General features: G+C 62.2%; 55 protein-coding genes (2 of these 55 cut by a window edge). 17 read left to right on the forward strand and 38 right to left on the reverse strand.

Annotated elements, in window-relative coordinates; genetic code table 11:
- From ASD00_RS11065 to ASD00_RS11125, 13 genes are all read right to left on the reverse strand, one after another.
- A protein-coding gene (locus ASD00_RS11065; protein ID WP_025428140.1) for an urease accessory protein UreD crosses the window boundary here: on the reverse strand, window positions 1–168 show its beginning. Its footprint begins 666 nt before the window's first position; only the first 168 of its 834 coding nucleotides appear in the window; the start codon lies at window positions 166–168; the stop codon falls past the left edge of the window.
- A gap of 117 nt (window positions 169–285) precedes the next feature.
- Window positions 286–1,260: a D-glycerate dehydrogenase gene (locus tag ASD00_RS11070; RefSeq protein ID WP_057206530.1), complete on the reverse strand. Its 975-nt coding sequence runs from the start codon at window positions 1,258–1,260 to the stop codon at window positions 286–288.
- 226 nt (window positions 1,261–1,486) lie between these two features.
- Window positions 1,487–2,605, reverse strand: coding sequence for a branched-chain amino acid ABC transporter substrate-binding protein (locus ASD00_RS11075; protein WP_025428142.1), 1,119 nt, complete (start codon window positions 2,603–2,605; stop codon window positions 1,487–1,489).
- A gap of 115 nt (window positions 2,606–2,720) precedes the next feature.
- Window positions 2,721–3,065, reverse strand: a complete 345-nt coding sequence (locus ASD00_RS11080; protein ID WP_025428143.1) for a DUF6867 family protein — start codon at window positions 3,063–3,065, stop codon at window positions 2,721–2,723.
- Window positions 3,066–3,089: 24 nt separating this feature from the next.
- Window positions 3,090–3,815, reverse strand: a complete 726-nt coding sequence (locus tag ASD00_RS11085) for an ABC transporter ATP-binding protein (RefSeq protein ID WP_025428144.1) — start codon at window positions 3,813–3,815, stop codon at window positions 3,090–3,092.
- Complete coding sequence (locus ASD00_RS11090; protein WP_025428145.1) at window positions 3,812–4,699, reverse strand: ABC transporter ATP-binding protein; 888 nt, start codon at window positions 4,697–4,699, stop codon at window positions 3,812–3,814. Before ASD00_RS11090 ends, ASD00_RS11085 begins: the two co-directional genes overlap by 4 nt.
- The gene (livM, locus tag ASD00_RS11095; protein WP_025428146.1) at window positions 4,699–6,084 is read right to left on the reverse strand and encodes a high-affinity branched-chain amino acid ABC transporter permease LivM; all 1,386 of its coding nucleotides are present in this window, start codon (window positions 6,082–6,084) and stop codon (window positions 4,699–4,701) included. The genes ASD00_RS11090 and livM overlap by 1 nt, the downstream gene beginning before the upstream one ends.
- Window positions 6,085–6,088: 4 nt before the next feature.
- Window positions 6,089–6,991 (reverse strand): branched-chain amino acid ABC transporter permease, encoded by a 903-nt coding sequence (locus ASD00_RS11100; RefSeq protein ID WP_057206532.1) that lies wholly within the window; start codon window positions 6,989–6,991, stop codon window positions 6,089–6,091.
- Window positions 6,992–7,282: 291 nt separating this feature from the next.
- Window positions 7,283–9,709, reverse strand: coding sequence for an FAD-dependent oxidoreductase (locus ASD00_RS11105; RefSeq protein ID WP_057206534.1), 2,427 nt, complete (start codon window positions 9,707–9,709; stop codon window positions 7,283–7,285).
- Between the two features lie 243 nt (window positions 9,710–9,952).
- Window positions 9,953–10,507, reverse strand: coding sequence for a sarcosine oxidase subunit gamma family protein (locus ASD00_RS11110; RefSeq protein WP_025428149.1), 555 nt, complete (start codon window positions 10,505–10,507; stop codon window positions 9,953–9,955).
- A gap of 10 nt (window positions 10,508–10,517) precedes the next feature.
- Complete coding sequence (locus ASD00_RS11115; RefSeq protein WP_025428150.1) at window positions 10,518–13,475, reverse strand: sarcosine oxidase subunit alpha family protein; 2,958 nt, start codon at window positions 13,473–13,475, stop codon at window positions 10,518–10,520.
- Complete coding sequence (locus ASD00_RS11120) at window positions 13,472–13,750, reverse strand: sarcosine oxidase subunit delta (protein WP_025428151.1); 279 nt, start codon at window positions 13,748–13,750, stop codon at window positions 13,472–13,474. Before ASD00_RS11120 ends, ASD00_RS11115 begins: the two co-directional genes overlap by 4 nt.
- Window positions 13,751–13,896: 146 nt before the next feature.
- Window positions 13,897–15,153: a sarcosine oxidase subunit beta family protein gene (locus ASD00_RS11125; RefSeq protein WP_057206536.1), complete on the reverse strand. Its 1,257-nt coding sequence runs from the start codon at window positions 15,151–15,153 to the stop codon at window positions 13,897–13,899.
- 228 nt (window positions 15,154–15,381) lie between these two features.
- Here ASD00_RS11125 and cysQ point away from each other — a divergent pair, with 228 nt between their 5' ends.
- Window positions 15,382–16,158, forward strand: coding sequence for a 3'(2'),5'-bisphosphate nucleotidase CysQ (cysQ, locus tag ASD00_RS11130; RefSeq protein ID WP_025428153.1), 777 nt, complete (start codon window positions 15,382–15,384; stop codon window positions 16,156–16,158).
- Between the two features lie 163 nt (window positions 16,159–16,321).
- On the opposite strand, the gene ASD00_RS11135 is transcribed toward cysQ, so the two are convergent.
- Entirely contained in the window at window positions 16,322–16,699 is a 378-nt protein-coding gene (locus tag ASD00_RS11135; protein WP_025428154.1) for a response regulator, read from the reverse strand.
- A gap of 271 nt (window positions 16,700–16,970) precedes the next feature.
- Here ASD00_RS11135 and ASD00_RS11140 point away from each other — a divergent pair, with 271 nt between their 5' ends.
- Window positions 16,971–17,483: a DNA starvation/stationary phase protection protein gene (locus ASD00_RS11140; RefSeq protein WP_025428155.1), complete on the forward strand. Its 513-nt coding sequence runs from the start codon at window positions 16,971–16,973 to the stop codon at window positions 17,481–17,483.
- Window positions 17,484–17,554: 71 nt separating this feature from the next.
- Here ASD00_RS11140 and ASD00_RS11145 read toward each other — a convergent pair whose 3' ends face one another.
- Window positions 17,555–18,310, reverse strand: a complete 756-nt coding sequence (locus ASD00_RS11145; RefSeq protein ID WP_057206538.1) for a Crp/Fnr family transcriptional regulator — start codon at window positions 18,308–18,310, stop codon at window positions 17,555–17,557.
- 212 nt (window positions 18,311–18,522) lie between these two features.
- Here ASD00_RS11145 and ASD00_RS11150 point away from each other — a divergent pair, with 212 nt between their 5' ends.
- Both ASD00_RS11150 and ASD00_RS11155 read left to right on the forward strand, forming a co-directional pair.
- On the forward strand, window positions 18,523–19,380 hold the full coding sequence (locus ASD00_RS11150; protein WP_025428157.1) for an SDR family NAD(P)-dependent oxidoreductase: 858 nt from the start codon (window positions 18,523–18,525) through the stop codon (window positions 19,378–19,380).
- A 95-nt stretch (window positions 19,381–19,475) separates the two neighbouring features.
- The gene (locus tag ASD00_RS11155; RefSeq protein ID WP_025428158.1) at window positions 19,476–21,032 is read left to right on the forward strand and encodes a VOC family protein; all 1,557 of its coding nucleotides are present in this window, start codon (window positions 19,476–19,478) and stop codon (window positions 21,030–21,032) included.
- A gap of 248 nt (window positions 21,033–21,280) precedes the next feature.
- Here the strand turns inward: ASD00_RS11155 and ASD00_RS11160 are convergent, their stop codons facing one another.
- From ASD00_RS11160 to speB, 11 genes are all read right to left on the reverse strand, one after another.
- On the reverse strand, window positions 21,281–21,844 hold the full coding sequence (locus ASD00_RS11160) for an NADPH-dependent FMN reductase (RefSeq protein WP_057206540.1): 564 nt from the start codon (window positions 21,842–21,844) through the stop codon (window positions 21,281–21,283).
- Between the two features lie 122 nt (window positions 21,845–21,966).
- Complete coding sequence (locus tag ASD00_RS11165) at window positions 21,967–22,920, reverse strand: ring-cleaving dioxygenase (protein ID WP_057206542.1); 954 nt, start codon at window positions 22,918–22,920, stop codon at window positions 21,967–21,969.
- Window positions 22,921–23,134: 214 nt separating this feature from the next.
- Complete coding sequence (locus ASD00_RS11170; protein ID WP_025428161.1) at window positions 23,135–23,914, reverse strand: carbon-nitrogen hydrolase family protein; 780 nt, start codon at window positions 23,912–23,914, stop codon at window positions 23,135–23,137.
- The gene (locus tag ASD00_RS11175; RefSeq protein ID WP_025428162.1) at window positions 23,911–24,711 is read right to left on the reverse strand and encodes an ABC transporter permease; all 801 of its coding nucleotides are present in this window, start codon (window positions 24,709–24,711) and stop codon (window positions 23,911–23,913) included. The genes ASD00_RS11170 and ASD00_RS11175 overlap by 4 nt, the downstream gene beginning before the upstream one ends.
- Window positions 24,708–25,562 carry an ABC transporter permease gene (locus ASD00_RS11180; protein ID WP_025428163.1) on the reverse strand — a complete coding sequence of 285 codons (855 nt, stop codon included), beginning with the start codon at window positions 25,560–25,562 and terminating at the stop codon, window positions 24,708–24,710. Before ASD00_RS11180 ends, ASD00_RS11175 begins: the two co-directional genes overlap by 4 nt.
- Window positions 25,559–26,596: an ABC transporter ATP-binding protein gene (locus ASD00_RS11185; RefSeq protein WP_025428164.1), complete on the reverse strand. Its 1,038-nt coding sequence runs from the start codon at window positions 26,594–26,596 to the stop codon at window positions 25,559–25,561. Before ASD00_RS11185 ends, ASD00_RS11180 begins: the two co-directional genes overlap by 4 nt.
- Window positions 26,597–26,715: 119 nt before the next feature.
- Window positions 26,716–27,795, reverse strand: a complete 1,080-nt coding sequence (locus ASD00_RS11190) for an ABC transporter substrate-binding protein (RefSeq protein ID WP_025428165.1) — start codon at window positions 27,793–27,795, stop codon at window positions 26,716–26,718.
- 73 nt (window positions 27,796–27,868) lie between these two features.
- The gene (locus tag ASD00_RS11195; protein ID WP_025428166.1) at window positions 27,869–28,516 is read right to left on the reverse strand and encodes an amino acid ABC transporter permease; all 648 of its coding nucleotides are present in this window, start codon (window positions 28,514–28,516) and stop codon (window positions 27,869–27,871) included.
- On the reverse strand, window positions 28,513–29,181 hold the full coding sequence (locus tag ASD00_RS11200) for an amino acid ABC transporter permease (protein ID WP_025428167.1): 669 nt from the start codon (window positions 29,179–29,181) through the stop codon (window positions 28,513–28,515). The genes ASD00_RS11195 and ASD00_RS11200 overlap by 4 nt, the downstream gene beginning before the upstream one ends.
- Before the next feature lie 64 nt (window positions 29,182–29,245).
- Entirely contained in the window at window positions 29,246–30,022 is a 777-nt protein-coding gene (locus ASD00_RS11205) for a transporter substrate-binding domain-containing protein (protein WP_225906283.1), read from the reverse strand.
- A gap of 111 nt (window positions 30,023–30,133) precedes the next feature.
- Window positions 30,134–31,195: an agmatinase gene (gene speB / locus ASD00_RS11210; protein ID WP_025428169.1), complete on the reverse strand. Its 1,062-nt coding sequence runs from the start codon at window positions 31,193–31,195 to the stop codon at window positions 30,134–30,136.
- 222 nt (window positions 31,196–31,417) lie between these two features.
- Here speB and ASD00_RS11215 point away from each other — a divergent pair, with 222 nt between their 5' ends.
- Complete coding sequence (locus ASD00_RS11215) at window positions 31,418–32,464, forward strand: LysR substrate-binding domain-containing protein (protein ID WP_025428170.1); 1,047 nt, start codon at window positions 31,418–31,420, stop codon at window positions 32,462–32,464.
- A gap of 18 nt (window positions 32,465–32,482) precedes the next feature.
- Complete coding sequence (locus ASD00_RS11220) at window positions 32,483–33,661, forward strand: aminotransferase (RefSeq protein ID WP_025428171.1); 1,179 nt, start codon at window positions 32,483–32,485, stop codon at window positions 33,659–33,661.
- Between the two features lie 108 nt (window positions 33,662–33,769).
- Here the strand turns inward: ASD00_RS11220 and ASD00_RS11225 are convergent, their stop codons facing one another.
- The 7 genes from ASD00_RS11225 to ASD00_RS11255 form a co-directional block, all read right to left on the reverse strand.
- Window positions 33,770–34,615 (reverse strand): DMT family transporter, encoded by an 846-nt coding sequence (locus ASD00_RS11225; RefSeq protein WP_025428172.1) that lies wholly within the window; start codon window positions 34,613–34,615, stop codon window positions 33,770–33,772.
- Between the two features lie 226 nt (window positions 34,616–34,841).
- Complete coding sequence (locus tag ASD00_RS11230) at window positions 34,842–36,275, reverse strand: aldehyde dehydrogenase family protein (RefSeq protein WP_025428173.1); 1,434 nt, start codon at window positions 36,273–36,275, stop codon at window positions 34,842–34,844.
- A gap of 16 nt (window positions 36,276–36,291) precedes the next feature.
- Window positions 36,292–37,026 carry an MBL fold metallo-hydrolase gene (locus ASD00_RS11235; RefSeq protein WP_025428174.1) on the reverse strand — a complete coding sequence of 245 codons (735 nt, stop codon included), beginning with the start codon at window positions 37,024–37,026 and terminating at the stop codon, window positions 36,292–36,294.
- Window positions 37,027–37,030: 4 nt separating this feature from the next.
- Window positions 37,031–38,131, reverse strand: a complete 1,101-nt coding sequence (locus ASD00_RS11240) for an ABC transporter ATP-binding protein (RefSeq protein WP_025428175.1) — start codon at window positions 38,129–38,131, stop codon at window positions 37,031–37,033.
- Window positions 38,128–38,919, reverse strand: coding sequence for an ABC transporter permease (locus tag ASD00_RS11245; protein ID WP_025428176.1), 792 nt, complete (start codon window positions 38,917–38,919; stop codon window positions 38,128–38,130). The genes ASD00_RS11240 and ASD00_RS11245 overlap by 4 nt, the downstream gene beginning before the upstream one ends.
- Window positions 38,919–39,782, reverse strand: a complete 864-nt coding sequence (locus tag ASD00_RS11250) for an ABC transporter permease (RefSeq protein ID WP_025428177.1) — start codon at window positions 39,780–39,782, stop codon at window positions 38,919–38,921. Before ASD00_RS11250 ends, ASD00_RS11245 begins: the two co-directional genes overlap by 1 nt.
- Window positions 39,783–39,894: 112 nt before the next feature.
- Window positions 39,895–40,992: an extracellular solute-binding protein gene (locus tag ASD00_RS11255; protein ID WP_107028053.1), complete on the reverse strand. Its 1,098-nt coding sequence runs from the start codon at window positions 40,990–40,992 to the stop codon at window positions 39,895–39,897.
- 113 nt (window positions 40,993–41,105) lie between these two features.
- Between ASD00_RS11255 and ASD00_RS11260 the strand changes: the two genes are divergently transcribed.
- The gene (locus ASD00_RS11260) at window positions 41,106–41,723 is read left to right on the forward strand and encodes a TetR/AcrR family transcriptional regulator (RefSeq protein ID WP_025428179.1); all 618 of its coding nucleotides are present in this window, start codon (window positions 41,106–41,108) and stop codon (window positions 41,721–41,723) included.
- Window positions 41,724–41,769: 46 nt separating this feature from the next.
- Entirely contained in the window at window positions 41,770–42,162 is a 393-nt protein-coding gene (locus ASD00_RS11265; RefSeq protein WP_025428180.1) for a nuclear transport factor 2 family protein, read from the forward strand.
- A 16-nt stretch (window positions 42,163–42,178) separates the two neighbouring features.
- Here ASD00_RS11265 and ASD00_RS40915 read toward each other — a convergent pair whose 3' ends face one another.
- The 4 genes from ASD00_RS40915 to ASD00_RS11280 all read right to left on the reverse strand — a co-directional run bounded on the left by ASD00_RS40915 (window position 42,179) and on the right by ASD00_RS11280 (window position 46,433).
- Window positions 42,179–42,328: a hypothetical protein gene (locus ASD00_RS40915; RefSeq protein WP_025428181.1), complete on the reverse strand. Its 150-nt coding sequence runs from the start codon at window positions 42,326–42,328 to the stop codon at window positions 42,179–42,181.
- Window positions 42,329–42,461: 133 nt separating this feature from the next.
- A complete protein-coding gene (locus ASD00_RS11270) occupies window positions 42,462–43,376 on the reverse strand; it encodes a transglutaminase family protein (protein WP_057206544.1) in 915 nt (304 codons plus the stop codon).
- Window positions 43,377–43,755: 379 nt separating this feature from the next.
- The gene (locus ASD00_RS11275) at window positions 43,756–45,069 is read right to left on the reverse strand and encodes an FAD-binding oxidoreductase (protein ID WP_025428183.1); all 1,314 of its coding nucleotides are present in this window, start codon (window positions 45,067–45,069) and stop codon (window positions 43,756–43,758) included.
- Window positions 45,066–46,433, reverse strand: a complete 1,368-nt coding sequence (locus ASD00_RS11280) for a glutamine synthetase family protein (protein WP_025428184.1) — start codon at window positions 46,431–46,433, stop codon at window positions 45,066–45,068. Before ASD00_RS11280 ends, ASD00_RS11275 begins: the two co-directional genes overlap by 4 nt.
- 122 nt (window positions 46,434–46,555) lie before the next feature.
- Between ASD00_RS11280 and ASD00_RS11285 the strand changes: the two genes are divergently transcribed.
- From ASD00_RS11285 to ASD00_RS11295, 3 genes are all read left to right on the forward strand, one after another.
- Window positions 46,556–47,248: a GntR family transcriptional regulator gene (locus tag ASD00_RS11285; RefSeq protein WP_025428185.1), complete on the forward strand. Its 693-nt coding sequence runs from the start codon at window positions 46,556–46,558 to the stop codon at window positions 47,246–47,248.
- A gap of 192 nt (window positions 47,249–47,440) precedes the next feature.
- A complete protein-coding gene (locus ASD00_RS11290) occupies window positions 47,441–48,127 on the forward strand; it encodes an XRE family transcriptional regulator (RefSeq protein ID WP_198956869.1) in 687 nt (228 codons plus the stop codon).
- A gap of 228 nt (window positions 48,128–48,355) precedes the next feature.
- The gene (locus tag ASD00_RS11295; RefSeq protein ID WP_038576383.1) at window positions 48,356–49,459 is read left to right on the forward strand and encodes an aminopeptidase P family protein; all 1,104 of its coding nucleotides are present in this window, start codon (window positions 48,356–48,358) and stop codon (window positions 49,457–49,459) included.
- Between the two features lie 168 nt (window positions 49,460–49,627).
- Here the strand turns inward: ASD00_RS11295 and ASD00_RS39915 are convergent, their stop codons facing one another.
- Window positions 49,628–49,882, reverse strand: a complete 255-nt coding sequence (locus ASD00_RS39915; RefSeq protein WP_025428188.1) for a hypothetical protein — start codon at window positions 49,880–49,882, stop codon at window positions 49,628–49,630.
- 145 nt (window positions 49,883–50,027) lie between these two features.
- Between ASD00_RS39915 and ASD00_RS11305 the strand changes: the two genes are divergently transcribed.
- The 6 genes from ASD00_RS11305 to ugpC form a co-directional block, all read left to right on the forward strand.
- Window positions 50,028–50,744: a FadR/GntR family transcriptional regulator gene (locus ASD00_RS11305; RefSeq protein WP_025428189.1), complete on the forward strand. Its 717-nt coding sequence runs from the start codon at window positions 50,028–50,030 to the stop codon at window positions 50,742–50,744.
- Window positions 50,741–51,913, forward strand: coding sequence for a PLP-dependent transferase (locus tag ASD00_RS11310; protein ID WP_025428190.1), 1,173 nt, complete (start codon window positions 50,741–50,743; stop codon window positions 51,911–51,913). Before ASD00_RS11305 ends, ASD00_RS11310 begins: the two co-directional genes overlap by 4 nt.
- A gap of 67 nt (window positions 51,914–51,980) precedes the next feature.
- Complete coding sequence (locus ASD00_RS11315) at window positions 51,981–53,240, forward strand: sugar ABC transporter substrate-binding protein (RefSeq protein WP_025428191.1); 1,260 nt, start codon at window positions 51,981–51,983, stop codon at window positions 53,238–53,240.
- A gap of 100 nt (window positions 53,241–53,340) precedes the next feature.
- On the forward strand, window positions 53,341–54,273 hold the full coding sequence (locus tag ASD00_RS11320; protein WP_025428192.1) for a sugar ABC transporter permease: 933 nt from the start codon (window positions 53,341–53,343) through the stop codon (window positions 54,271–54,273).
- Between the two features lie 4 nt (window positions 54,274–54,277).
- Window positions 54,278–55,111: a carbohydrate ABC transporter permease gene (locus tag ASD00_RS11325; protein WP_025428193.1), complete on the forward strand. Its 834-nt coding sequence runs from the start codon at window positions 54,278–54,280 to the stop codon at window positions 55,109–55,111.
- A gap of 10 nt (window positions 55,112–55,121) precedes the next feature.
- Window positions 55,122–56,089, forward strand: partial view of a sn-glycerol-3-phosphate ABC transporter ATP-binding protein UgpC gene (gene ugpC / locus ASD00_RS11330; RefSeq protein ID WP_025428194.1) — the 5' portion only. It continues 100 nt past the right edge of the window; only the first 968 of its 1,068 coding nucleotides appear in the window; its start codon is at window positions 55,122–55,124; its stop codon lies beyond the right edge, outside the window.

The following is a 56,089-nucleotide window of genomic DNA, read 5'->3' on the forward strand; positions in this document are numbered from 1 at the left end:
GTTGATCAGCACGGCTTCCATCGAAGTATCGAAGGTTTTCGGCAGCCGAATCTTTGCGCAGCCTTCCTGGTAAAGCTCGGCAACGCGCGTTTGACCGACGGCCACTTTCGCGACCAGTCGTCCTTTTCCGAACGCCCGCTGCGGGGCTATGATAGCCGCATTGCTCATGTTCATCGGCCGACATCGTCGGCATCCCGAGGCGCCAAGTCAAGCTATTGTTTTGCAAAGAAAATCGGCAAGGTGATTGCTTTATGGGCAGCGTTTACCCATCAAACAGCCACCATCTCAGGCGACCCTATCCGGCGGCTCTCGCCCCTCGAAGAAGGCGGTGATGTTGTCGACCACCTTCATGCCCATCGCGACGCGTGTCTCCTCGGTCGCGCTGCCGAGATGCGGCAGCAGAACGACATTTTCGAGCGCCCGCAGGCCCTCCGGCACATTCGGTTCCGCCTCGAAAACATCGAGGCCGGCGCCTTTGATCACTCCGTTCTTCAGCGCCTCGATCAACGCCGGCTCGTCGACCACATCGCCGCGCGCGGTGTTGACGAGATAGGCGCCCTTTTTCATCATCGCCAGCCGCTCGGCATTGATGAGGTGCCGGTTCTCGCCACCGCCGGGGCAGTGCAACGAGACGAAATCCGCAATCGCAAGCACCTCGTCGACGGTACCGAGCTGGCGCGCGCCATAGCGTGCGGCTTCCGCCGCATCGACACGCGAGCGGTTGTAGAACACCACCTCCATGTCGAACCCGAAATGGCAGCGTTTTGCCATCGCCTTGCCGATGCGGCCGAAACCGATGATCCCCAGCGTCTTGCCGGTCACCTTGCTGCCAATCATGTGGGTCGGCCGCCAGCCGGTCCATTCGCCGGCCCTGATCTGACGCTCCCCTTCGCCCGCACGCCGCGCGACGGCAAGCAGCAGCGTCATGGCGATATCGGCAGTGCAATCGGTCAGAACGCCGGGCGTGTTGGTAACGGCGATGTTTGCGGCCTTGGCGGCGGCAACATCGATGTGGTTGTAACCGACACCATAGTTGCCGAGGATCTTTGCCCTGATGTCGCCGCCGTCGAACAGGCTTGCCGGCAGGCGGTCGGAGACCGTCGGCAGCACCGCGTCAAAGTCGCGCAGCGCCTTTGCCAGCTGATCGGCCGACATCGGTACGTCGCTCTCGTTCAAGACGACATCAAACCGCTCGGCCAGCACGCGCTCCACCGCTTCGGGCCAACGGCGGGTGACGAGAATGCGCGGCTTGGAACTCATGGGACAACCTCTAAAAACAGAATCGTTCGGCGATAGTGCACGAAATGACGGCGAGAGACAGCCCGCGCGGCCCAACGAAAGAGGCCCGGTGCAATGCCTTGCCGAGGCGAAGTCCGACGAGAATCATCGCCATCCCCGTTAACACCCGTCCAGAAACAAAAAGCCCGGCGATCGCTCGCCGGGCTTTCGAAGTTCTGACGTGGTTCAACGAACCTCGAAGCGAGATTTACTCGTTTTCGAAGTAGCTGTACTTGCCGTCTTCACCCTTCTTCCAGGTGTACATGACGTAGTCCGGACGGGTGATGTCGCCCTTTTCGTCATAGCCGAGTTCGCCAATTGCGGTCTTGAACGGGCCTTTGGCCTTGATCGCTTCGGCAACGGCCTGCGGATCGGTCGTGCCGCCAGCCTTGGCAGCTTCGGCGACAACCTGCAGAGCAGCGTAGGCGTAGAGCGTGTAGGCTTCCGGTTCGAAGCCGGCGGCGCGGAACTTCTCGACGAGTTCCTTGGCAGCCGGGTTCTTGCGCGGATCCGGAGCAAACGTCATCAGCGTGCCGTCAACAGCGTCGCCTGCGATCGAGGCCAGTTCGTTCGAAACGATACCGTCGCCCGACATCAGGGTAGCCTTGAGGCCCTGGTCCTTCATCTGGCGCATGATCAGGCCAGCTTCGGTGTGCAGACCGCCGTAGTAGACGATCGAGACGCCGGCTTCCTTCATCTTGGCGATGAGGGCCGAGAAGTCCTTGTCGCCGGTGTTGATGCCTTCATAGAGGGCTTCATTGAGGCCGGCTTCGTTCATCGACTTCTTGGTTTCGTCGGCAAGGCCCTGACCATAAGGGGTCTTGTCGTGAATGACGGCGATCTTGGCGTCCTTGTGGTTGGCGGCAAGGAAGGCGCCGGCAACTGCGCCCTGCTGGTCGTCACGACCGCAAGTGCGGAAGGTGTTCCAGAGGCCGCGCTCGGTGAACTGCGGGTTGGTGGAAGCCGGCGTTACCTGGAGAATGCCGTTTTCGGCATAGACTTCCGAAGCCGGGATGGACACGCCCGAGTTGAAGTGGCCGACAACGAACTTCACGCCGTCAGCGACGAACTTGTTGGCGACCGAAACGCCCTGCTTGGCGTCGGAAACGTCGTCGCCGAGTACAACCTTGATCTGTTCCCCATTGATACCGCCGGCAGCATTGATGTCTGCAGCAGCCTGTTCGGCACCTTTCTGCAGCTGTGCACCGAACGCAGCGTTCGGGCCGGTCAGCGGGCCAGCAACGCCAACGAGAATATCAGCCCATGCGGTGCCGCTGAAAGCGACCATTGCCGACAGCGCAACGGCCGACAGAAGAGACTTTTTCATTTTGTTACTCCCAATTATCCGAGCGGGTCTCGTTACCAACCTGCGCAATGCCCACCGTAATTCGCGCCGGTATTTCTTTCGCACCGGCCGCGGCGGCCGGCGCGCGCTGTTCCCATTATTTGGCTTTCCAGGAGAAAGGCGAAGCCTTCTCATAGAGCCAATAGTAGTTATTGGTCATTTGCTTGGTCCGGTAGTACCGGAAACCTGCGGTAGCAAACAACAAAAGTACGACCGTGTCCACGATATAGTAATGCAGACTGAACATCGTGCCTCCGAACAGGGCGTGGTGCACGAAGCGGATCCCAAGCCCCAGCAGCGCCACATAGACGAAGAGGCGCGGAAGCTCCTCCCAGCCCTCGGCGACGCTCTTTCCCGTTCTCCACGCGGTCCAGCCGCCCAGAACACAGGTGATGAAAAGAAACTGCCAGACCGACACTTCTTCGTAGAGAATACCCTGCATGTCACAAACTCCAGATGCGGCGCATCAATGGCGGCCGCCTTCGAGATAGGCCGCGCGGACTTCCGGATTGGCGAGCAGTTCCTTGCCCGAGCCGCTCATCGTCACGCGGCCGTTGACCATCACGTAACCGCGGTCGGAAAGCTTCAAGGCGCCGAACGCATTCTGCTCGACGAGGAACACGGTCAGTCCCTCTTCCTTGTTCAGCTTCTTGATGGCTTCGAAGATGCCCTTAACGATCAGCGGCGCCAGGCCGAGCGATGGCTCGTCCAGCAAAAGGAGCTTCGGGCGCGCCATCAGCGCGCGGGCGATCGACAGCATCTGCTGCTCGCCGCCCGAAAGCGTACCGCCGCGTTGAGCCTGGCGCTCCTTAAGTCGCGGGAACAGCGAGAACACCTTCTCGGCGTCCTCGTTGAAATGTTTGAGGTTGTCGAGGCTTGCGCCCATCTGCAGGTTTTCGAATACGGTCATGCGCGGAAAAATGCGACGGCCTTCCGGCGACTGCGCGATGCGAAGACGCGCGATCTCGTGCGTCGGCATGCGGGTAATTTCCTCACCTTCGAACATGACCGCGCCGGTGCGCGCCTGCGGGCTGCCGCAGATCGTCATCATCAGCGTCGACTTGCCAGCGCCGTTGGCGCCGATCAGGCAGACGATTTCACCGCGATGCACTTCGACGTCGACGCCGTTCAGCGCCCGGATATTGCCGTAGTAGGTCTCGACGGCCTTTACTTGCAGCAGAGGCGCGCTCATGGCTTGGATCCTCCCTGTCCGCCTTCGATTTCCTCGATTTCTTCGATCACCTCTTCAACCTCTTCATCCTCGACACCCAGATAGGCCGCAATGACCCTCGGATCGTTCTTCACGAAATCCGGGTTGCCGTCGGAAATCTTCTGGCCGTATTCCAAAACGACCACGTGGTCGGAAATCTCCATCACCACCGACATGTCGTGCTCGATCAACAGGATCGAGGTGCCGGTTTCGCCGCGGATACCCTGCAGCAACTCGTTGAGCGCCAGCGATTCACGCGGATTGAGACCGGCTGCCGGCTCGTCAAGGCATAGGAGTTCCGGTCCGGTGCACATGGCGCGGGCGATTTCGAGCCGCCGCTGGGCGCCATAGGGCAGATCGCCGGCCGGGTCGTCGGCACGATCGACCAGCGACGCCTTTTCCAGCCAATGGCGGGCAAATTCGATCGATTCTTTCGAGGCCTGCTTGTAGGCGGGAAAGCCGAGCAGTCCGAGGAAGGTATAGCCCGACGCCTGCATCAGCTTGTTGTGCTGTGCGACCAGCAGGTTTTCCAGCACCGTCAGGCCGGAGAACATCCGGATGTTCTGGAAGGTGCGCGCGACCTTGGCGTGCTTGGTGATCTCGAAATCCGGCAGGCGCTCCAGCAGATATTCCTTACCGGACTTCTGCTTCATGGTGATCATGCCCATGGTCGGCTTGTAGAAGCCGGTGATGCAGTTGAACACCGTGGTCTTGCCGGCTCCGTTCGGGCCGATCAGCGCGGTGATGTCACCGCGATAGGCTTCGAAGGAGAAGTCGTTGATGGCCATGAGACCGCCGAAGCGCATCGACAGGTGCTCAACCGAGAGAATGGGATCTTTTGTCATTGTCGTTGTCTCGAGGGCCATCAGCCATGCCCTTCCTTGGTGAAGCTGCCGGAGATCGCCTTGCGTTCGCGCAGGAACGCTGTCGGCTCACGCGAGCCGACAAAACCGCGCGGCTTCCAGACCATCACGACGACCATCGCCAGGCCGAAGATCAGCATACGGTAGAGTTCAGGCGTGAAGTCCGGTCCGAAGATCGCCTTCAGGAAGGAAAGCTCGCGCAGGATTTCCGTGCCGCCGATCATCGCCACCGCGGCGATGGCGATACCGGTGAGCGAACCCATGCCACCGAGAACAACGATCGCCAGAATGACCGCGGATTCGAGGAACACGAAGGATTCCGGCGAGACGAAACCCTGGCGCACGGCGAAGAACGAACCTGCGATGCCGCCGAACATGGCGCCCGTTGCAAAGGCGGTAAGCTTTGTCGTGACCGTGTTGATGCCGAGCGAGCGGCAGGCGATCTCGTCCTCGCGCAGCGCTTCCCAGGCGCGGCCGATCGGCATCCGGCGAAGGCGGATGGTGACGAAGGCCGTCAGCATGCAAAGGCCAAGGATCAAATAGAACAGGAAGATCTTGTAGTAGGCCGACGACATGGGGAGCCCCATCATCGCTGCAAAACCATCCTTGGAAGCGTCGAACTTGATGCCGAACAGGGTCGCCTTGGCGATGCCGGAGACGCCGAACGTTCCCTTGGTCACTTCGGTCCAGTTTATGAGGACAAGCCGTATGATTTCCCCGAAGGCGAGCGTGACGATCGCCAGGTAGTCACCCCTTAGCCGCAAGACCGGGAATCCGAGGACCATGCCCCAGCAGGCCGAGAGAATACCGGCAACCGGCAGCAGAACCCAGAAGGAGAGCCCGAAATAAGTCGACAGCAGCGCGTAGGAATAGGCACCCACCGCGTAGAAGGCGACATAGCCGAGGTCCAGCAGACCTGCCAGGCCGACGACGATGTTGAGGCCCCAGGCGAGCATCACGTAGATCAGGATCTGGACGCCGAAATTGTCGACCCACTTCAGCGAGCCCTGCGCACCGACGAGCGCCACGATCACAGGCGGATAGAGAACGAGCGCAATGATCGCGATCTTCGAGAAATTGCGCTTGAAGAAGCTCTCTTCCCTAACGACCTCCTCCGCTTCGGCCTTGGCGGCCTTGCGGCGCGCCATTGCCGGCTGGATATAGGCGACCATCAGGAACCGGCCGACGGCGGCGACGATCACGAAGATCGCAAGCAGACCCCAGCGCTGGTTGAGGACCAGCTCGTTGCGAATGTTCTGGTCGCTCTTCAGGCCGACGAACAAGACGAAGAGGCCGAGAGAGATAAGGCCCGCGAAGACAGCCTCGCGCAGGGCCCGCGCCGTCAGATCACTGCCGGCGCTTGCAGATGTAGAAGCAATGTTTGCCATTGATTTATACCTTCTCGACTTCCGGTCGTCCGAGTATGCCAGACGGCTTGAAGATCAGGACGATTGCGAGAATGGAGAACGTCGCAACATCCTTGTAGTCGATGGTGAAATAAGCGGACCAGAGGGACTCGATGAGGCCGATCAGCAACCCGCCGAGAACAGCGCCCGGCAAGGAGCCGATGCCGCCAAGAACAGCTGCAGTAAAGGCCTTGACCCCCGGAACAAATCCGTCGGTGAAGACGACCACACCATAATACATCAAGTACATGGTGCCGGCGACAGCAGCGAGCGCTGCGCCCATGATGAAGGTCACCGAGATGGTACGGTCGACGTCAACACCCAGGAGGGCCGCCATCTTGCGGTCCTGTTCCGTTGCGCGCTGAGCGCGCCCGAGTGGCGTCTTGTTGACGATGTACCAGAACACGGACAACAGGATCGCCGTGATGATGATGATGATGATCTGCTTCAGCGAGATCGTGATGCCCAACACCTCGTAAACCGAGGAAACGAGCGGCGGGATCGGCTTGTTGCGCGGTCCCTGCGTCACCTGGATGAAGTTCGACAGGGCGATCGACATGCCGATTGCCGTGATTAGCGGAGCCAGGCGGAACGAACCGCGTAGCGGCCGGTAAGCCACCCGCTCGATGGTCCAGTTCCAGAGCGCCGCCGTCAGCATGCCGACGATCATCATCAGCAACAGGGCAAGTACAACCGGTATGCCAGCCATGAATGTTGTGAGAAGCAGAAAGACAATCAAAGCGGCAAAACCGCCGAGCATGAAGATATCGCCGTGGGCGAAGTTGATCATGCCAATGATGCCGTAGACCATGGTATAACCAATTGCGATCATACCATAAATAGACCCAAGAGTCAGCCCATTGACGAGCTGCTGGACGAAATACTCCATCAATCTTCCCCTGGACCAGATCCATAAGGTCCGGTCTCTTGTTTTTTGAGCTCATTGTTGAGCGTTCTGTTGATCGATTCCATACCTCTTTCAAACGAAAAGAAAAGCTAAAAAACGTGGGAGCGGCAAAATCTTCGCCTATAAAATCGATTTGACGCTTTTGAAGTCATAAAAAACAAAAAAAATGCACGTCTCGCCTGGGGAATAGTCAACTTTAGTCTAAAACCGCGTGCAATCCGGCCTGTGGATGAATCGGCAAGCAACAAGACCAGCTCGCCGATTTGCCTCCCGTCAACCACGCATGCGCTCACCGTTTGCGTCGAACAATGGGTAGGGTTGCAACCGCGCCGGCAGGATCTCGCCGAGCAGTTCGATCGCCCAGCCTGCCTCTTCATCAGCGATCTCCTTGGGCACGTAACCAAGCGCCACCGACACCCCGCTGGCGTGGGCATAGCCGCCGGATGTCACCCAACCGCGCACCGCGCCGTCGAAATAGATCGGTTCGTCGCCGATGACATCGGCATCGCGCGTCTCGAGCAGGAAGGTGCGCAGACGAAGCTGTCCGCCTTCTGCCTTCTCGCGCATTGCCGCCGCCTTTCCGATGAAACCCGCCGGTTTACCGAGCGCCACAAACCTGCCAAGGCCGGCCTCCAGCGGACCGTAGAGCGGCCGAAACTCGCGCGACCAGCTGCCGAACGATTTTTCGACCCTGAGGGCATTGAGGGCGCGAAGGCCAAACAGCCGGATGCCGAAGGCCGCACCCTTTTCCAGGATCAGATCGAACAGGTAGCGCTGGTATTCCGGCTTCATCCAGATCTCGTAGCCGACGTCACCGGTATAGCTGACCCGACCGACGATCGCCGGCGCCATACCGAGATTCATCCGGCGAATATCCATGAACGCAAAGGCCTTATCACCGACGTCGAGATGGGTCAGCGCCGCCAGCACGTCCCGCGCCTTCGGCCCGGCGATCGACAGCCCGACAAGCTCCAGCTTCAACGGACGGATCGAGACCGAGCCATTCTCTGGCAGGTGCGCCTCGAACCAGCGCATATGATAATCCTCGGCGATGCCGGAGCCGATGAGGAGGAAATCCTGTTCACCGAGCTTGGCGAGCGTGAAGTCGCCGATCAGCTTGCCATCGTCTTTCAGCATCGGCGCCAGCGACATCCGCCCCACAGCCGGGATACGGCAGGCGAGCATCCCATCGAGCCAGGCTTCCGCCCCCGCCCCCTTGATCTCGTATTTGGCAAAGCCGGAGGTTTCCATCAGCCCGACAGCGGCGCGCACCGCGCGGGCTTCGTCGCCGACCGTGTCGAAATCGGTCGAGCGGCGCCAGGAGAAGTGATCCTCGACACCGGCAGGTGCAAACCACAGCGGCGTTTCCAGGCCATAGGAAGCACCGAACACGGCACCGGCCGCCTTCAACCGGTCATAGATCGGCGTCGTGAGCAGCGGCCGTGCGGCCGGCAGCTCCTCGTTCGGATAACGGATGGAAAAACGGCGCGAATAGTTCTCGCGCACCTTGGCGTTGGTATAGGCAAGCGTGGCGAAATCGCCATAACGCGCCACGTCCATGGCAAAGACGTCGAAGCCGGGATCGCCGTCTATCATCCAGTTGGCAAGCGCCAGGCCGACGCCGCCGCCCTGGCTGAAGCCGGCCATGACGGCACAGGCCGACCAGAAATTGCGCAGCCCCCGCACCGGCCCGACCAGCGGGTTTCCATCCGGCGAAAAGGTGAAGGGCCCGTTGATGACCTTCTTGATGCCGGCTCTGTTGAAGGCCGGGAAATGCCGGAAGCCGACCTCGAGTTCCGGCGAGATGCGGTCGATGTCCTCGGCCAGCAGCTCATGGCCGAAATCCCAGGGTGTCGTCACCGGCGACCAGGGGCGGCAGGCTTTCTCATAGGTGCCCATCAACATGCCATTGCGCTCTTGGCGCAAGTAAATCTCGCCATCGAAATCGACACAGTGCATCAGCTCCTTGCCGCGCGTCTGGTTGAACTCGATGACCTCGGGCATATCTTCGGTGATGAGATACATATGCTCCATCGCCAGAACGGGCAGCTCCAGCCCGACCATGCGGCCGACCTCGCGCGCCCAGAGGCCCGCGGCGTTGACCACATGCTCTGCAATGATTTCGCCCTGATTGGTGATGACGCGCCAGGATCCGTCCTCGCGCTGCACGAGATCCTCGACCTTTGTGTGCAGATAGATCTCGGCCCCATTCTTCTTGGCCGACTTGGCATAGGCATGGGTCGTTCCATAGGGATCGAGATGGCCCTCGACCGGGTCGAACACCGCGCCAACGAACTGATCTGGATCCAACAGCGGCATCAGGTCGTGCGCTTCCTTGGGCGTCAGCAGCTCGGCCTCGAGCCCCATGTAGCGGCCCTTGGCGAGGATCGACTTCATCCAGTCCAAACGCTCCTTGGTCGCGGCCAGCATCATGCCCGACGTCATGTGCAGGCCGATGTCCTGGCCGGAATATTCCTCGATCTCCTTGTAGAGTTCGACGGTGTATTTCTGCAGCTTGGCGACGTTGGGGTCGCCGTTGATCGTGTGCATGCCACCGGCGGCATGCCAGGTCGAACCGGAGGTCAGCTCCGATCGCTCCAGCAGCACCACGTCGGTCCAGCCGAACTTCGTGAGATGGTAGAGGATCGAGCAACCGACAACGCCGCCACCGATCACGACGACTCTGGCATGGCTTTTCATGCGCACACTCCGCTTTCCCGCGCATCCGGGCGAAGCGCGGCTCAGTTTTCAGGAAGAAAGGGTCAGGCACGACTACCGCCCACCCGGTCTGTTCAGGCACGGGAACAGCGTGCGGCGAGCAGGGCAAAGCCTAGTCAGAAAGATGGCCGCGTTAAAGACGTGGCTGCGAAGAACGCTTGTCCGTTTCCGCCATCTGCTGGCGGGTTGGCGACCCAAATGCGGCATTCGATGCCGCATTTGATTTTAGTCGGAAAAAGCGGCCGAAAGGTCGAACGCGCGGCCCATCGCCATCAGGTCGTCGAAGAGCGATTCGGCAAAGCTGCGCGAAACGATCAACTCGAATGCGTTCTCGCCGGTGCGCGCCAGGTTGATGCCGATATGGCCGCAAAGCACATTGGTGCTGCCACCCAGTGCGAAGGCCGCAGGGTGGAGATCGACGCCGATGCCCTTGGCCAGGATCTGCCGCACGGACGGCCCGGAGAGGCGCAACAGAACGCGGCCGTCGCTCTGGTCGACGACATGCGCCTGCGTGCCACACAGCATATCGAGACGGCGCATGAGCCCGACTGGCGTATCGACCTGCGACACCACCAGCCACTCGCCGGGTCCGCAATAACGCAACGACAGGTCGGGTGTCGACGAAAGCGCCCGTTGTACCGCCGCTTCAAGTCCGACATGGGCGAGCACAGTCGCGATTGCCTGCCAATGGCCGACCTCGAGGTGATCCGCATTCGCGGGCTTCGGGGTGCCGCGCAGCTTCTGGTCGAGCGCATGGCGGTTGTTGTAGTCGCGAACCATCACCGCCTCCTCAGGCTTTCAGCTTCTTGTTTTCGGGATCGACGAACGCCGGGTCGCAGACCTCGGCGATGACCTCGTGATCGCGCAGCTTGTCCCAGACGACGATCTTTTCGCCGTAGCGCTCGCGCCCGGACTTGAGGAAGGCAAGCGCGATGTGCTGCCCCAAAACCGGCGAATAGCCGGCGGAGCTGACCCAGCCCTGATCGTTGAGCGTCGACGGCTTCATGCCTTCTTTCAGAAGATGAGCGCCGGCACGCATGTCCTTGTCCTTGTCCACCGGCCTCAGCCCGACAAGCTGCATACGGTCTGCCGCCGTCAGGCCGTAGCGTGCGGACAGATGTTTGCCGATAAAATCGGGTTTCTGCGCCGAAAACATGCGCCCAAGCCCGGCATCGTCGGGTGTCACGCGGCCGTCGAATTCCGCATGAGTCAGAAGCCCCTTTTCAAGCCGCAGCACGTTCAATGCCTCGACACCGTAGGCGCAGATATCATGCGCTCGCCCGGCCTCCATGATCTGCTCGGCAACCGCTTCACCGTAACCGGCGGGAACGGCAAGTTCGAAGGCCAATTCGCCGGAAAATGAGATGCGGAACAGCCGGGCGTGGATGCCGCCGCGAAGCGCCGTTGCGCGTGCCGACAGGAACGGGAAAGCCGTTTCCGAGATATCCTCGTCGACCAGTTGCTGCAGCACATCGCGCGCCTTCGGGCCGGCAATCGCCATCTGCGCCCACTGATCGCTTGACGAGCAGAACCTGACCTTGAGATCGGGCCACAGCACCTGCGCGCAATAATCGATGTGGGACATGACCGCGCCGGCCATGGCAGTGGTCGTCGTCACGAAGAAGTGGTCCTCCGCCAGCCGGCTCACGGTGCCGTCGTCGAAGACGAAGCCGTCCTCGCGCAGCATCAATCCGTAACGGGCCTTGCCGACCGGCAGCTTCAGCATGGCGTTGCAATAGAGCCGGTTGAGAAACTCCGCCGCGTCAGCTCCGAAAACCTCGATCTTGCCGAGCGTCGACACATCGCAGAGCCCGACATTGGCGCGAACATTGAGGACCTCGCGGTCGACGCTTTCGCGCCAGGTCTTTTCGCCGGCGCGCGGGAACCAGGCCGAGCGGAACCAGAGGCCGGAATCGACGAAGGTCGCGCCGTGCTTCTTCGCCCATTCGTGTAGCGGCGACTTGCGGGTCGGCGTCGCGTGGCTGTCGCGGGATGTCCCCGCCAGCGCACCGAAGGAGACCGGCGTGTAGAACGGCCGGAACGTGGTCGTGCCGACCTCGGCCGGACTCACCCCACGCATGCCGGCGAGAATGCCGACCGCATTGATATTGGAAAGCTTGCCCTGGTCGGTCGCCATGCCGCTGGTGGTATAGCGTTTGGCGTGCTCCACATGGCCGAAACCCTCGCGCAGCGCGAGACCGAGATCCTTCGCGTGCACATCGTTCTGGAAATCCACGAAGGCCTTCGACTTGGCGCCGGGCACATACCATACAGCAGCAAACGAAGGTTCAACCTCGGGCTCAGTCACCGGCAGCAGTGCTGCGGCCGCGTTGAAGCCAAGCTCTGAGGCAATCGCAGTCGCCTTCTCGGCACCGTCGCGCAGGCAGCCGGCAAGCGTGTAGACACCATTGGCCGCTCCAGCGACCCGAAGGGCATTGCCGACATCGGGTGCTGCGAATGCCTTAAGGGTATCCGACCACACCGGCCGAGCGCCGCGCTGGCAGGCGAGATGAATGACCGGGCTCCAACCACCGGACATGCCAAGCGCATCGCAGGCGATCAGTTCCTCAAAGCCCGAGCGCTCGACGACGATGCCCGACAGCCGCCTCCTGCCCCTGGTGTCGACGATCGAGCCGGAGCGGATCACCCGCACGCCATCGGGTGCGACATCGTTGGTCTCCGGTCGGCTGTCGATGATAGTCGAAACCGCAACGCCCTTCGCCGACAGGTCGCGAGCCGTGCGATAGCCGCTGCTGCCGCTGGTGAAGATTGCAACCGACTTGCCGGCAGAAACGCCATAACGCTTAGCGTAGGTCGAAACGGCGCCGGCCATCATCACGCCGGGGCGATCATTGCCGCCAAACACCAGCGGCCGCTCTTCAGCGCCGGTCGCCAGCAGAGCGCGCTTGGCGGCAATGCGCCACACGCGTTCGGTCGGCAGCTTGGTCGATGGCTCGGCCACATGTTTCTGCACGCGCTCGACCGCACCGAAGACATTGTCGTCATACCAGCCGAAGACCGTGGTGCGCGGCAGAAGCGTGACGTTTTCGAGTGACTTCAGTTCAGCGACGGCACGATCTGCAAACGCGGGCGCCGACGCACCGTCAACCGTTTCGGTTTCCGACAGCAGCGATCCGCCGAGGCGAAAATCCTCATCCGCCAGGATAACGCGAAGCCCGGCGCGACCGGCCGTCAAGGCGGCCATCAGACCCGCCGGTCCGCCGCCGACGACGAGCAAATCGCAGAAGGCCCAGGATTTTTCATAGCTCTCGGGGTCGCGTTCCAGCACCGCCCGCCCGAGACCGGCGGCCCGCCGGATCACCGGCTCATAAAGCTTTTCCCAGAGCTGGCGGGGCCACATGAAGGTCTTGTAGTAGAAGCCGGCGCCGAGAAACGGCGAAAGCAGGCCGTTGACCGCGCAGACATCGAACCCGAGCGATGGCCAGCGGTTCTGGCTCTTCGCCGTCAAGCCGGCATAGAGCTCGGCGACCGTCGCCTTGGTATTCGGATCGCTGCGGGCGCCCGAACCAAGGGTCACGAGCGCGTTCGGCTCCGACGGCCCGGCACTGACGATGCCGCGCGGCCGGTGGTACTTGAAGCTGCGGCCGACCAGCATCTGGTCGTTGGCAAGCAAGGCAGAGGCAAGCGTATCGCCGGCAAAGCCGCGCAGCGGGTTGCCGTCGAAGGTGAAGCTCAGCACTTTGCTGCGATCGACAAGACCGCCGGCGGACAGGCGATAAGCGGTCATCGCTGCGCCTCACGCGCCGCGGCCGCACCGTCGACAGCCGAATAGACCTCATGGGTGACCGTGTCGCGTTCGACAACCAGGAACCGGCGACAGCCGGCAACATGATGCCAATGTTCTACCGTTCGGCCGCGTGGGTTGGCGCGCACATAGACATAGTCATGCCAGGCTTCATCCGAGGCTGAAGGCGCCGGCCGAATGACCGACGCATCGCCACGGATTGCGAACTCTTCCTTCGGGCGGACCCCGCAATGGGGACAGGTGATCAGGCTTGCCATTGTCTTCCGTATCCTGGAGCCTCAACACAGCTCCCTCAATATTCCTGGTCAGCCGGATGGTCGTCATCCGGCTCGCGCCGATCTAGAGCGCCGTGCGTTCAGATGAACGCACAAAGGACGCTCTAGCACTTTGATTCTAGAGCATCTTATCCGCTTTCAGTGATTCCACTTGAAAGCGGCCCTGCCTCGTCGACCGCATAGCCCCGCGCGAAACGATCGAGCCGCAGGGCGCGCGCCACCGGGTGGGTGTCGTTCCTGGCGATGAGATGCGCGAAACAGTAGCCCGAGGCCGGCGTCGCCTTGAAGCCGCCGTAGCACCAACCGCAATTGAGGTAGAGGTTGTCGATCGAGGTGCGGTCGATGATCGGCGATCCATCCATGCTCATGTCCATGACACCGCCCCAGGCGCGCAGCACCCGGACGCGCGACAGGCCGGGGATCATCGACACCCCCTCCTCCATCACATGTTCGGCCGTCGCTAGATTACCGCGCTGGGCATAGGAGGAGTAACCGTCGATCTCGGCGCCGAAGACCAGTCCGCCCTTGTCCGACTGCGAGATATAGAAGTGTCCGCCGCCATAGACGATCACGTGATCGATGCACGGCTTCAGCCCCTCGGTCACGAAGGCCTGCAGCACGTGGCTTTCGAGCGGCAGCTTCAGGTCGGCCATCTCGCCGACGCGCGAGGAGTTGCCGGCCGCTGCCAGCGCCAGCTTGCCGCAACCGATGAAGCCCTTTGACGTTTCCACCCCGGTGACGACGCCATTCTCGCGGCGAATGCCGGTCACCTCGCAATGCTCGATGATGTCGACGCCGTGCTGGTCCGCCCCGCGCGCATAACCCCAGGCGACGGCGTCATGGCGGGCGGTGCCCGCGCGCCGCTGCAGGAGGCCCCCGAGGATCGGGTAGCGCGCATGATCATAATTGAGGAAGGGGATCATCTTCTTCAGTTGTTCGCGCTCGATCAACTCGGCCGCAACCCCTTCCATCCACATCGCGTTGCCGCGCCTGACATAGGCGTCGCGCTGGGCGTCGCTGTGGTAAAGCATGATGACGCCGCGCTGGGAGAGCATGACGTTGTAGTTCAGGTCCTGCTCAAGCCCTTCCCAGAGCTTCATCGAGAATTCGTAGAAGGGTTCGTTGCCGGGCAGCATGTAATTGGAGCGCACGATCGTGGTGTTGCGGCCGACATTGCCCGATCCGAGATAGCCCTTTTCGAGCACCGCGACGTTCTTCACGCCGAATTCCTTGGCGAGATAGTAGGCGGTCGCAAGACCATGGCCGCCGCCACCGACAATGATTACGTCATAATGGGATTTCGGCTGAGGCTGTCGCCATTGCGGTTTCCAGTTCAGGTTTCCGGAAAGGGCGTTCCTGACGATCGAGTATGCGGAATAACGCATGAAGTCATCCAGTTCAGTTGCGTCGGCACATTTGCACAGCCGGCGCGAGGAGCAAAGATGCAAGCTTCTCGCAGCTGCAAAAATCAAGCCGGCCATTTGCCGCAAGGCACGAAAACTCGCGTAACCGGCGCCTGCGACACGACATTTCGTAGGAACCGTCTAAAACTATGGGCAACTTCTGTCGTTGAGTGTGGTATGGCCCGACAAAGGCCCGAAAGACGACAGGCAATGCTCGACATTCTGCAAAAATCCGCGATCGCCGCCGGGCGCGCCATCCTCGACATCTACAACGCCGGCCCGGCAGTGACCTACAAGCCCGACTGTTCGCCCGTGACGGACGCCGACGCGTGTGCGGAGCGCATCATCCTGGCCGATCTTGCCGCCGCCTTTCCTGACATTCCCGTCGTGGCTGAGGAATCGGTCGCGGCCGGCTCCATCCCCGACATCTCAGGCAAGTCATTCTTTCTCGTCGACCCGCTCGACGGCACCAAGGAATTCATCGGCCGCCACAACGACTTCACCGTCAACATCGCGTTGATCGAAAACGGCGCGCCAGTTGCCGGCGTCGTCTACGCTCCGGCACTCGGCATCCTCTACGCCGCCGCCGGCGGCAAGGCACTGAAAGCAGTGGTCTCCGAAGCCTTTCACGTCGGACCTGAAACCGTGATCGGCTGTCGCAGTCGCGGCGATCGGCTGGTGGCGCTTGCGAGCCGCTCGCACAACAGTGCCGAGACCGTTGCCTATCTCGCCGAACATGGGATCACCGACTACGAGGCCGTCGGCTCCTCGCTCAAGTTCTGCCTGCTGGCCGACGGCCTTGCCGACGTCTACCCGCGCTTCAGCCGTACGATGGAGTGGGACACGGCCGCCGGCGATGCCATCCTGCGCGCGGCCGGCGGCGAGACGCTGACGATGGAAGGCACGCCGCTCACCTATGGCAAACGCAATCAGACGAGCGACAGCGATTTTGCCAATCCCTGGTTCGTCTCCCGCGGCAAGACCTGAGGCCGGAATCGGCCAGAACGAGCGTCATTACGATATGGACGTGAGACCGGTAACGCCTCGCCGCCACGCGATGTCATTTCACCATCGCCACCGCCGCTCTCAGCCGGTGGCTTGATGCAGAACCCGGCGAGATTAAGAGACCGAGGCTACGGCTCTAGCCGCCTCACCGCCTGGTGGCCGTGGCGATCAGGTTGCCGATCGAACTCTCGTTGAATGGCTTGTCGATCCTTGGGATACCCCGCAGATGCGCCGGGAAGATCTCCGCGTCGCCGTAGCCGCTGGTAAAGCCGAAACACAAGCCGCGGGCGAGGATCGCATCCGCTACCGCAAAGCTGGTCTCATCCTCGAGATTGACGTCGAGGATGATGAAATCGAACGACTGGGCGGCAATCAGCTTCATCGCCTGATCGGCGTTGGCGGCGATCTGGACATCGCTGATACCCATCGATTTCAGGATTTCTTCGGCATCCATCGCGATGATGAAATTGTCTTCCAGAACGAGCACTGTTCTGATCGACGGTGGAATCTCGATCGTTGGCATTCGGTCCACCTTTCGCGAGAACCATGCGCCGGCCGCAGAAGCGGTCGCCGCATTCAACCTTGATCTATAGACCCCGCGAACCCACCCGGCATTTAAAAAAGACATGTCGGGCACCCCCAGCGATTTTGTCGCATCTCTACCCGCGCCAGCGAAGGAACAAGGCGCGCTGGGGGGCGTTCAATAGGAAGCGGCGCATCGCCGGCTGAAAGCTGCATTCGCGGCCGCGTCTCGATACTCAGGATGAATTTCCGAAACGGATTGGAGAAAGATCATGGCACAGGCAGCCTCCGTGCTGAAACCGAAGGTCAAGGACGAGGAATTCGACATCGGGCTGAAGAAGGCCTATCGCCAGCAGATGGCGGCCGCGCTCTCCGACATTCTCGCCGACACGTACAAGCTTGTCATCAAGAGCCACATCTATCACTGGAATGTCGTCGGTCCGCTGTTCAAGCCGCTGCATGAACTGACCGAGGAACACTACAACACACTGTTCAAGGCCACCGACATCATCGCCGAGCGCATCCGCGCGCTGGGGCACCTGGCGCCGGCAAAGCTTGGCGAGGCCAATCAGTTTGCGCCGACCAGCGCCTCGGTGAACCACACGACCGCCGCCGAGATGGTCGCCGACCTCATTGCCGACCACGAGGCTGCGGCCCGACGCATGCGCGACGCCGGCACCAAGGCCGACGACAACGGCGACCTGGTGACGACGGACATGCTGACCGACCGGCTCAATTTCCATGAGAAGGCGCTGTGGATGTTGAGAGCGATCGTCGCCGCCTGACGACCGATGAACGGTGTCACCGAGCCCCGCCGTCCGGCGGGGCTTCTTGCATATCAGTCCAGACCGAAGCGTCAGATCAGCGGCCGCTTGGCCTCGCTGAAACCTTCCCAGCCGGCGATCGTCAGCAGGCCGTCGATATCGCGAACGTTGCAGCCCTTGTCCGCCCAGCGGATCATGCCACGCTCGGCCAGCTTCTTCAGTGTCTTGTTGGTATGGACGATCGAGAGGCCGAGCGTATCGGCCACGTGCTGCTGCGTAATCGGGATCGCCACGCGGCTGCCGTTGAAGAGGTCCAACGCCTTGGCACGCTGATAGAGAAAGGCGATGAGATAGGCGGCACGTTCCAGCGCCGACCGGCGGCCGATGCTCAAGAGGTTCTCGTCGAGGATGCGCTCTTCGCGCGCGGCGATCCAGGTCAGGTCATAGGCGAGATCAGGATAGCTGGTATAGAGCCGATTGAGCTTGCCGCGTTCGAAGACGCAGAGCGTGACAGGCGAGAGGGCCTCGATCGAATGCTGCATCTCCCCCATGAGGCTGCCCTGTAGTCCAACGAGATCGCCGGGCATGATGTAGTTGAGGATCTGCCGGCGCCCGTCGTCGAGCATCTTGTAGCGAAATCCCCAACCGCTCAGCACGGTAAAGAGATGGGCGCTGTGTGCGCCTTCCACCAGGATCGTCGCCCCGCCGTCGACTGCGAGTTCCCCTGTCTTGAACTGTGAGACGAAGGCCAGCTCGTCCGCGGTGAATGCCCGGAAATGATCGAGCTTGCGCAAGGGACAGCTTCCGCATGGGATGCGTTTGTCGTTGCGGGTTGCCGTTCCTGCCATCAATCCATCCGATACCTGTTGCGGCAGGCCACTCTGGCTACCGATGGTTCTTATCGGAACTAGTGTGCCCGGTCGGGGTGACAAGGTTTGGCGTGCTGAAAACGGATAGATTTCAGGCGCTTCAACGCTAGGCGCAACGGACCACAGTGATGGACAGGCGCCTCCTTGCGCCCTATCTCTTGCGTTCGATCCTGACCGCTGGAGCTTCCGCCATGTCTCACCCCGCCTTTGCCCCCGATCACCTTGCCGTCGTCACCGGCGCCGCTTCCGGCATCGGCCTTGCCAGCGCCCGCCGTTTCGCGCGGCTCGGCATGCGTGTCGTACTCGCCGATCTCGACGGCGAGCGCCTGACGCGAGCTGCAGCCGAGGTCGCAGAGTTGTCGTCGCAGGGCACGGACTATGTTGCAGCCATCCCGGCGGACGTTTCTCGCCTTGAAGAGATCGAAGCGCTGGAGCGCGACGCCCGCGCGCGCTTCGGGCCAGTCCATGTGCTGATGAACAATGCCGGCATTCAGCCCGGCAGCGCGATATTCGGCCCGCAGGCAAACTGGGAGGCGGTACTCGCCGTCAATCTCTGGGGCGTCATCAACGGTTCACGCGTCTTCGCCTCGCACATGACCGCCCATGGCCAGCCGGGCGTCATCATCAACACCGGCTCGAAGCAGGGCATCACCACGCCTCCCGGCGACCCCGCCTACAATGTTTCAAAAGCCGGCGTGAAGGCGTTCACCGAGGCGCTGGAACATGAATTGCGCAACATCGCCGGCGGCCAGGTCCACGCCCATCTGCTCATCCCCGGCTTCGTCTACACGTCGCTGACCGCAAGTGGCCGCACGGAAAAACCGGAAGGCGCCTGGACGCCGGATCAGACAGTAGACTTCATGATGGAAAGCCTTGAGCGCGGCGACTTCTACATCCTCTGCCCGGACAACGACGTGATCCGGTCGACTGACGAGAAACGTATTCTGTGGGCAGCCGGCGACATCGTCGAGAACCGGCCGCCGCTGTCGCGCTGGCACCCGGATTATGCCGACGCCTTCAAGGCCTTCCTCGCCAAGGAGCGGAGCTGACTTTTCCGCCCACGTGAACACAGCGTTCTCCGCCGCGGTTCTGGCGCCAGCGATCCGCATGTGGTTTGTGAGCGCATCATATCGGGAGACGAAAAATGACGAGCGGCATCCACCACATCACGCTGATTGCTCGCAAGGTGCAAGCGAACGTCGATTTCTACGTCGGCTTCCTCGGCCTGCGCTTGGTAAAGCGAACCGGCGGCTACGAGGATGCCACCCAGCTCCATCTCTTCTACGGCGACGCTGAGGGCTCCCCCGGCTCGCTTGTGACCTTCCTGATGTGGGAGGACGGCGCACCCGGCCGCGTTGGCCACGGCCAGCCAAGCGAGATCGCCTTTGCCATCGCGCCGGAAAGCATCGGCTTCTGGCTGACGCGGGCGCTCCAGTACAACATCAAGATTTCCGGTCCTGCCCAGGAATTCGGCGAACCGGTGCTGCGGCTCAAGGATCCCGACGGCGTCATCGTCAAGCTCGTGGGAACCAATGCGCTTTCGGCAGCGGCACCATGGAGCACGCGCGACATTCCCCAGGCAGACGCGATCCGGCGCCTGCGCGGAGCGACGATCCTGACGGAGCAGCCGGCCGACTCCGCCCGTTTTCTCGCGGAGCACTTCGGCTATAGCGAAACCGGCGCCACCGACACGATCCGCCGCTTCACCTCGCAATCGGGCGACATCATCGACGTGCGCGACGCCACCGGTTTCTGGACATCGGCACCCGGCACCGGCACGATCGACCATATCGCCTTTCGCGCCCCGGACAAGGAAACCGTTCTGAAGGTCCGCGACGACCTCAAACGTGACGATGCCGGCGTCATCAACGCCCACGACCGCAAATACTTCTATTCGCTTTATGTCCGCGAACCCGGCGGCTCGCTCTACGAGTTTGCAACCGACAAGCCCGGCTTCACCGTCGACGAGCCGAAGGAGACGCTCGGCACGGAGCTGTTCATCCCCGCCCATTTTGCCGACCGCACTGCGGAAACGCTGGTCAGCTTGCCGCAGTTCGCGCTGCCGGGGGAGCCGCGCCTGGCGGAGCGGGACCTGCCCTTCGTTCATCGCTTCTATCATCCGGAGACGCCCGACGACCGCACCTTCGTGCTCCTGCACGGCAGCGGCGGCAACGAGACGCAGCTTCTGCACCTCGCCCATCAGGTGGATCACGACGCCACGCTGCTCGGCGTTCGCGGTCGCTCCACCGAAGAAGGCTCGCCGCGCTGGTTCCGGCGCTATTCCTCGACCACCTTCGACCAGAGGGATGCGCGCTCGGAGGCCGACGCCTTTGCGGCCTTTCTTGAAGGCGCGCGCGATGGCTACGGTATCGATCTCTCAAAGGCCGTTTTCATCGGCTATTCCAACGGCGCCAACCTGCTGGGCGCGCTGATGACCTTGCATCCAGGCCTGATCCGGCAGGTGGTGTTGATGCGCTCGATGGTGGTTCTCGACGATATGCCGACGCCCGATCTCGCCGGCACGAACATCCTGCTTTTGACGGGCAAGAGCGACGGCTACGGCCAGTTTGCGCCGCGCCTCAAAACTGAGCTGGAGAAGACCGGCGCCAGGCTCACGGCCATCGATCTCGACATGGGGCATGAAATCGGCGCTCCCGATATCGCTGCCATCCAGCAATGGCTGACAGAAAACAGCGTCTGAGGGCTCGCGGACGAAGGAAGAGTTCGCGTTGGCAGCGTAGCAGGCGCACCCTCCATTCTCTCCGTCATGCTCGGGCTTGACCCGAGCATCAGGCTTGACCCGAGCATCCACGGCCTCAAGGCTTTGAGCCACGTTGCACCGACGGTGCGCGCGCAGATGGATCCTCGGGTCAAGCCAGAGGATGACAAAATTCGGTCTTTCGCCACCTCGTGGGAGGCTAGACAAGTGTCCCCTCAGGACTGAAGCCCTTAATTCCCACTCTTTGCCGCAGCAAAGTCTGCGAAAGCCTTGACGAAGGCGCGCAGACGGTCGCTCGCGTCCGTGTCCGTCAGCAGCCCGTCCTGATCGAACAGGCTTTCCGCGCGCGGCAGCATCAGCCGCTTGCCCGACCACAGCTCGGCGCCGAGCGTACGCATGACCGGCAGCCAGGCGTTTTGGCTGAGGATCGTGCCGAAATTGCCCGGCGACGCACCTGCGAGCGCAAAATGTCGCCCACGAAACACCTTGGCGATATCGGCCGATGGCCGGCTCAACCAATCGATCGCGTTCTTGAAAACCCCCGGCATCGAATTGTTGTATTCGGGTGTGAACAGGATCACGCCGTCGGCTGCCATGATCTTCTGTTTCAGCGCGGTAACGGCCTCGGGGACGCCGTCCCTGGCCTCGACATCGCCGTCATAGAGCGGAATGCCATGCAGCGTCGCGGTTCCGAATTCGACACCATCGGGCGAGGCTGACGCGGCAGCCTTCATCAGGCCTGTGTTGAACGACGCCTTCCTGAGGCTTCCTGAAATGCCGAGGATTTTCACCATGATCTGACCCTTTGCTGCTTGTTGCCGCCATCATGGGTCGATGCGACGGGAAAGCCAATGGGATCAGGGGGATGTAAAACCGAAAAAGCCGGGGACGAGCCCCGGCTTTCTGCTTTTGATCGTTATTCCAGCGGCTTCAGCCGTGCCTCGATCTGGGCCCGCTTCGGCTCCAGGAACGGCGGCAGCGACAGGCTTTCGCCAAGCGTTTCCATCGGTTCGTCGACGGCAAACCCCGGCCCGTCGGTGGCGATCTCGAACAGCACGCCGTTCGGCTCGCGGAAATAGAGCGAGCGGAAATAGTAGCGTTCGACCTCACCGCTCGACGGCAGGCGGAAGCCCTGCAGGCGCTCCGTCCACGCCGTCAGCGCATCTGTATCCGGCGCCCGGAAGGCGACGTGATGCGCCGCGCCGGCACCCTGGCGGGCGGGCGGCAGGCCGGGCTGAACGGCCACATGCAGTTCGGCTGCGGGACCACCTTCGCCCATCGAGAACACATGCACCTGGCCCTCGCCATCCGGCGACGGATAGCGTCTTGCCTCGGTCATGTTCATCACCTGCGTCAGCACCAGCTCGGTGTTGGTGATATCAGGCACGCTGATGGTGATGGCCCCAAGACCCTTGATCTGGTGCTCGGCCGGAACCGGGCTCTTTTCCCAGGGGTGCGAGGGTGAAAGTCCGCCGTCGTCGATCAACCGGAAACGCTGGCCTTCGCCGTCTTCGAAGTCGAGAGAGATGCGGCCGTCGATTTCGCGCACATCGCCGGCGGTCACCTTCATCTCGTCGAGGCGACCCTTCCACCAGCGAACACTATCGGCACTGCCGACCCGCAGGCCGGTGCGCGAGATGCTGTGCGTGCCGCGGCCTTCGCGTCCGACCGGCCAGTCGAAGAAGGTCAGGTCCGTTCCCGGGCTCGCTTTGCCGTCGGCGTAAAACAGGTGATAGGCGGTTGTATCGTCCTGGTTGACGGTTTTCTTGACCAGGCGCAGCCCGAGAACCTTGGTGTAGAAGTGCAGGTTCTCCGGCGCGTTCGCCGTGATTGCCGTCAGATGGTGAATACCCGTCAGTTGCAAACTCATGATTGCCTCCAATGCGTGGCTTTTCTGTTGAGCACAATATGGGGCGGCACGGCGATTGCGAAAGTGGACAATGTAGAACGCAATGTTCTTCTGGAGTGAACGATCTCCGCACAACCTCGGAGCCTTTCCAGGAAAAGCGCGAAGCAGTTCTTCGTCAGGAAATGCGTAAAACTAGGAGACAGAGCGTTTCCACGATCGTCCAAACCGGAGAAGCCTACGTGCGATTGAGATCACCGAGATAGGTATTTTCCAGCCGCGAGATCGCGAAGCTCGCCGGATTGATGTCGGCAAAAATCAGCGCCTCGTGGCCGGCGTCACCCTTGGCCAGCACCTGTCCGTCCGGCGATGCGATGCGCGAGAGGCCGGCAAAGGAGAACATCGGGTCCGAGCCGCAATGGTTGATATAGGCAACGAAGACCTGGTTCTCGAAGGCGCGCGTCTGGATCATGTGGTCGGTGATGAAGGTGCCCGACCATCCGGCCGGCAGCGCCGTCGGCACCAGCACCGCTTCGGCACCCGCCAATGCCAGCCTGCGCACATTCTCAGGAAACTCGACATCGTAGCAGATCAGCATGCCACAGGTGACGCCACGGTGGGCGAACAGCCGTGTCGACGGTTTTTCGGCCCTAAACAGCGACCGCTCGTAGTCGCCGTAGAGATGCGATTTGCGGTAAACGGTCGGCGTCGCATCGCCATCGACATAGACGGCGCTGTTATAGATGTCGTTGCCATCGAGTTCGGCGAAACCGGCGATCAGCGCGATGCCGCTTTCCCGCGAAATCTGCGCCAGGCGCCGGACGATCAGTCCATCCGCCGGCTCGGCGAGATCGCGGATCGCCCCCCCCGCGCCATACCCGGTAAGGCCGAGTTCCGGCGTCATCAGCAGCGTCGCTTCTCTCGCAGCCGCCTCCTTCGCCGCCCGCGCAAGGCGGTCGAGATTGGTGGCGACATCGCCGCAGGCCGATTGCATCTGGAGCGCGGCGAGCTTCATCATTTTCCGTCCGACGACATGGCGCCCAAAAGCTTCGGCAGGTCGCCGAAACGGGCAACGAGACCGAAGATCACGGCGGCCGTAGTGACGAACAGGATCGTCACCGACGCCATGGTCGGCGTGTAGCCGTAGCGAAGCGCATTGAAGATCTTGATCGGCAGCGTTTCCATGGTGAAGCCGACGGTCATGTAGGCAACGATGTATTCGTTGAGCGAAAGCACGAAGGCGAACGCGTAGCCCGAGACGATATAGGGCAGGATCAGCGGCAGGACGATGGTGCGAAAGATCGTGCGCTCATCGGCCCCCATGGTCGCGGCTGCCTCGACCAGCGATCGGTCGATCGCGGTGAAGCCGAGCGACAACGTCACCAGCGGCAGCGTCACGAAGAAGATCGCGTGGCTGACGACCGCCGTCCAGGGCTGGCCGTAGAAGCCGACCGTTGCCCAGAAGGTGAGCATGCCAAGCGCGGTGATCACGGGCGGCAGCGTAAAGGGCGCGACGCCGAGCAACTGGAAGATATTGGCCCAGGGCGCGATCCGGCGCCAGAGGAACCAGGCCAGCGGCAACGCTATCGCAACGGCAAGGGCCGCCGACAGCAACGCCAGCGTGACGGAGGCGAAAAGCGCGCTGCGCCATTCCGGATTGAGGAAGATCTCGCCGTACCAGGACAGCGAAAAGCCCTGTGGCGGGAAAGCCAGCGTCTGCTTGGCATTGACCGATACACCGGCAACGACGATCAGCGGCAGCGCCAGGAAGAGCCCGATCAGGAAGAAGTAGGCCTTGCGGAAGATCGAGGTCATACCGCTTCTCCCTTGCGTCCGGCAATCACGGTCAGCGCCACGAGCCCGAGCGTCACCAGCACCAGGAACACCGCCATGGCCGCGGCAAAAGGCATGTTCGACTGGTAGATCGCCTGGTCGGTGATCAGCACCGACAGGGTCCAATGCTGCGGCCGGCCGAGCAGCTGCGGCAGCAGGTAGGAACCGAGCGCGAAGATGAACACCATGATCAGCGTTGCAGTGATGGTGTTTCTGAGCGCCGGCACGACGACGGTGAAGAAGGCTTTGAGCGGCGATGCGCCAAGCGTCCGGGCAGCCTCCGTCAGGGTCGGGTCAAGCCGCACAAGTGCCGGGAAAAGCACCAGCACCGTATAGGGGAAAGCCTGGTAGACCATGCCGGTCAGCACCGCGCCGAAACTCGGGGTCAGTGCCTTCGCCTCGCTCATGATGCCGAGCGCCACCAGAATGTTGGTAATGCCGGCCGTGCGAGAGAACAGCGTCGACCAGGCAAAGCCGATGATGACTTCCGACAGCGACAGGATCGACAGGAGCGCCACGAGCCAGAGCACCTGCACCTTTCGTCCCATGCGGGTCAGCATGTAGGTAAAGGGCAGCGCCAGCACGACGCAGCAGATCGCCACGGTGATGGCGAGCAGCAGCGAAAAGCCGAGCACACCGCCGAAGAAGGCGGAGAGGAAGCGCGCATAATTGTCGAAGACGAAGGCCGGCGTGTAGAAGCCGCCCTGCTGGCGCTGGAAGAAGCTGACGGCGATCATGGTGCCGAAGGGCACGACGAAGAAGATCGTCAGCATCGCCGCGGGAAAGAGGAGCGGCGCGTAATCGCCAAGGGTCTGGGGCGGTTCGCGTCTCATTTCTTCAACACCACGCAAACGTCGGGGGTAAGCGCAATGCCGACCTCCTGGCCGACGGTGACGTCTGGCCGGCCGCGCGGCGTCGAGACCGCGACGATCTGCCGGCCGGCAATGTCGACGAAGGTTTCGATCGTGCCGCCGAGATCGCGCACAAAGGTGACCTTGCCAGTGAGTGCGCCGGCACCGGGTGCGGTCAGGTGCACATCTTCAGGACGAACCGACAGCGTTCCCTTGGAAGCGCCTGCAGGCAATGCAAGGCCGGCAATCGGCTGCCCCAGCACCTCGACGCGGCCGGCACTGTCGGCCTGCACCTCGAGAAGATTGGTCTGGCCGATGAAGTCGGCGACGAAGCTGTCGGCGGGGCGGCGATAGATCTCGATCGGCGACGCGGCCTGGCGGATCTCGCCACCGTTCATCACGACGACCGTGTCGGCCATGGTCATCGCTTCGCGCTGGTCGTGGGTAACGACGATGGTGGTGATGCCGAGCTTCTGCTGCAGCTGGCGCAATTCCACCTGCATCGCCTCGCGCAGCTTGGCGTCGAGTGCCGACAGCGGCTCATCGAGAAGGAAAAGTTTGGGCGAGATCGCCAGTGCGCGCGCGATCGCGACACGCTGGCGCTGGCCGCCTGAAAGTTTGGCAACGGGCCTGTCGGCATAACCGGTCAGATGGATCATCGACAGCAGTTCGTCGACGCGCTTCTTCTGGTCTTCCTTTGCCGCACCGCGGATGCGCAAGGGGTAGGCGATGTTCTCGCCGACGGTCAGATGCGGGAAAAGCGCCAGCGACTGAAACACCATGCCGAGATTGCGCTTGTGCGTCGGCACATGGGTGATGTCGTCGCCATCAAGTTGGATCGCCCCGCCGGTCGGCAGGTCAAGGCCGGCGATCATGCGCAAAAGCGTGGTCTTGCCGCAACCGGACGGGCCGAGCATGCAGACGAACGTCCCGTGCGGCACGTTGAGGTCGACATTGTTGACGGCTCTGAAGGATCCGAATTCCTTGACGACGTTTTGAAGGGCGAGTCCGGACATTGTCTCTCCGCGGGATAGTCCCCTCCCGTCTGCGGGAGGGGTGGCAAGGGAGACGATGCCCCCTTTCGTTTAAGCTCCGGCCCTCCCCTTTAAAAAAGCGGAGGGCCAACGTCTTGTCATCAGCCGACGATCAGCTCGGTCCACTTCTGGTTGAGCCAATCGGACTTGGACTGATAAAGGTCGTAGCGCGGCACGATCGGCTCGATGTCAGACGAAACGGCTGCAAATTCCTTATCCGTCAGATCGGTGACTTCGCGCTTGACGGTCGGCGACGTGCCGACCTTGCGCGACAGGGTCGCCTGGATCGAAGGCTGGCACATGTAGTCGATGAAGACATGGGCTTCCTCGGACTTCTGCGAGGCGCGCGACAGTGCCCAGCAACCGGAATCCTGGATGCCGCCTTCCTTCGGGAAGGTCGAGCGCACCGGATTGCCGTCGGCGGCCGCAAGGCCGGTCACGTCGTGATAGTACTGGCCCATCGGGATTTCACCCGACTTCAGCGACTGCTCGAACTGTGCCTCGTCGCGGTACCAGAGCCGGACGTTCGGCTTAACCTCGGCGAGCTTTTCGAAGACCTTGAGGATGCCCTCTTCGGTATCAAGCGCATTGGTGCCGCCGAAGTAGGTCTTGGCGGTCACTTCCAGTAGGAAGGAGTTGGAAACCAGCGCCAGCAGGCCCAGCTTGTCGGCATTTGCCGGATCCCAGAACGCGGACCAGGAGGTCGGCGCTTCCTTGTAGACATCGGTGTTGGTGACCAGCGTGATGTACCAGGACACGGCCCCGATGCCGGCAACGCGGCCATCCGGATATTTGTTGACGAAGCGGTCGAGCAGGTTCGAGCTGTTCTTGATCTTCGCCATGTCGATCGGCGTCCACAGCTCGGTCGACTGTCCCTTGAGCATCGCCACCTGCGACATCATCGAAACGTCGGCCGGCGCCTGGCCGGCGCGTGCGGCCTGCTCCAGCTGAACGAGCCAGGCTTCGCCGGTCGGCTCGGCGATCGATTCGATCGCAATGCCCGTCGCCTTGGTGAATTCCGGGAAGATGTTCTTGTCGAACGAGGTTTTGAAATAGCCGCCGTAAACGCCGACCTTCAGCGACTTGTCCTGGGCGCGCAGTACCGAGGGCATCGCCAGCATCGAAGCGCCGGCAAGACCCGCGCCGAGCAGCGTGCGGCGCTTGATGGAAGTGGTGATCATCATCTTTCTCCTTTGTTTCGGCGGTGATCCGCCTTGTTCCCTGTTCTCTTTGATTTCTTGCACATTTTCGGTCTCAGTGCGCGGGCATTTTGCGTTCCAGCATGCGTGCATATTGTGTCAGCGGATAACACAGCACGAAGAAGATCACCGCGACCAGCCCATAGACCGTGAAAGGTTCGAAGGTTGCATTATTGATCGCATTGGCGGTTCTGAGAAGCTCCTCGAAGCCGATGATCGACGTCAGCGCCGTGCTCTTGATGAGCTGGACGAGGAAGCCGACAGCCGGCGGCCGGGTGATCGCGAACGCCTGCGGCAGGATCACCAGGCGCAGTTCCTGCAGGCGATGCAGCCCGAGGCTGGCGCCGGCATCCCACTGGCCGGCCGGCAGGGCTTCGACGCCGCCGCGCCAGATCTCGGCAAGATAGGCGCTGGCATAGAAGGTCAACCCCAATGCTGCCGCGGTCCATGGCTCGATGCGAAAGCCAAGCATCGGCAGACCGAAGAACATCAGGAACAGTTGCATCAACAACGGCGTGCCCTGAAACAGCGCGATGTAGCCCGAGCCGAACCGACGCAGCCACTTCTGTTTCGATATGCGCGCAAACAGGATCATCAGGCCGACGGCAGCCCCACCGGCAAAGGCGACAAGCGATAGAAGCAGCGTCCAGCGGGTCGCAAATACCAGATTGCGCAGGATGTCCCAGAAGGTGAACTCGATCATGACACGCCCGCCCCAAGCATGCGCCGGCCGCCCGCCACGAACAGACGGCGGATCATCATCGACAACGCGAGATAGATCAGCGTGACGACAAAATAGGTTTCGAAGGATCGGAAGGTCCGCGCCTGCAGCAGGTCCGCCTCATGGGCGAGTTCCCGCACGGCGATCTGCGACACGACCGCCGATTCCAGCATCATGATGATCACCTGGCTGATCAGCGCCGGAAAGATGACCTTCAGAGCCTGCGGCAGAATGATCTTGACGAACACCTGCCGTGGCCTCAGCCCGAGTGCAAAGGCTGCCTCGCCCTGGCCCTTCGGCACGGCGTCAAGGCCGGCACCGACGATCTCCGTGGTGTAGGCCGCCATGTTGAGCGTCATCGCCAGGATCGCCGCGACGATCGGATCGAGCCGGATGCCGAGGCTCGGCAGACCGAAGTAGATGAAGAACAACTGCACCAGGAACGGCGTGTTGCGGATCACTTCGACATAGACGGCAACCGCCTTGCGCAGCACGCCGTAACGGCTGCGGCGGGCGGCTGCAAAGACAATGCTGATCAGAATGCCGAGCACCATGGTGCAGGCGATCAGAAAGAGCGTCATCGCAGCGCCATGGGCGATCGCGCCCGCGGCATCCCGAAGCCACCCGAAATCGAGGCTGTAACCCATCGTCGCAACCTTTCCCCGAAAGGCACCCACGGAGACGCATGTCCCCGTGGGCGTCAAGTGCTGATTAGTCTTTCAGGTTTTCGGGGTTGAGCGGCGTCTTCAGCCAGGCCTCGGAGCTGGCATTCAGCTTGCCATCGGCAAGCATCTTAGCAACCGCGTCGTTGACGGCCGTCTTCAGGGCTTCCTCGTTCTTGTTGAGGCCGATATGCGACGGCGAGGTCAGGAGCTGGAACTTCTGTTCCGGCTTCAGCGCCTCCTGGCGGGCCAGCACCTGCGCACCGACGTCGTTGCCGACGACCATCAGCTGGGTCTGGCCGGAGATGAACGCCTGGATCACGGCATTGTAGTTGTCGAAGCGCTGGATCGCGGCGGTCGACGGCGCTGCCTCGGTCAGCGACGTATCTTCCAGCGTGCCGCGGTTGACGGCGATCGTCTTGTCCGCAAGGTCGTCCTTGCCGGCAACCTTGAGCTCAGCCGGACCGATGACCGCGATGTAGTAAGGTGCGTAGGCCGCGGCGAAGTCGATCACCTCGGCACGTTCCTTGGAGAAGCCGACGCTCATCAGGATGTCGACGCGCTTGTCGTTGAGATAGGGAATGCGGTTCTGGCCGGTGACGCTGACCAGGTTGAGCTTGACGCCGAGGCCGTCGGCGATCTGCTGGGCGACATCGACGTCATAACCCTTGATGCTCATGTCGGCACTGGCCGAGGAGAAGGGCGGGAAGTCCGAGAAGATGCCGACATTGATCTGGCCGGCCGACTTGATGTCGGCGAGCGCGTCGGCACGTGCGATACCGGTTGCCGCGCCCAGCATCAGAGCGGCGGCGAATGCTGCTTTCATCGTCTTGTGAAGTGTCATTGTCGTTCCCCTGTCCGGAAGCATTGTTGGTTGTGGCATTTGCTGGTCGGCCGCCGCTTCCAGTCCGGCAGCCGACAATCTTTCTTTCAGGCGTCAGGCGGACTTGCCGGTAACGGCCGGGCTGAACACCATGAGGCTGAGGATCTCGAACAGAACCTGGGCGCCGGCATGCGCCGTGTTGGTCGTCGCGTCATATTGCGGCGCGACCTCGACGACGTCGCCGCCGACAAGGTTGATGCCCTTGAGGCCGCGGATCAGTTCCAGCACTTCGCGGGTGGTGAGACCACCGATTTCAGGCGTGCCGGTGCCCGGTGCAAAGCTCGGATCAACGCTGTCGATGTCGAAGGAGAGATAGGTCGGGCCGTCGCCAACGATCTTCTTGGCCTTCTCGATGATCGCGGGAATGCCGAGACCGGTGACTTCCTCCGCATGGATGACGGTCATGCCGGACTCGTAGGAGAACTCCCAGAGATATTCGGCCGAGCCGCGGATGCCGATCTGCACGACACGGGTCGGATCGAGCACACCGTCGAGCACCGCGTTGCGGAACGGGCCGCCATGGTGGAACTTGGTGAGGTCGTAGGCGCCGCCGGTGTCGCAATGGGCATCGATGTGGATCATGCCGACCGGCTTCTTCTTGCCGACGGCTTTCAGGATCGGATGGGTGATCGAATGGTCGCCGCCAACAGACAGCGGAATGACGCCGGCATCGACGATCTGGTTGATGCGCTTTTCGATATCGTCGTGGCTAAGCTCCAGCCGGTAGCGGCTCTGGAACGGCACGTCGCCGATGTCGGCGACACGCAGTTCGTGAACCGGCGCGCAACCGAGCACATGGTTGTAAGGGCCGATGCGCTCGATCGAACGCAGCGCCCGCGGTCCGAAGCGCGAACCAGGACGGTTGGTGACGCCAAGATCCATGGGGATGCCGACGATCGCGACCTGCAGATTGCCGAAATCGGGCTCGTCCGCATCAACAGCCATGTGCGGCGCCGTCAGGAAGGTCGGGATGCCGGAATAGGGCGCAAGGCGCGTGCCGCTCTTGGTGAAGATCTTGTCGGCGACGCGGCGGAAGGTCGGGTCGAACAGCTCGCCGCCATGGCTTTCACCGTATTTCGCCTTGAGTTCGCCAAGCTTCTTTTCGTCCCAGGCCATCCGCTCAAACCTCCGTCATGTCAGCCGGGGAATGCGCACAAAGGCGCCACAGATCAGCATCTGCGGATGGGGCCGGTTCTCTCCGGCTCAATCAAGTTCCCCAGGCTTTTTGCCCTGTTGAGTTCCATTAGGTGACAAATCCTCTGGAAAATCAATTGACATTGTTATAGCGTTTCGTGTGAGAAAAATTCACATGACAACAGCCCGCCGGAACCAAGCTTTTTGTCCAGCCGCCTGCCGCCCCTGAACCCCTTGCGCGCCTTCGAGGCGACGGCGCGCCGTGGCTCCGTGTCGGCTGCCGCGCGCGAACTGAACGTGACGCACGGCGCCATCAGCCACCAGATCCGCGCGCTCGAACTCTCGATCAACGCCACGCTATTCGTGCGCGGCGGAAAGCGGCTGAAGCTGACGCCGCAGGGCGCGCTGCTACTTCCGGCGGTTACCCACGCCTTTGCCGAAATCGCCGCCGCAACAGCCGCCATGACGCGCCCGACCACCAGCGGCGAGTTGCGCATCACCTGCGTCCCCGCCCTGCTCTCCTTCTGGCTGATCCCGCGCCTGCACCTCTTCACCGAGCAGTTTCCCGATGTGCGGCTGACGCTGATCGCCTCCAATGATGCCGCCTATCTCGATGCGTCCGATGTCGACGTCTGCCTGATCTATGGCGACGGCAACTGGCCGGGCTGCTGGTCGAAGCTCTGGAGTCGGCTGGAACTGTTCCCGGTCGTCAGCCCGACATTGCTGAATATGCGGCCGTTGCGCTCCGTGCGCGACCTGCGCGACCATGTGATGCTGCATGGCGACGACGGGCGCGAATGGAACACGTGGCTGGCAGCGGCCGATGCCAGCGACCTGCAGCGCGGTCGCCAACATTTCATGAGCGATGCGCGGCTTTCGACCGAAGCGGCGCTGCACAATCAGGGTGTCGCGCTTGGCGACACCATCACCGCCGGCAGCCTGATCGCGCGCGGCGAGTTGATCGCTCCCTTCGACCTGACGGTTCCGGCCAACGACGCCTTTTACGTCGCCTGCCGCAATGAAGTGCTGGCCGCCCCGATCGTGCGTATCTTCATCGACTGGATGTTCTCGGCGCTGGAAAACGACCCGATGCCGGAACTGCAGACCTCCGCGCGCACGATTATTCGCAGCCGAGCCTCGAAATCCGAGCCGACAGACCGTAAATCGGTGAAGGACGGTTTTCAGCCGGTTTCAGCTCCGGCCCGCGGCCGGCGCACGGAACGCCCACAGAAACGCAAGAACAAAGCCTGAGCCATAGGAACACCTGCCATGCCGCATTTCAATCCGCTCGTCGAAAAGCTCTCGTCGCCGCCCGTGCCGTCGGTGCTCGCCTGGGCGAAAAGCTATGATGGCTCCCGCGGGCCGCTGATCGACCTCTCGCAGGCGGTGCCCGGCTATCCGGCGCACCCGGACATGCTGGCATGGCTGGGCGAAGCCGCGGCGTCGACTGCCTATACCGGCTATGGCGCGATCGAGGGTGAAGCGGCGCTGCGCGAGGCCTATGCCGCGCATGTGGCAGGCCTTTATCGCGCCGCGATCACGGCCGACAACATCCACATCACCTCTGGTTGCAACCAGGCATTCATCTGCACCGCGATGGCGATCGCCTCAGCCGGTGATACGATCCTGATGACCAACCCCTATTACTTCAACCAGGAAACGACGCTCGCCATGCTCGGCATCAATGTCGAGCTGGTGCCCTGCGACGCCGGCGCCGGCTTCCTGCCGGAGATCGACGCAATCACTGCTGCGCTGCGGCCGGGTATCCGGGCGCTCGCGCTGGTATCGCCGAACAATCCGACCGGCGCGATCTATCCGCCCGAGCTTCTGTCGCGCATCTACGAAGTTTGCCGCGCCAACGGCACCTGGCTGATCCTCGACGAAACCTATCGCGACTTCCTGCCCGATGCCGGCGCTGCACCGCACGGCCTGCTGCAGACGGAGGGATGGCAGGACAGCTTCATCGGCCTCTACAGCTTCTCCAAATCCTTCTGCATTCCGGGCCATCGCCTCGGCGCAATCACCGCCGGGCCGGCGCTGGTCGAGCAGGTCACCAAGATCATGGACAACCTGCAGATCTGCGCGCCCCGTTCGGCGCAGGCCGCGGTCGCCAAGGCTATTCCAGCACTTGCCGATTGGCGTCTCGGCAATCGCGCCGAGATCGCTGCGCGTACAGACGCGCTGCGCGATGTCATGGGCCGGCTGCCGCAATGGAAGTTGCAGGCGATCGGCGCCTACTTCGCCTATATCCGGCATCCCTTCGCGGACATCGATTCGCAGTTCGTGGCCGAGAAGCTGGCGAAACTCGCCGGTGTCATCTGCCTGCCGGGCGACTACTTCGGCGAAGGCCAGGAAAACTACCTGCGCTTTGCCTTTGCCAATGCCGACGCGGGCACGATCCGCCAACTGGAAGAGCGGCTCGCCGGCTTCAACCTTCCCGGCCTGTAACAGGGCAAGAGCGTATCCGGTTTCGACGCAGCCGCGGAAACGCTCTTGCTCCATGTTTTTACACATTTCCTGACGGAAGACCGCGTTCGCACCTTTCCTGGAAATGCTCTAACCGCGGCGGGCGATCAGGATGCCGACAAGCACGATCGCCCCGCCGATTGCCTGCATCAGCCCGACCGGCTCGGAGAGCAGTATCCAGGCGAGGATCGCCGCGACCACCGGCTGCAGCAAAAGCGTCAGCGACGAAAACGCCGGCGGCAGATAGGCGAGCGCATAGGTGATCGCCACCTGCCCGCCCGCATGGCTGACGAAGGCGAGGCCGAACAGCATCGACCAGCCGAAGAGCGTCGGCGGCAATAGCGTGGGCTCGGACAGAAGCACGATCGGCAGCATGCAGATGGCGGCGGATGCCGTGCTCCAAACCATGATCCGGATGGTGCTGAACAGGCTGCGCAGCCGCCCGATTGCCAGGATGTAACCGGCATAGAACATCGCAGCGATGACGGCGACGCCGTCGCCCAGCAGATTGCCGTCGGCAAGCGCCATCGGGCCGCCCTTGAGGATGATCACGCCGGCGACCGCCGTCGCAAGTCCGATGGCAAACACGGTGCTGATGCGGGCGCGAAAAAGCAGCCAGCTCGCAAGCGTCACGAAAACGGGGGCAAGGTTGGCCAGCAGGGTGGCATTGGCGACCGACGTCTTGGTCAGCGCATAGTGCCAGGCGGCAAGGTCGATTGCGAGGAAGACACCCGGCAGCACCAGCAGCGCATACTCCGACAGCCGCTCGGGCCGCCGGTCGGACGCCGGCGCCCCACGAAACCAGGACCAGGCGAGAAGCGGGATCAGCGCCAGCGCCACGCGCCAGAAGGCCGTCGCCATCGGTCCGACCTCGGACAGGCGCACGAAGATCGGCGAGCCGCCGATCGCAGCCCCGCCGATCAGCAGGGCAGCCATGGCAAGGCGATTATGAGAAGAGGCGGCGGCGGGTGCTGAGGTCACGTCAATGTCCGGCTCTCTGCTGGCGGGCGATCATGGCGCCCCTGAGAAGGCAGCTAGCAGAAGTGCGGCATCGGCAACAGTCGCAATAAATCGCCCGCAGCAACAAAGACGGCCGCCATGCGCAAACACGGCGACCGTCCAATGGTTCTATCGCGCCTCGTCGGCGCAATGCTTGGTGTCGTCAGGCCGCGTCCGGAATATGCACGGTCTTGACCTCAAGGAAATCCTCGAGCCCGAACATGCCGCCTTCGCGTCCATTGCCGGACTGCTTGTAGCCGCCGAAGGGGCTGCCATAACGATGGGGGCCGCCGTTGATGTGGACCATGCCGGCGCGCAGGCGTGACGCCACCCGCTCCGCCCGCTTGGGATCGCCGGTCTGCACATAGGCGGCCAGCCCGTAATTGGTGTCGTTGGCGATCGCGATCGCTTCCTCCTCGGTATCGAAGGGGATGATCGCCAGCACCGGCCCGAACACCTCCTCGCGAGCAATGCGCATGGTGTTGTTGACGTCGGCAAAGATGGTCGGCTTGACGAAGTAGCCGGTCTCGAAGCCCTCGGGCTTGCCGGCACCGCCGACGACAAGACGCGCGCCCTCGGCGATACCCGCTTCGATCAGCGCCTGCACGCGGCCGAACTGGACGTCGCTCACCAACGGGCCGATGTGGCCGCCTTCCTTGGTCGGATCGCCGACCTCGGCTCCACGACCGACGCGGCCGGCGATCTCGACGACCTTGTCGTAGACGCTACGCTCGACCAGCATGCGCGTCGGCGCATCGCAGGACTGGCCGGAATTGTTGAAGCATTCGAGCACGCTTCCGCTCACTCGGTCTTCGAGATCGGCATCGGCAAAGACGATGTTCGGTGACTTGCCGCCGAGTTCGAGCGTCACGCGCTTGACCGTTTCGGCCGCATCCTTGCTGACGGCGATGCCGGCGCGGGTCGAACCGGTAAACGACATCATGTCGATGTCCCGATGCTTCGACAGTGCGGCACCGGCATTGATGCCATCGCCATTGACGAGGTTGAAGACGCCCGCTGGAAAACCGGCCTCATCGATCATTTCGGCATAGAGCATGGCGTTGAGCGGCGTGAATTCGCTCGGCTTCAGCACGCAGGTCGAGCCGGTCGCAAGTGCGGGAACGACCTTGAGCGCGATCTGGTTGATCGGCCAGTTCCAGGGCGTGATCAGGCCGCAAATGCCGATCGGCTCGCGCAGGATCACGTCGCCGTTCGCCAGCGTATCGCGCGTCTTCAGCCGCTTCAGCGCATCGATGAACCCCTGCAGATGGCCGACGCCGACATCCGCCTGCTGCTCGCGCGTCATTGTCGTCGGAGCGCCGAGCTCCATGGTGATGGTGGCCACCATCTCGTCATAGCGGCGCTTGTAGATCGACAACAGCTTTTCGAGCAGCGCCAGCCGCTCGTCGACGCTTGTACGGCTATAGGTGGCGAAGGCCTTCTTCGCAGCGGCAACGGCGCGATCGATATCGGCGGCCGAACCCATCGAAATCACCGCGATCGGCTTCTCGGTCGCCGGGTTCAGCACCTCCAGATCGTTAGGCGTGATCGGATCGACCCATTGGCCGTCGATATAAAACTTCCTTTTGTCGAGCATACGCTCCTCCTTCCCGTCAGATTGTGTTTTCTTTCTCCGCGAGCCAGTCCTTGATGAGCGCGCGGTAGCGCTCGCCTGAAAAGCTCGGAAAATGTCCGCCGTGGACGATACGCGCCGGAATGCGCAGCAACCGTTCCATCGACGCCAGATAGTCGTCGGCATTGGCGTGGTAGGTATCTTCGATCAGCGGCCCGTCGTAGAGGATGTCGCCGGAAAAGAGCACGCCGCTCTTCTCCTCCCAGAGTGCGATGCCACCGGGCGAATGCCCGGGCGTGTGGATCACCTCGAAGACGCGATCGCCAAGATCGATATGATCGCCATCGGCAAGAACAATCGTCGCAGGCGCAGCCTTCACCGCGTAGGTGGTCGAGGCATAGGGCTCGGGCGGCAGCGCGTCGAAAATCTCGTCGGCGACATAGGGGTCGGCAAGCGTGTTGATGCGCGTCGGATGCGCCAGCAGCTCAGCTTCGGCCGCATGCACGGCGCGGCAATCGAATTCGTGATGGCAGCCGATATGGTCGAAATGCGTATGGCTGGCAACGGCGGTCAGTTTGCGCTCGGTGACCAGCGGCACCCACGCGCGCAACGACACCACGCCCATGCCGCTATCAACAAGCATGTCACGGTCGCGCCCGCGCACGTGCCACATGTTGCAGCGGTAGAACTCCTGGATAAAGGGTTCGCAGATGTAGGTGACATCGTCGTCGAGACGCTTCGCCGCATACCAGTCTTTCGGAGCAATTCGCCGCATCTTGCTACAGGGTTCCGCTTGCCGCCGGCAAGGCTACGACGTCGGCAGCCCGCACCGCAAGGGGGACGATCTCGCCGTCGCGCACGTCGGAGGATTGCGGCAGATGCGCCACCAACGCATCGCCGTCGGTTGCGCAAGGCTTGAGGTGGCAACGGTAGTGCGTACCGAAGAAGGCGCTGCCGGCGACCCGCGCATCGCCGAGCGCGAACATCGGACCGTCCGATTTGTCGTTCCCGCGAAAATGCTCCGGCCGAATGGTGAGCGTGATCGCGTCGCCGGCCCTGGGCGCTCTCGCAGTAAAATTGGCGGCGGGAAGCGCCAAGTTGCCGAGCGAGGTTTCAACCTCGGCCGACGAAGCGTCGGCGGCCTTGATCCGGCCGGGAACAAAATTGACCTCGCCCATGAAGCCCGCCGAAAACAGCGATCGTGGCCGCATATAGATCTGCGATGGCGGACCGAAATCCTCGATTCGCCCCTGGTTCATGACGACGATCCGGTCGGCGATCGCCATCGCCTCTTCCTGGTCGTGGGTCACATGCACGAAGGTGGTGCCGACCCGCTTCTGGATCGCCTTCAGCTCATCCTGCATCTGGCGGCGAAGCTTCAGGTCCAGAGCGCCCAAGGGTTCGTCAAGCAGCAGCACTTCGGGATCGACGGCAAGCGCGCGGGCAAGTGCAACGCGCTGACGCTGGCCGCCGGAAAGCTCGTGCGGCCGTTTGCCGGCGGACGCCTTGAGACCGACGAGGTCGAGGAAGCCGAGCGCCTTTTCGTCCCGCTCGGCCTTGCCGAGACCGCGCATCCGGAGCCCGAAGCCGACATTGTCGACGAGCCGCATATGCGGGAAGAGCGCATAGTCCTGAAACATCGTCGTGGTCGGGCGTTTGGCCGGCGTGACGAAGGTCATGTCGCGATCGCCGATGACGACGCGCCCGGAGCTTGGCGACAGGAACCCGCCGAGAATGGAAAGAAGCGTGGTCTTGCCGCAGCCCGAGGGCCCAAGCAGCACGATGAACTCCCCTGCCCGGATGTCGAGCGAGACCCTGTCCAGCGCCGTGAAGTGGCCGAACGTCTTGCTGACGTTTTCGATCGAGACGGGAGCGGTCATTGTTTCTTCGTCCTTCCGAACAGGGAAAACTCGAGGATCAGCAGCAGCGCCACCGAGGCGAGAAAGACCAGCGAGCCGATCGCATTGGTCTTGGGATTGAGGCCAGAGCGCAGCATGCTCCAGATCTCGACGGGCAGGGTCACGTCGAAACGCGACAGCAGGAAGGCGATGATGAACTCGTCCCAGCTGAAGGTCACCGACAGGAAGAAGGCGGCGAGGATCGAAGGCATCAGCATCGGCGCGGTCACCAGCGCCATGACCTTGAAATCATTGGCGCCAAGATCGCGCGCCGCCCGCTCGATGTTGATCTGGTGGTCACCCATCGCGGCATAGATGATCGCAAAGCAGAGCGGCAGGTTGATCACCACGTGACCGATGCCGACCGTCAACAACGAGAGCGGCATGTGCAGCGCATTGAGAAGCGCCAGCAGTCCGAGCGCGATGATCAGATAGCTGACCGTCATCGGCGCGATCAGCAGGCCCCTTTGCAAGGCCGAGCCCGGCAGCCTGTAGCGCGCCAGCGAATAGGCGGCGAGAAAGCCGAGCACGCAGGAGACCAAGGACGAGGAGATGGCGACCAGCATCGAATTGCCGAGTGCTGCCATCAGCTTGCGGTCGACGAAAACAGCCTCGTACCATTGGGTGGAAAAGCCGTTGAACGGCGGCACCGGCAGGCGCCCGTCCTGGAAGGAAAACAGCACGAGCACCGCGACCGGAAGGAAGATGAAGGCGTAGACGAGAGCGAGATAGGCCCAGGACACACCGCCAATGAAAATTCTGCGCAGCATCAGGCCCTCTCGATCTTCAGCCAACGGGCACACAGCACATAGGCGACGGTGACGGCCAGCATGAGGATGATCGACAGCGCCGCTGCCATCGGGAAATCGGCGCGCCGGCCGAGCTGCAGCATGATGATCTGCGGCAGCACCAGCTCGTTGTTGCCGCCGAGGATCTGCGGCGTGACATAGTCGCCAATGCAGAGCACGAAGGTGAGAAATGCGCCGGTCATGATGCCGGGCAAAGTCAACGGCAGCACCACATGCCAGAAGGTCTGGAAGGCGTTGGCGCCAAGGTCGGCGGCCGCGCGGCGATAGTTCGGCGAGAGCTGGATCAGGTTCGAATAGATTGTCAGCGTCAAAAGCATGACGAAGAAGTGGACGAAACCGATCACCGTCGCCGTGCGCGTGCTGGCGATCGCGAGCGGCTCGGAGATCAGCCCGACGCCCGTCAGTATCTGATTGATGACGCCGTTTTTCGACAGCACGAGCAACCATGAGTAAGAGCGGACGACATAGGAGGTCCAGAACGGCAGGATCGCCAGGATCAGCGCCATGCGCTGAAACCGTTTCGGCACGCGCTCGGCAATGATCCAGGCGAGCGGGTAGGCAAGCAGCACCGAAAGGACCGTGACGATAACCGTGATTTCGAGCGAATTGACCAGGCCCTGCAACAGCGCGTTCTCGGAGAAGAAGCGCAGATAGTTGTCGAGATTCCAGACGCGGACGATCTCCCGTCCCTCGCGCTTCCAGAGGCTCATCGCCGCCATGAACAGGAAAGGCACAACGAAGAAGGCGAACGTCCACAAAAGTGCCGGCGCAGCAAAACCCCAGGCTTTCCGGCGGTCGGCATCTTCGAGAGTTGTCGCGGTCATGAAAGCTCCAGATCTGAGCGCCCACCAGACAAGGATGGTGGCCGCAGTTCACCGTCCCACCGGACGGTGGGGCGGCGATCGGCTGCAGGATTGGCGAACGCCGTTCGGGGCGTTACTGCTGCAGCATTTCCGTCCAGGCATCCTGGAACTGCTGATCCAGTTCGGTGGACGGGATCGGATAGAGCTGCGTCTTCTTCAGGTATTCGGCCTGCTCGTTGAACCGCAGCGCCGCCTTCTGCTGGTCTGTCAGGTGCTCGCCGGCCTTGCTGTTTGCCGGCATCGCCCAGTAGCAGGAGGATGTCGCAAGCCGTGCCTGGCCTTCGGGGCTGACGATGTACTGCACGAATTTCAGCGCCAGATCCTGCTTGGTCGAATCCTTCATCACGCCAATCGACTGCGCCCAGCGCACCGCCCCCTGCTCCGGGATCGTCCAGTCGAGATTGGGCTTGTCGGCCGACAGCACCGCGGTGATCCACTCGCCGCCACCGACCAGGATATCGACCTCGCCGGTTGCCAGCGCCGTCTGGGAGGACACGACATCGCTGACCTGCTTGGAAACCGCACGCATTGCCGCCAGCTTTTCCTTGATCGCCGGCATGTCCGCCTCGGTTAGCTCTGCGGTCTTCTTGCCGAGCCCGAGACCGACGAGGCCGATCATCGGCAGGTAGTAGTCGTAGAGCGCGATGCGCCCCTTGTACTTGTCCGACCAGATCACCGAGAGATCCTGCATGTCCTTCGGATCGACCTTGGACTTGTCGTAGGAGATGGTGTTGTAGCCGAACTTTTCCGTGACGGCATAAGTCTTGCCGTCCTTGGTGTTGTTGGCCTCCATCCGGACTTCGGGGAAGAGGTCTGATGTCGGCAAGGCATCGGCCGGCATTTCGGCGAGCAGATCGAGATCGATGGCGCGGTGAACATCGACGCCGTCGATGACGAGGACGTCCCAGTCGCCCGGACGGGACTGGTCGAGGATCGAGAGCGCGGCACCGGTGCCTTCATAGACCTTCAGGTTGACCTTGACGTCGTTGGCCTTTTCGAACGGCTCGACCAGGGCCGGATCCGTGTGGTCGCACCAGACGAGCGCATTGAGTTCTTCGGTCGCGAAAGCCGGTGCCGGAACCGAGACAAGCGAAGCGGCGACGATCGCGCCTGCAGCGACCGAGGAGAAAAATCGGCGCAGGTGCGCGCCGTCATGAACTGACTGCATCATGCTGTTGCCCTCTTGTTTGACGCTCGTTTCGGCGTCTTCAAAAAAAGATTGAATGAATTCATTTTTTAAGTCAATCTCAAATTTGAAGACATTCAGAATTCAAGGAAATCCACATGACAGGGTTGCGCGCACGGCAGAAAGCCGACCGGAACAGACGTATCCTGGACGCCGCCGCTCAGTTGTTTCGCGAGGTCGGCTACGACAGCGCCCGCATCGAGGACATCGCCGAACGGGCCGAAGTGTCGGTCGGCACCTTCTACAATTACTATGAAAACAAGGGCGACATCCTGGTCGCCACGGTGTCGATGGAAGTGGAGGAAGTTCTCGCCGCCGGGCGCACCATCGTCGACAATCCCCCCTCCTCCGTCGAAGGCGCGCTGGAGGCCCTGATCGGTCAATATTACGATCACTCGCTCGTCTATCTCAGCAAGGAGATGTGGCGCACTGCGATGGCGATTTCGATCCAGCAGCCGGAGAGCCCCTTCAGCAAGCGCTATACCGAGCTCGACCGCCGGCTTTGCGACCAGGTGTCGACGCTCATCCACAAGCTGCAGGTGAAGGGCCTCGTCGCCCCCGGAACCGACATTCGCGCCGTCGGCGAGATGCTGTTCAACAATCTCAATCTAATGTTCATCGAATTCGCGAAGCACGAGGCGATGCCGCTCGATGAGCTCAAGGCGCGTGTCAGCAGACAGAACCGGCCGCTCGCAACGCTGATCGCGGCGCCATGATCCAACCCGGACAATGAAGCCAACTCTCACAATAAAGAGCGTATCGATGCAAGACTTGGAACAGTCGGTGCTTGCCGCCGCCGATCGGCTCGTCGCAGCCTTTGCCCGCCATGATGCCGCCGCCTACTTTTCAGCCTTCGCGCCGAATGCGACCTTCATCTTCCACAATCTCGATCGACCCCTGCGCAGCCGGGCAGAATATGAGGCGGAATGGGCGTTGTGGGAGACCCGCGACAGCTTCCGCGTCCGAGGCTGCCAGTCCAGCGATCGGCATGTGCAAATGATCGGCAACGTTGCCGTCTTCACGCATGGCGTTCGAACCGAACTTGAGATCGGCGGTGAAGCACTGACGTCGCAGGAAAGAGAAACGATCGTGTTTGAACGGGATGGGGCCGGAACCTGGCTGGCGGTCCACGAGCATCTGTCGCGCGCCGGATAGCAGTCCCGAAACGCGTTTAGAGGGCACCGATGACGACGGCGGAAACGAAGCAGAAGGCAGCGACAAAGGCGATCGCGTGCGGAAACAGGGTGATGGGTGAGCGGCGCGGCGGGGCTGCAGCGTAGGACGCATATCGGGACTGGATTGTCGGCTTCGCAGCGTTCATCGCGTCTCTCCGTCGTTCAGGCCGGGAACTTGGCCGTTAATAGCCATGTTCTCCGATATTCTCGATTGAGTTTATAGATATTAATTTCTCGATTCCACCCCAAAAGTAAAAAATCGTCCGCCAGGCGGCGCCTTCAGTGGCGATCACGGTCGCGTTCCTGCACATGTCGCGACCAGCTTTCGCTGAACCATGGCGTCAAAAGCGACACATTGGCATCGCGATGAGAGCGGGTGAGACCGCCATCGGCTTCGACGCAGGTCCAAACCGTAAACCCCGTCAGCTCGTGTTTTCCAAAGGTCTGGATCAGCGGAATGTCAGCGGCGTCGCGGCCCCGGGCAACGGCAATGCGCCCCGCACGGCGCGCATTGTTCTTGGCGTCGAACGTGTACCAGCGATCGCCGAGAAAGACATCGAACCAGGCATTGAAGTCCATCGGCGCCACTCTGTTCTCGGTTTCAAGGTCGGCCATGTAGCCGTTGACGTAGCGCGCCGGCATGTTCATGCAGCGGCAAAATGCGATGGCAAGGTGCGCATAGTCACGGCTGACGCCGAGGCGATCCTCGTGGGCTTCGAGCGCCGTGCGCATCGCCTGGGCGTAGCCGTAGCTGAACACCAGGCGCGCATGCACATAGTCGCAGATCGCCTGCACCCGCGGCCAACCGGGCGCCACCTCCCCGAAAAGCCTCCAGGCAAGCGCGCCCAGCCGATCGGTTTCGCAATAGCGGCTGGCGGCCAGATAGGGCAGCGTGTTCGGTGGAAGCTTCTCGACGGGCACGGCCTGCGCCTGCGGATCGGAAACGTCAGGCCGGCCGTCGTCTTCGATGACGGCATCATAGCTGAGCTTGAAGTCCCCTTCCGGCGCGATCATGCGCAGGCACGCATTGCGGTGCGGGTCGACAATCTCCTCCATCTTGACGATCGGCGAGGTTACGGGGCCACGTTCGCGCCGGATGTCAGGGCGCTTTTCGCTGGCGACGGAAAGATAAGTCATCATCGGTGTCGGCTGGGGGCAGCGGATGCCGATCTCATAGCCAAAGCGCACGAACATCTCCAACCTCCCTCGTTCGGCAGGAATGTTTCGCGAACCCTTTTGTTCCCGGGATCGACGGTGAAATGGCGCTACCGTCGCCAATTGTGAACTCACGCAAAGAGAAACACCCGGCCGCTTCGATCCGGGTACGAATGGAGGGCACACGAACCACGGCGAGGCGCCGTAGCGCACCCCTTAGTCGCCCCAGAACGACGGCACTTGGCGGCATTCCTGCCCGTCTTCCCGCCCGGTCGATTTTATGCCCGAACGCGGCAGGCGACAACCGCATTCGGCGAGCCGTCCGGCGCCGCAGGAACACCGCACCGCCGGGTTTTCCGGCTTTTCAGACGGGTCGCATTGCCGTGCGGAAAGGTGGCCCGAGTGGTGCGTTCCCGCCCTACCAGCCAACGACATCCTTGAACGAATACCACCAGGAGCCGATCGTCGAATACTGCGCACGGAACATTCGCCCGCCCGGGAACGGGTACCAGGGCAGTTTCTCGAACATGTCGAAGCGCGTTGCGTCACCGTCGATCGCCTCGGCAAGCGTGCGCCCGAAAAGATGCGATCCCGTCACGCCATGGCCGCTATAGCCGTGAGCGAAATAGATATTGGCACCGATGCGGCCCATCTGCGGCACGCGGGTAAACGAGAGCGCGAAGTTGCCGCTCCAGGCATAGTCGATCTTCACGCCTTTCAGCTTCGGGAAGACCTTTTCCAGATTGGGCTTGAGCTTGGCCACGACGTCCGCCGGGTCGGTGCCGCCATAGACCGTACCGCCGCCGAAGATCATGCGCTTGTCCGCCGACAGTCTGAAATAATCGAGGATGTATCGCACGTCCTCGACGCACATGTCGCTGGGGATCAGCGAATGGGCGAGCTCCTCGCCGAGCGGCGCGGTGGTGATCATCTGGGTGGAAACAGGCATCACGCGCGAGACGAGCTTCGGCACCGCATCGCCGAGATAGGCATTGCCGCAGAGAACAACGATCCGCGCCGTGACTTCGCCACCGGCGGTATAGACCGTCGGCCTTGCCGCCTCATGGTCGACCCGCGTGACCGGTGACTGTTCGTAGATCGTGCCGCCAAGGCTTTCCAAGGCGCGCGCTTCGCCGAGCACCAGATTGAGCGGATGCATGTGGCCGCCCGTCGTATCCAGCATGCCGCCGCAATAGGCGTCGGAATTCACCAGCTTGCTGAGCGCGTCGCGGTCGAGAAGCTGATGATCGTCCATGCCGTACTTGCGCCAGAGCGCCTGCTTGGCTTCCAGTTCCTTCATGTGCGCCGGGGTGTAGGCCGCATAGATGTTGCCCGGCTTCAGATTGCAGTCGATCTGATACTGGCTGACGAGCCGGCGGATGATCTTGCCGCCCTCCTGCACCAGCCCGCCGACGAAGCGGGCTGCGTCCTCGCCGTAGCGGCGCTGGATGGTCGCAAGGCTGGCGTTGAGACCGTTGACGACCTGGCCGCCATTGCGCCCCGATGCGCCCCAGCCGACCTGCGCGCCCTCGACGACGACGACCTTGTAGCCTTTCTCGGCGAGATGGATTGCCGTCGACAGACCGGAATAGCCGGCGCCGACGACACAGACATCCGTCTCGACGCGCCCTTTGAGCGAAACCGGCGTGCGGATGATGTTGCGGGAGGAGGCGTAGTAGCTCGTGGGATAGCTGCCGTCGCCGGCATAGGATTTTTGGTTTCTCGACATCACACGATTTCCAGGTAAGCGCTGAATTCATAGTCCGTCACCTGCTCGGCAAAGCCGGCGATCTCCTGCCTCTTGCAGGCGATCAGCATCGAGCGCAGCGTCGGATCGAAGATCTCGGCGGCAATCGGCCCTGCCTCGAAGGCATCGACCGCCTGCCCCCAATCGGCGGGAATTTTGGGCAGTTTCTCCGCCGTATAGGCCCGGCCCGTCACCGGCGCCGAGGGTTTCCATTTGTTGCGGATACCGACGAGAGCCGCGCCGAGGATCGCGGCGATGACGAGATAGGGGTTAGCGTCAGCGCCGGCCACCCGGTGCTCGATGCGGCGCGCTGCCGGATTGCCGCCGGGGATGCGGATCGCCGATGTCCGGTTTTCATAGCCCCAGCACACGGCCGTCGGCGCGTGCGTATCCGGCCGCAGTCGACGGTAGGAATTGAAATGCGGCGCAAACATAAGCGTCGTTTCCGGCATGCCGCGCAAAAGGCCCGCGACGGCATTCTTGAGGACCGCCGACCCTTCGTCGCTGCCGTCGTTGAAGACATTGTTGCCATCAGCGTCGAGCAGGCTGAAATGGATGTGCATGCCGTTGCCCGAGCGGGTGCCATAGGGCTTGGCCATGAAGGTCGCCGCCAGCCCGTGCTTGCGGGCGACGCCCTTGACGATGCGCTTGAAGAAGATCGCGTCATCAGCCGCCTTCAAGGGATCGTCGGTGTGCAGCAGGTTGATCTCGAACTGGCCGATGCCATTCTCGGCGATCGCCGCATCCGCCGGCACGTTCTGGCGGGCACATTCCTTGTAGACGTCGGAGAAGAACTCGCCGAAATCGTCGAGTTCGTCGATCGACAGGATCGCATCGGAATCGAGCCGCTTGCCGGTATAGGGCGAAATCGGAGGCACGGCGCTGTCGGGCTCAGGGTCGATCAGATAGAATTCCATTTCGGTCGCGACCACGGGGCGCAACCCCAACTCCTGATACTCGCGTACGATCGCCGCCAGCGCCTGGCGCGGATCGGCGAGGAACGGCTTGCCGTCCTCGAGCAGCAGCCACAGCGGCACCAGAGCACTTGGCCGCGAGGTCCAGTTGACCGGCAACGCGCCGCGCCCGGTAACGGCGCAGATACCGTCCCTATCGCCGCTAGCAAACACCTGCTCGCTGTTGATGATGTCTTCGCCCCAGACGTCGACGCCGACGATCGACAGCGGCATGCGGATGCCGCCCCCCAGCACCTTGGAGGCCTGCTCCACGGGTACACGCTTGCCGCGCATGATACCGTTCAGGTCGCAGACCACGGCCTGGATGCTTTCGATAGGGCCGTTCTGCTCCAGCCAGGCCTTGAAGGCGCTCGGGTCTTCCGCGTCGAGGGACATATCGCAAATCTCATTTTGTGATCACATTTGCAGAAAGTTGACATAATTTAGAAGTTGGAGTCAACCTCGACGGATGTTATCAGCCCGCGATCATTCCCGCGTGGCAGAAGGAGCCTGCTGATTTGAAGACCCCATCGCTGCCTCTTCTCGACCGGCCAGAGGGCATGACCACGCATGACTATGCCTTTGCCAGGCTTCGCCAGGCGATCATGGTCGGCAGCTTCCGCCCCGGCACTTCGGTCACGATCAGGGGGCTTGCCGAAGCGCTGGAGAGCAGCCCGACGCCGGTGCGCGAGGCCCTGCGGCAGCTCACTTCCATCGGCGCTCTGCAATTCCTTGAAAACCGCCGCATCGTCGTGCCGCGCATCACGCCCGCCCGTTTCGAAGAGCTGATATCGCTTCGCATCGCGCTCGAGAGCCATGCCGCGCGCCGAGCCGTCGCCCATCTTTCGGAGCGGCAGATCGAACGAATCTCAGCGATCGACGACAGCATCGAGGACGAAATCCAACGCGGCGACCAGGTGGCGGCGCTGATCGCCAACCAGGCCTTCCACCGGACGATCTACACCGCCAATCCGGACCAGATCGTCATGCCGCTGATCGAAAGCGTCTGGCTGCAACTGGGTCCGATCCTCGGCATCGCCATGGAGCATGTGAGCGAACTCTATGTCGTCGACCGCCATCGCGAGGCGATCGACGCCTTGCGCCGCCGCGACGAGGATGCCGTTGCCGATGCCATTGCAGCCGATATTCGCGAGGGTATCGGCGGCTTCGACCAGCAGGCCGTCGCGCGCCTGCTGAAGCTTGCAGCCTGACATTAAACCAACGCCATCAACTGAAATTTTAGTGTGGCTAAAATTTTCATTGACAAGCCGCGATCGCCGCAGCAAAGTTCAGGAAATACAAGTGCATAGCCCTGAAATCCTAGCGATTTCCGGGCGTGTATGTCTGTACCCACGCAGGAGATCTTCCCTTGGGGGAGGATGTGGGATGAGGGGGATTTCACAGTGGATTCGCAGTCTCGGCCGGGTGATCCGGCATCGGAGCTTCCTTCGCTCGGCGATCGGCTGCGCGAGCGGCGCAAGGCCCTGAAGCTGACGCTCAAGGAAGTTGCCGATCGGGCCGATTTCTCTGTGGGCTTCATCTCCCAGATCGAGCGCGGCATCACCGTGCCGTCGCTGACGTCGCTGGTCGCGGTCTGTCGGGTGCTGAAGGTCGAGGTCGGGACATTCCTCAATTCGCCGAGGGTGGCAACGCCATTTACCCGCCACGATCAGCGCCGCGCCTATGCGCTCGCTGGGTCGCCCGACAACAACATATCCTATGAACGCCTGTCGGCTTCCTTTCCCGGCAGCGTTCTGCGCAGCACCGTGGTGCACACACCGCCCGGCCACCGCAGCGAAGCCATGACCCACGAGGGCGAAGAGATGTTCTTCGTTCTCCAGGGCGCACTGACGATCGAGATTGATGGCGAAGAGACGGTGCTGGAAACGGGCGATTCCGCACATTTCCTGTCGGGTCTGACCCACCTCACCTGGAACCACACCAGCGAACCGACGGTGATCCTGCACACCTGCACGATGGATGTCTTCGGCGACGCGCAGGCAATGGAGACGCCGGAAGGCGCATTCGCGGTAACACGCGCCGAGGACCGTCGCAGTGCCTCGGCAAGCCCCGGCAAGGGCGCCGGATAGGATCGCCCTACAGCGCCGCGCGTCTAATTAGACGCGTAAAGGTCGCTGTAGCGCTTTGAATTGCTGCATGCGCAAACGCGTCAGCAATTGCGCCCATCAGATCACCAGCCTTTCGTCTGGACGCCTGCGTCTAGCGACCGCCGCGCGTCGATCGACGCCCGAACACGAGAGCGACGCGCGGCCCCTCACCTCACCCACAACCCTGCCGGAACCAGAACTGGAAACGCCATGAAAGAACAGACGAAAGCACGCCTTGCCGCCCTGCGGACCAAGATGAACGAAACCGGCAGCGGGCTGGTGGCACTCGCCCCCGGATCGCACATGGATTGGTTGATCGGCTATCATCCGCATCCCGACGAACGCCCCTGCCTGCTGCTGATCGGCCCGCAGAAGGAAGCCTTCCTGATGCCGGCGCTCAATGCCGAGGGCACCCGCGAACATACGGATATCGATTTCTACAACTGGTCCGATGCCGAAGGACCAGTTGAGGCTCTGACTTTGGCGCTTGCCGGGATCGGCGCGGAAAAGCCCGGCCGCGTGGTGATCGACGAGACCATGCGCGCCGATTTCGCGCTGCTGCTCATCGACAATCTGCCCGAGGACACTGCCCGCGACTTTACACCTGAGACGCTCGGTGCCCTGCGCATGCGCAAGGACAGGAGCGAATACGAGCTGCTGAAGATGAATGCCGGCATCGCCGATCGCGCCATGCAGGCGGCCTTCGCCAAGATCCGCCCCGGCATGACCGAGAAGGAACTGGCCGCAGAAATCCGCTCGCACTTCTTATCCGAAGGTGCGGCACCGGCCTTCTGGATTGTCGGCGCCGGCGGCAACGGCGCTTTCCCACATCATTCCGCCAGCGAACGGGTCATTGCCGAAGGCGACGCCGTCGTTATCGACATCGGCGGCCGCAAGCAGGGCTTCCCGAGCGACATCACCCGCATGGCGATCGTCGGCCGCGCACCGGAAGGTTACGGCCAGATCCACACGATCGTCGAGCGGGCCGTTCAGGCAGCGCTCAAGGCGGCTCGTCCAGGCGTTCTCGCCAAGACCGTGGACGATGCAGCACGCAAGGTGATCGCGGACGCCGGCTACGGCGAATATTTCGTCCACCGCACAGGTCACGGCATGGGCATCGACGGCCACGAGCCACCCTACATCACGGCAACGTCGGAAACGGTTCTGGAGGAAGGCATGGTCTTCTCGATCGAACCCGGCATCTACCTGCCCGGTCGCTTCGGCATCCGGCTCGAGGATATCGTCATCCTGCGCGCGGACGGGCCGGAAGTGCTGTCGTCGCTGCCGCGCGACGCCCATATCGCGCAAATCTGATACGGAATTTTGGGGCGCCCTCGGGCGCCACTTTTCTTTGTCCCTGCCACACACTGGCCGCTACAGCGCCGCGCGTCTTATTAGACGCGCAAAGGTCGCTGTAGCACTTTGAATTACTGCATGTTTTTATCCTTAAATCGAATACGGTTTAAGGAAACATGCAGTAGGCTATTGCGCGTAAGTCTTCTTGCGGCCGTCGGATTTGCCGCTGGCAGGCTGGTTCTGCGGCCGTTGCTGATAGACCGGTTCCCGCCTCCACTCTGGCGGCCAGATCCAGAGATAGCTGCCATAGGGCGCGCGCTTGATGCCCTGGTAATACTCGCCCTTGCCCGTGCGCATCTGCGCCTCGGCACCGCTCGTAGCAGTGCCGGCAGCGATTGCGATCGCCGCCAGGGCCACGAGCAGACGTCCTGTTTTCTTCATCTTCGAACTCCTTGCTTCGCCATATCACTCCGTGCGGAGTGCCGGGTCAACCGACGCGTGTTTATAAGTTCCTGCTTGACGACTTCCCGTGCCTTGGTCATATTGATCAGATGTCAGACCAATTTGGCGCCGAGGGGGAGGCTGAATGACTGAACAAGCAAGAGCAGCGCTTCTGCCACTGCCGCCCGCCGACCGGGCGCAACAGGTCATTGCCGCGCTCGCCGATTACATCCAACAATCTGGCCTGAAAGCCGGCGATCGCCTACCGGCGGAGCGCGAACTGATGATGGCGCTTGCCGTCGGGCGCTCGACCGTGCGCGAAGTCATCCGCCATTTCCAGGCGCTCGGCGTCGTCGAAGCGCGCAAGGGCAGCGGCACCTATCTGCTGCGCGCCATCTCGGCCGGCACCGTGCATATGCCGCTGACGCTCGACGCCGGGCATCTTCGCGACGTGCTTTTGATGACGCTCGAGGTCCGCCGCGGCATTGAAGTCGAAGCCAATATGGTCGCAGCGCGCCGACGCACCGACGCAGACCTTGAGATCATCGAAGTGAAGCTCAATGAGATGGAGCGGGTGCACATCGCCAAGGGCACCTCAGGCCCGGAAGACCTCGCCTTCCACCTGGCGATATACGACGCCACCCACAATCCCTTGTTCCGGCAGTTGCTCGAACAGATGCGGGAAGCCTTCGAACGCTTCTGGGAAGAGCCCTTCGACCGTTCGGATTTCGCCCGCCGTTCCTTCCCATTCCACCGCACCCTCTTCAACGCGATCGCGGCAAAGGATCCCGATACCGCGCGCGAAGAAACGCTGAAAATCCTCGCAATCGTCGAGGAAGACATCAAGGAAATGTCCAAATGAACAACGGCTTCGATCCGTTCGACCACGCCTCTTTGATCGTCGCGCACGACGAGGGCAATGCCTTTGACGCCGTCGTGCCGCCGATCGTCCAGACCTCGCTGTTCACCTTCAAGGACTATGACGACATGGTCGCGACCTACAAGGGCGAACGCGTGCGGCCGATCTACACCCGCGGCCTCAACCCGACGGTGCGCATGTTCGAGGAGATGCTGGCGAAACTGGAAGGGGCAGAGGACGCGATCGGCTTTGCCAGCGGCATGGCGGCAATCTCCTCCACCGTGATGTCCTTCGTCGAGCCCGGCGACCGCATCGTCGCCGTCAACCATGTCTATCCCGACGCTTTCCGGCTCTTCGGCACCCATCTGAAGCGCATGAAGGTCGAGGTGACCTATGTCGACGGCCGCGATGAGGAGGCCGTCGCCAGGGCTCTGCCCGGCGCCAAGCTCTTCTACATGGAAAGCCCGACAAGCTGGGTCATGGACACCCATGACGTGGCAGCACTGGCAAAACTCGCAAAACAGCAGGGCATCCTCACCGCCATCGACAACAGCTGGGCGAGCCCGATCTTCCAGCAGCCGATTTCGCTCGGCGTCGATCTGGTCATCCATTCGGCCTCGAAATATCTCGGCGGGCACAGCGACGTGGTCGCAGGCGTCGTCGCCGGCTCGAAGGACCTGATTGGCCGCATCCGTTCGGAAGCCTACCCCTATCTCGGCGGCAAGCTCTCGCCCTTCGATGCCTGGCTCCTGATCCGCGGTCTTCGCACCCTGCCGATCCGCATGAAGGCGCACGAGCGTTCGGCGCTGACGGTAGCGCAGCGCCTGCAGGCCCATCCGCTGGTCGAGACCGTCTGCCATCCCGGCCTTGGCAACACCTTGCCGCCGGGCCTGTCCGGCACATCGGGTCTCTTCTCTTTCATCTTCCGCGACGGCGTCGATGTCAGACGCTTCGCCGACCACCTCGACCTGTTCAAGCTCGGCGTTTCCTGGGGCGGACACGAAAGCCTGATCGTGCCGGGCGAAGTCGTGCTGTCACAGAAAGCCCAGCCCAATTCCGCGGCCGCCTTCGGCATCTCACCGCGGTCCGTACGGCTCCATGTCGGCCTGGAGGGAACGGAGGCCCTCTGGAGCGATCTTGAAGCGGCGATGTCTGCCGCTTCGTCAGGCTGACAGGAGCGGGATGCCGCATCCCGCTCATTGCATGTGGATCAACCATCAAAAAACAAAGGGAACAAAAATGAGGAAACTGATTACCGCCACTCTGCTTGCCACCCTGATGGCAGGAAGTGCACTGGCCGATACCAAGCTGAAGCTGGTCGAGGTCATCACCAGCCCCGAGCGCACCGAAACGCTGAAATCGATCGTCGCCAAGTTTGAAGCCGCAAATCCGGGCACCACGGTCGAGATCATCTCACTGCCCTGGGGCGAAGCCTTCCAGAAGTTCGCGACCATGGTTTCGGCCGGCGAGCTGCCCGACGTGATGGAAATGCCCGACACCTGGCTTTCGCTCTATGCCAACAACGGCATGCTTGAAAGCCTCGAGCCCTATCTCGAAAAGTGGGAGCACACGCCGGGCCTGACCGAGCGTACGCTCGAGCTCGGCCGCGACATCAAGAACACCGCCTACATGCTGCCCTACGGCTTCTATCTGCGCGCCATGTTCTACAACAAGAAGCTCTTGTCGGAGGCCGGCGTCAGCGAACCGCCGAAGACCATGGACGATTTCGTCAAGGCATCGGAAGCCGTCTCCAAGCTGCCGGGCAAATCCGGCTACTGCCTGCGCGGCGGTCCTGGTGGCCTCAACGGCTGGGTGATGTTCGGCGCGACCATGGCCGGCAGCAACAAATTCTTCAATGAGGACGGCACGTCGACCATGAACAGCGAAGGCTGGGTCAACGGTCTCACCTGGGTGATCGACCTCTACAAGAAGGGGCTGGCGCCGAAGGACAGCGTCAACTGGGGCTTCAACGAAATCGTCGCCGGCTTCTATAGCGGCACCTGCGCCTTCCTCGACCAGGACCCGGACGCGCTGATCGCCATTGCCGAGCGGATGAAGTCGGAAGATTTCGGCGTCACCACCATGCCGAAGGGACCGAGCGGCAAGGCCTTCACCACCATCGGCTTTGCCGGCTGGTCGATGCTTGCGGCGAGCCAGAACAAGGACCTCTCCTGGAAGCTGATCGAAACGCTCGAAGGGCCCGAAGGCAACATCGAGTGGAACAAGCGCACCGGTGCCTTGCCCGTCCACAAGGCGGCGGAAAAGGATCCGTTCTATGCGAGCCCGCAGTTCAAGGGCTGGTTCGACGAGCTTGCCGACAAGGACGTCGTTTTGACGGTCATGCCGACCTACCTCGAAGAATTCGCCTTCTTCAAGGATTCGCTGGCGATCAAGACGACGCAGGAAGCCCTACTCGGCGACATCACGCCGACGGATCTCGCCAACCAGTGGGCCGAGTACCTCACCAAGGCGCAGCAGAAGCACCTCGCCAAGAAGTGAGCCTTCGACCGGCGGCGGACCTCACCGCCGCCGGTCACTCGATATGTTGAGAACAGGGCACGCCAAAAAACCGGCGGCCGCACAGGGGAAATTTCGACCGATGGCCTATGCCGCCCGCCATGACGGCCTGCCCGCACGCCGGCCGCTGATGAAGCGTATCACCGATGGTGCTGCGCCCTATCTCTATAGCGCGCCGGCGCTGATCCTGATCGTCACCGTCATGCTGGTGCCGTTGGCGCTCGGCGTCTCCTACGCCTTCCGCGATATTCAGCTGCTCAATCCATTCTCCGGCGCCTTCATCGGCCTCGACCACTTCCGGGCGCTGTCGCAGGACCAGGCTTTCTACCGGGCGCTGCGCAACACGCTGTGGTGGACGGGCGCCTCGGTCTTCCTGCAGTTTTTCCTCGGGCTGATCCTCGCTTTGCTGCTCGACAAGCCGTTTTACGGCCGAGGCCTGGCGCAGGCGCTCGTCTTCCTGCCCTGGGCGGTGCCGAGCTTCCTGGCCGGTCTCAACTGGTCCTGGCTGTTCAATCCGGTCGTCGGACCGTTGCCACACTGGTTCTACGCGCTCGGCATCATGAGCGAGCCGTCCAACATCCTTTCCGATCCGCATCTGGCGATGTGGGGGCCGATCATCGCCAATGTCTGGTGGGGCATCCCGTTCTTCGCCATCACCCTGCTTGCCGCCCTCCAGGCGATCCCGCGTGATCTCTATGAAGCCGCCAGCATCGACGGCGCCGGCCCGGTGCAGCGGTTCCTGTCGATCACCCTGCCCTTCCTGGCGCCGACGATCGCCATCACCATTCTCCTGCGCACCGTTTGGATCTCGAATTTCGCCGACCTGATCATCGTCATGACCAATGGCGGTCCGGCCGATCGCACCCAGATCGTCGCCAGCTACATCTTCACCCAGGCCTTCAAGCGGCTCGACTTCGGCTACGCTTCGGCGATCGCGCTGGTGCTTCTGGCACTGCTGCTCGCCTACTCCATGCTGATTGTCATCCTGCGCCAATGGCTGCTGAGCAAGGATTGAGACCATGCGCGCCAAACCCATCCTTCTCGTAGCCGCACATCGACTGGCGATCCTCGCCTATATCGCCTTCGCGCTCTTCCCGCTCTACTGGCTGCTGAAGGTCGCAGTCACGCCCAACGACCTGCTCTACTCCGAAGGCATTCGGATGTGGCCTTCGCGCGCCAGCCTCGAGCATTTCGATTTCGTGCTGCGCCACAGCGCCTTCCCGGTGTTCTTCAAAAACAGCCTGATCGTTTCGGGCTCGACGGCGATCATCGTCACCATCCTTGCCTCGCTCTCGGGATACGCGCTGTCGCGCTTCAACTTCCGCGGAAAGTACTGGCTGGTGGCGCTGATGCTGCTGACGCAGATGTTCCCGCTCGTCATGCTCGTCGCACCGATCTTCAAGATCCTGTCGCCGCTCGGCCTCACCAACAGCCTGACCGGCCTCGTCATCGTCTACACCGCTTTCAACGTGCCGTTTGCCACCTTCCTGATGCAGTCCTTCTTCGACGGTATTCCGAAGGATCTCGAAGAGGCGGCGATGATCGACGGCGCAACCCAGTTCGTGGCCTTCCGCCAGATCATCCTGCCGCTGACGCTTCCGGGCATTGCCGCAACCCTCGGCTTCGTCTTCACCGCTGCCTGGAGCGAGCTTCTGTTTTCGCTGATGCTGATCTCGGGCAACGACCAGGCGACTTTTCCGGTCGGGCTGCTGTCCTTCGTGTCGAAATTCTCGGTCGACTTCGGCCAGATGATGGCCGCCGGCGTGCTGGCGCTGATCCCGGCCTGCCTCTTCTTCCTGCTCATTCAACGCTATCTCGTCCAGGGCCTGACGGCCGGCGCGGTCAAAGGCTGAGGATACCACCATGGCTTCCATCGATATCGCCAACATCCGTAAATCCTACGGCATCCACCCGGTCCTGCACGATGTGGACCTGAAGATCGGCGACGGCGAATTCGTCGTGCTGGTCGGCCCGTCCGGCTGCGGCAAGTCCACCCTGCTGCGCATGATCGCCGGCCTTGAAAGCGTGACGTCAGGCGAAATCCGCATCGCCGGAAAACGCGTCAACGAACTGGCCCCGAAGGACCGCGACATCGCCATGGTGTTCCAGTCCTATGCGCTCTATCCGCATATGTCGGTCGCCAACAACATGAGCTACAGCCTAAGGCTCCGGAAGACGGCCAAGGAAAAGATCGCCAGCGTCGTCTCCGGTGCTGCGTCGAAGCTCGGTCTCGACCCGCTGCTCGAGCGTCGCCCGCGCGCCCTTTCCGGCGGCCAGCGCCAGCGCGTCGCCATGGGCCGCGCCATCGTGCGCGAACCCAAGGCCTTTCTCTTCGACGAGCCGCTGTCAAACCTCGACGCGCGCCTGCGCGAACAGATGCGCGCCGAGATCAAGAAGCTGCACAAGGATCTGGGCGCCACCTCGATCTACGTCACCCACGACCAGATCGAGGCGATGACACTTGCCGACCGGATCGTCGCCATGAACGGCGGTTTCGTGCAGCAGGTCGGCAGCCCGCTCGATCTCTACGACCGTCCGGCAAACCTCTTCGTTGCCGGCTTCATCGGCTCGCCCGGCATGAACTTCTTCGAAGGCACCTACCGAAACGGCGAAGCGCCACGTTTCGAGACTGCGGGCGGCGTAACCATTCCGGCGCAAGTGCATGCGGAACTGATTGACGGGGCCAGCACGACGCTCGGCATTCGGCCGGAACATGTCGAGCTCGGCACCACGGCGCCGGATGCGCTGAAGGCAACGGTCGACCTGGTCGAACCAACCGGCTTCGGCATCATCCTGCATTTGTCCTTCGGCAAGGCCAGCTTCAAGGCCTT

The organism is Ensifer sp. Root31 (genome assembly GCF_001424825.1).
Lineage (GTDB): Bacteria > Pseudomonadota > Alphaproteobacteria > Rhizobiales > Rhizobiaceae > Ensifer > Ensifer canadensis.

Excerpts from the sequence above, each read along its gene's own strand:
- ASD00_RS11070 (WP_057206530.1), bottom strand. The coding sequence starts at position 1,260 with ATGAGTTCCAAGCCGCGCATTCTCGTCACCCGCCGTTGGCCCGAAGCG.
- ASD00_RS11075 (WP_025428142.1), bottom strand. The coding sequence starts at position 2,605 with ATGAAAAAGTCTCTTCTGTCGGCCGTTGCGCTGTCGGCAATGGTCGCT.
- ASD00_RS11080 (WP_025428143.1), bottom strand. The coding sequence starts at position 3,065 with ATGCAGGGTATTCTCTACGAAGAAGTGTCGGTCTGGCAGTTTCTTTTC.
- ASD00_RS11085 (WP_025428144.1), bottom strand. The coding sequence starts at position 3,815 with ATGAGCGCGCCTCTGCTGCAAGTAAAGGCCGTCGAGACCTACTACGGC.
- ASD00_RS11090 (WP_025428145.1), bottom strand. The coding sequence starts at position 4,699 with ATGGCCCTCGAGACAACGACAATGACAAAAGATCCCATTCTCTCGGTT.
- livM (WP_025428146.1), bottom strand. The coding sequence starts at position 6,084 with ATGGCAAACATTGCTTCTACATCTGCAAGCGCCGGCAGTGATCTGACG.
- ASD00_RS11100 (WP_057206532.1), bottom strand. The coding sequence starts at position 6,991 with ATGGAGTATTTCGTCCAGCAGCTCGTCAATGGGCTGACTCTTGGGTCT.
- ASD00_RS11105 (WP_057206534.1), bottom strand. The coding sequence starts at position 9,709 with ATGAAAAGCCATGCCAGAGTCGTCGTGATCGGTGGCGGCGTTGTCGGT.
- ASD00_RS11110 (WP_025428149.1), bottom strand. The coding sequence starts at position 10,507 with ATGGTTCGCGACTACAACAACCGCCATGCGCTCGACCAGAAGCTGCGC.
- ASD00_RS11115 (WP_025428150.1), bottom strand. The coding sequence starts at position 13,475 with ATGACCGCTTATCGCCTGTCCGCCGGCGGTCTTGTCGATCGCAGCAAA.
- ASD00_RS11120 (WP_025428151.1), bottom strand. The coding sequence starts at position 13,750 with ATGGCAAGCCTGATCACCTGTCCCCATTGCGGGGTCCGCCCGAAGGAA.
- ASD00_RS11125 (WP_057206536.1), bottom strand. The coding sequence starts at position 15,153 with ATGCGTTATTCCGCATACTCGATCGTCAGGAACGCCCTTTCCGGAAAC.
- cysQ (WP_025428153.1), top strand. The coding sequence starts at position 15,382 with ATGCTCGACATTCTGCAAAAATCCGCGATCGCCGCCGGGCGCGCCATC.
- ASD00_RS11135 (WP_025428154.1), bottom strand. The coding sequence starts at position 16,699 with ATGCCAACGATCGAGATTCCACCGTCGATCAGAACAGTGCTCGTTCTG.
- ASD00_RS11140 (WP_025428155.1), top strand. The coding sequence starts at position 16,971 with ATGGCACAGGCAGCCTCCGTGCTGAAACCGAAGGTCAAGGACGAGGAA.
- ASD00_RS11145 (WP_057206538.1), bottom strand. The coding sequence starts at position 18,310 with ATGGCAGGAACGGCAACCCGCAACGACAAACGCATCCCATGCGGAAGC.
- ASD00_RS11150 (WP_025428157.1), top strand. The coding sequence starts at position 18,523 with ATGTCTCACCCCGCCTTTGCCCCCGATCACCTTGCCGTCGTCACCGGC.
- ASD00_RS11155 (WP_025428158.1), top strand. The coding sequence starts at position 19,476 with ATGACGAGCGGCATCCACCACATCACGCTGATTGCTCGCAAGGTGCAA.
- ASD00_RS11160 (WP_057206540.1), bottom strand. The coding sequence starts at position 21,844 with ATGGTGAAAATCCTCGGCATTTCAGGAAGCCTCAGGAAGGCGTCGTTC.
- ASD00_RS11165 (WP_057206542.1), bottom strand. The coding sequence starts at position 22,920 with ATGAGTTTGCAACTGACGGGTATTCACCATCTGACGGCAATCACGGCG.
- ASD00_RS11170 (WP_025428161.1), bottom strand. The coding sequence starts at position 23,914 with ATGATGAAGCTCGCCGCGCTCCAGATGCAATCGGCCTGCGGCGATGTC.
- ASD00_RS11175 (WP_025428162.1), bottom strand. The coding sequence starts at position 24,711 with ATGACCTCGATCTTCCGCAAGGCCTACTTCTTCCTGATCGGGCTCTTC.
- ASD00_RS11180 (WP_025428163.1), bottom strand. The coding sequence starts at position 25,562 with ATGAGACGCGAACCGCCCCAGACCCTTGGCGATTACGCGCCGCTCCTC.
- ASD00_RS11185 (WP_025428164.1), bottom strand. The coding sequence starts at position 26,596 with ATGTCCGGACTCGCCCTTCAAAACGTCGTCAAGGAATTCGGATCCTTC.
- ASD00_RS11190 (WP_025428165.1), bottom strand. The coding sequence starts at position 27,795 with ATGATCACCACTTCCATCAAGCGCCGCACGCTGCTCGGCGCGGGTCTT.
- ASD00_RS11195 (WP_025428166.1), bottom strand. The coding sequence starts at position 28,516 with ATGATCGAGTTCACCTTCTGGGACATCCTGCGCAATCTGGTATTTGCG.
- ASD00_RS11200 (WP_025428167.1), bottom strand. The coding sequence starts at position 29,181 with ATGGGTTACAGCCTCGATTTCGGGTGGCTTCGGGATGCCGCGGGCGCG.
- ASD00_RS11205 (WP_225906283.1), bottom strand. The coding sequence starts at position 30,022 with ATGAAAGCAGCATTCGCCGCCGCTCTGATGCTGGGCGCGGCAACCGGT.
- speB (WP_025428169.1), bottom strand. The coding sequence starts at position 31,195 with ATGGCCTGGGACGAAAAGAAGCTTGGCGAACTCAAGGCGAAATACGGT.
- ASD00_RS11220 (WP_025428171.1), top strand. The coding sequence starts at position 32,483 with ATGCCGCATTTCAATCCGCTCGTCGAAAAGCTCTCGTCGCCGCCCGTG.
- ASD00_RS11225 (WP_025428172.1), bottom strand. The coding sequence starts at position 34,615 with ATGGCTGCCCTGCTGATCGGCGGGGCTGCGATCGGCGGCTCGCCGATC.
- ASD00_RS11230 (WP_025428173.1), bottom strand. The coding sequence starts at position 36,275 with ATGCTCGACAAAAGGAAGTTTTATATCGACGGCCAATGGGTCGATCCG.
- ASD00_RS11235 (WP_025428174.1), bottom strand. The coding sequence starts at position 37,026 with ATGCGGCGAATTGCTCCGAAAGACTGGTATGCGGCGAAGCGTCTCGAC.
- ASD00_RS11240 (WP_025428175.1), bottom strand. The coding sequence starts at position 38,131 with ATGACCGCTCCCGTCTCGATCGAAAACGTCAGCAAGACGTTCGGCCAC.
- ASD00_RS11245 (WP_025428176.1), bottom strand. The coding sequence starts at position 38,919 with ATGCTGCGCAGAATTTTCATTGGCGGTGTGTCCTGGGCCTATCTCGCT.
- ASD00_RS11250 (WP_025428177.1), bottom strand. The coding sequence starts at position 39,782 with ATGACCGCGACAACTCTCGAAGATGCCGACCGCCGGAAAGCCTGGGGT.
- ASD00_RS11255 (WP_107028053.1), bottom strand. The coding sequence starts at position 40,992 with ATGATGCAGTCAGTTCATGACGGCGCGCACCTGCGCCGATTTTTCTCC.
- ASD00_RS11260 (WP_025428179.1), top strand. The coding sequence starts at position 41,106 with ATGACAGGGTTGCGCGCACGGCAGAAAGCCGACCGGAACAGACGTATC.
- ASD00_RS11265 (WP_025428180.1), top strand. The coding sequence starts at position 41,770 with ATGCAAGACTTGGAACAGTCGGTGCTTGCCGCCGCCGATCGGCTCGTC.
- ASD00_RS40915 (WP_025428181.1), bottom strand. The coding sequence starts at position 42,328 with ATGAACGCTGCGAAGCCGACAATCCAGTCCCGATATGCGTCCTACGCT.
- ASD00_RS11270 (WP_057206544.1), bottom strand. The coding sequence starts at position 43,376 with ATGTTCGTGCGCTTTGGCTATGAGATCGGCATCCGCTGCCCCCAGCCG.
- ASD00_RS11280 (WP_025428184.1), bottom strand. The coding sequence starts at position 46,433 with ATGTCCCTCGACGCGGAAGACCCGAGCGCCTTCAAGGCCTGGCTGGAG.
- ASD00_RS11295 (WP_038576383.1), top strand. The coding sequence starts at position 48,356 with ATGAAAGAACAGACGAAAGCACGCCTTGCCGCCCTGCGGACCAAGATG.
- ASD00_RS39915 (WP_025428188.1), bottom strand. The coding sequence starts at position 49,882 with ATGAAGAAAACAGGACGTCTGCTCGTGGCCCTGGCGGCGATCGCAATC.
- ASD00_RS11305 (WP_025428189.1), top strand. The coding sequence starts at position 50,028 with ATGACTGAACAAGCAAGAGCAGCGCTTCTGCCACTGCCGCCCGCCGAC.
- ASD00_RS11310 (WP_025428190.1), top strand. The coding sequence starts at position 50,741 with ATGAACAACGGCTTCGATCCGTTCGACCACGCCTCTTTGATCGTCGCG.
- ASD00_RS11315 (WP_025428191.1), top strand. The coding sequence starts at position 51,981 with ATGAGGAAACTGATTACCGCCACTCTGCTTGCCACCCTGATGGCAGGA.
- ASD00_RS11320 (WP_025428192.1), top strand. The coding sequence starts at position 53,341 with ATGGCCTATGCCGCCCGCCATGACGGCCTGCCCGCACGCCGGCCGCTG.
- ASD00_RS11325 (WP_025428193.1), top strand. The coding sequence starts at position 54,278 with ATGCGCGCCAAACCCATCCTTCTCGTAGCCGCACATCGACTGGCGATC.